The sequence below is a fragment of the Cryobacterium sp. TMT2-4 genome, assembly GCF_004402575.1.
Classification (GTDB): domain Bacteria; phylum Actinomycetota; class Actinomycetes; order Actinomycetales; family Microbacteriaceae; genus Cryobacterium; species Cryobacterium sandaracinum.
This window is the reverse complement of record NZ_SOGE01000044.1, coordinates 1-56540: the sequence shown is the minus strand read 5'-3', so window position 1 is coordinate 56540 and position 56540 is coordinate 1. Positions and strand designations below refer to the sequence as shown.

The following is a 56540-nucleotide window of genomic DNA, read 5'->3' as shown; positions in this document are numbered from 1 at the left end:
CGTGGAGAGCAGGGGATTGCAGCTCGTGAGCGTGATGAACCGGTCGACGGGCGCCACATCCGGATTGTGCGGCACCGGCGCGATCACATCGACCGCGGTCGGGGCGACGTACTCGAGGTCGCGGAACCGGTAGGTGTAATAGCCGTCGGCGGTCTGAACGTAGATCGCGTCGCCCAGCTGGAGTTCGTTGATCAGGTGCATGCCACCGCCGTTAGCGCTGCGGTGCGCCGCCAGGGCGAAGTTGCCGACCTCACCGGGCATCTGGGTGTCGGGGTAGTGGCCGATCCCCGACCGGGAGCTGTTGAGCACATTGTTACCGATCCCCTCGGCGATGGACCGGTGATAGTCCGCCCCGAATCGCGGCACGTAGAGCACGGCGAAGGATTGGGCGCTGGGGGGAGCCTCACGGACGACCGGGTCACCGAAGTCGGCCGGGGCCGACTCCCCCGGGTCGGTTGTCTGCGGGGTATCCGCGGCCTGATCGCGACTGGACCGCTCGTCGTCAATCCAGGTCTGGCTGATCTCGGCCGCCGCCTTCGACTGCTGACCGGCCATAATCATGTCATTCCACCAGAGTTGCCAGCCCAGGAATGCGAGCACGAGAACGCCGGCCGTGATGAGCACCTCGCCGATGATCCCCACGGCACTGAGTCGCGGGCGACTCTTGTGGCGGGGGGCGTGGCGGGTCGCCTCTGCGGGAGGCTGATCTGCTCGCTCGGACATGGTCTCAATTCTAATCGGGGAGGTGGGTCCTCTCTGCCGGGCGCCTGCCGGTCGATCCAGCCAAAGACGCTAGAATCGCAGGCATGTCACGCTCGAATCCCCGCAGCAAGCCCGCCCGCACCGAGGTCGCCCGCTCCGGCGAGGCCGGTCCGAACGCCGTGTGGTTCAAGCCGGTGATGTTCGGTTTCATGCTCATCGGGCTGGCCTGGATCATCGTCTTCTACGTGAGCCAGGGAACGCTGCCCGTCGCTGGTTTCGGGTCGTGGAACATTCTGGTCGGTTTCGGGATCGCCTTCGTCGGCTTCCTGATGACCACCCGCTGGCGCTGATCCCGCCCTTATCCGGCCCGGTTGTCACACCTGTCGAGACCCCGTCCCGCACCCCCGCGACGGGATAATGACAACGGTGTAATTATCCCCATGTGGACAAACCTGTGGATAACTTTTCCGGGAGGCGACCGCGGCCGAACCGCTCGCTGAATCCCGGCACTGTGTCTCACATTGTGCACCTGCTAAGGTGCTGTGTGAAACCAAGCGGGGGCACCGGCCGAGACGCGGTCGAGACGTGTTTCCGCTGTGTGAGAAGAGGCGTAACTCATGAAAGCATCAGCAGAACTCGGCTCCAACCTTCAGTCCGTTCTCGTCGACCTGATCGAGCTGCACGTGCAAGGCAAGCAGGCGCACTGGAGCGTCGTGGGCAAGAACTTCCGGGACCTGCACCTCCAGCTCGACGAGATCATCGACGATGCCCGACTATTCACCGACCAGCTGGCCGAGCGGATGCGCGCGCTCGACGCCCTGCCGGACGGCCGAAGCGAGACGGTCACGGCGACCACCCACCTGCCCAAGTTCCCCGCCGGAGAGGTGGACACCTCGGAGACCGTCGGCCTGGTCACCGAACGCCTCGACGCGGCGGTCGACAACATCCGTGCCGTTCACGACGCGGTCGACGAGGAAGACCCGACGAGCGCCGACATCCTGCACGGCTTTATCGAGAAGCTGGAACAGTACGCCTGGATGGTCAGCGCCGAGAACCGCACCCCGCGCAAGGCGCCGGCCAAGGCCCCGACCAGGCCAGCCGGCAGGGCCTGAGTCGGAAGCTGCGCCTCCTGTTTCACGCACCTGCACACGGAGCCTGGTGTGGTCGGTACCAAACCAGGCGGTCGGTTTGACGAGGATAGAAAGTCCGGGACCGACCTGGCTGACCGTGCCCGGGAAACGCACGGCGGAGTCCAGCCTGCGCGACGCCGCAACGGCTGCCTTCGCAGTGAACGGAGACGCGGGGCGGGCCCTGGAGCTCTCCCGCGCGCTCGGCGGCTCCGTTCCCCGACCAGGGTCAGGGCGAACGCTGCGCCTGCTTGAAACCCTGGCTTCCCTGGCCGCCGCGGACCTCACGGCCGCGCGGGTAGCCGAGGCGCACCTGGACGCCCTCGCCATCCTCGACCAGGCCGCCCTGCATCCGGCCGGGCTCGTCGCGGGGGGCAGCCCGGAACCGAGCTGGGGCGTCTTCGCCGCCGAGGCCGCGGGGTCTCGTCTCGAGGCGAGACCGGTCGGCGGCGCACGGTGGCGTCTCGACGGCACGAAACCCTGGTGCTCGCTCGCCGGCTCGCTCAGCCACGCCCTGGTCACGGCGAACACCGCGGCCACCACCCAGCGGCTGTTCGTGGTCGACCTGGCCGACCCCGGCATCACCGTCCGCACGGACGCCTGGGTGAGCCGAGGGCTCCCCGCCGTGCCGAGCGGACCGGTCGAGTTCCGAGGCACTATGGCCCAGCCGGTCGGCGACGACGGCTGGTACCTCCGCAGACCGGGCTTCGCCTGGGGCGGGATCGGCGTCGCGGCCTGCTGGTGGGGTGGCGCCGTGGGTCTGGCCAGGCGGGTCTGGGAGTCCGTACTCGAGCGAGAGCCCGATCAGATCGCGCTCGCGCACCTGGGCGCCCTCGACCTCGCACTGACCGCCGCCGGGACCTCCCTGGCTGCCGCCGCGGCGGCGATCGACGCCGGGGACGCCGTCGGCGACCAGGGCGCACTCCTGGCAGCGCGGGTGCGCGGCCAGGTCGCGCGCACGGTCGACGAGGTGATCACCCGCACGGGCCACGCGCTCGGCCCCGCGCCGCTCGCCTTCGACGCTCGGCACGCTGGGCGCATCGCCGATCTGCAGCTCTACGTTCGCCAGCACCACGCCGAACGGGACGACGCGGCGCTCGGCCGCCGACTACGGGACGCCGGGGTATCCCCGTGGTGAGCTTCAGTCACACGGATGCTGGCACGGCCGAAACCGTGTGGACGGCGGTGCACGGTGATGCGGCCGGCGTGCAGGCACTGCGCATCGACGAATTGCGCCGACTCGTCGTGGTCGCGTCGCATCCCGACGACGAAACGCTCGGTGCCGGCGGGCTGATCGCCCGGGCCGGGGGAGCCGGAGTTCCGGTGACGGTTGTGGTGCTCACCAATGGTGAGGCCTCCCATCCCCGGTCCCGTACGCACGACCCCGGGCGGCTTGCGGAATTGCGCCGGGTTGAGGTGACGGCTGCCGTCACCGCCCTGGCGCCCACGGCCCTGGTGCGCCTGGTCGAGCTCCCCGACGGATCCCTCGCCGAGCGCCCGGAGGAGGCGTCCCGGGCGATTTCCGTTGAACTCGGGGCCGGCGGGCCGGGAACCTGGTTGGTCGCCCCCTGGAGCCTGGACGGCCATCCTGACCATGCGGCGGCGGCCGAGGCCGCCCGCCACGCGGCCCGCGGCCGAGGTGTCAGCCTCTTCGAATACCCGATTTGGGCCTGGCACTGGTCCACCCCGGGGGACCCGATCTGGTCGGACGGCGTGCTGCGAACCCTTGACCTGGCGCCCGAAGACCGTCGGCGTAAATCTAGGGCAATGGCTCTGCATATCAGTCAGGTGCAGCCGCTGTCCGAGCTGCCCGGCGACGAAGCGATCATCCAGGCGGCCTTCGGTGCGCACTTCGAACGCGAGTATGAGATTTTCATCGAGATCGAAACTGAGAAAGAGTCGGGGAATAGAGCGAGTCTGGCCGGGGATTTCTTTGAGGAGTTCTACGCCGGGAACCGTGACCCGTGGAGTTTCGAAACTCGCTGGTACGAGGAGCGCAAGCGGTCACTGACCCTGTCGGCGCTGCCTCGGAAACGCTACCGAGCGGCGCTGGAACTGGGCTGCTCGATCGGCATGCTGACGGCTGGTCTTGCCGACCGGTGCGACACTGTCGCCGCGGTCGACATCGCCGAGCAGCCGCTCCAGGTCGCCCGCGCCCGGCTGGTGTCACGCCCCAGCGTCACTTTCGCACGGCTCACCCTGCCCACCGAGTGGCCGGAGGGCTCCTTCGATCTCATCGTGTTCTCCGAGGTCGGGTACTACTTCTCGGCGGAGGAATTGCGAGCGGTTCTCGGGCGATGCCGCGACAGCCTTGCTGCCGGTGGTGTGCTCGTGGCCTGCCACTGGCGGCATTCCGTGCCGGAATATCCACTGACCGGCGACCAGGTGCACGCAGAACTCGGCAGGCTGGCCGGGTTCGAGCGCACGGTTGAGCATCGGGAACGCGACTTCCTGCTCGAGGTGTTCGAAGCCGCGCCGGCTCGCTCGGTCGCACAACGTGAAGGCCTGGTTCCGTGAGCGGCCGCGGCGCGATCGACAGAATCATCGTCGTGGTACCGGCCCGCAATGAGGAGGAGCTCCTGCCGAGATGCCTGTCGGCATTGGCCGTGGCCGTCGGAGAGGTCGGCGGGGTGGCCGGTCAGGCGCCGCCGGTCATCGACGTCGTGGTCGTGCTCGACCGGTGCAGCGATGGTACAGCCGACGTCGCCTCGGAGTGGCCGATATTCGCGAGCATCCAGACGAACGGTGGCGCCGTCGGCGTTGCCCGCCGCGCCGGGGTGCGGCACCTTGTGCCGACCTCTGACCGGTTCACCTCGGCGACGTGGATCGCGACGACGGATGCCGACTCCGCTGTGCCGCCGAACTGGCTGACCGTTCAGCTCGCATTCGCCCGCAACTCCATCGATCTCGTCCTCGGAACCGTGGTTCCCGACGACGGGTTGTCCGACGGAGGCAGGGAACGGTGGGACGCCCAGCACCGCCTGGTCGAGGGCCACACCTATGTGCACGGTGCGAACCTCGGAGTGCGCGCCGACCGGTATTTGCACGCCGGAGAATTCGCGCGCGTCGACGGGCATGAGGACGTGCGGCTGGTCTCCGCCCTGCGTAGTCTCAGGGTGAGCGAGATTCGCACCGAACTGATCCCCGTTGTTACCTCCGGTCGCCTCGCCGGGCGCACTCCAGAAGGATTCGCCGGCTATCTGCGTGATCAGGCGGCCGAAGCCACTTCCTAGGGGAGTGAGTTCTCATCGTTTGGTTGTGTCGCTCCCGGAAGGTCGCGGGCTGACCGCACTGCGGGCACGCGTTCATCCCCGGCGGAGCGCCGTGCCCGGCGTCGAACCAATTCGACGGAGATTCTGGGTCAAACACCTGTTCCTCAGCTCAAACGGGCTGTTTAGAGAAGAATCTCCGTCGAATTCGTTCGGGCAGAGTAGCTGCAGGCCTCGGGCTCGACAGACACGGCGGTTGGGCCGCACGTACCGCCCGCCCCGCGGTCCCATGCGCGCCTGCGTCGGTATCGGGAACAACCTTCTCCGCCACCCTCCGCGAACCCACATTGCCCCGGGCAATCGGGGCTCACTCGGCGAGCTAGGTCAGGAACATCGCACCGCTGACGACCACCAGAAACGCCCCGAAAGTCGTTATCAGCACGGTCTGCAGCCGCTGCTGCTTGATGCGGCGGGTCTGCACGAAGATCAGCCCGACCACCGCACCAGCGATCAGACCGCCCACGTGCGCCTGCCAGGCCACATTCAGCCCCGGTAGGAATCCGATCACCAGGTTGATGCCGACCAAGATCAAAAGCTGGGTCGCGTTGCCGCCCAGGCGTCGCTGGATGATCAGGAACGCGCCCATCAGGCCGAAGATGGCGCCGGAGGCGCCGACAACGGGAATCCGGGGGTCGGACAGGAACAGGACGCCCAGGGATCCGGCGAGGCCGCTCAGCACGTACAGGGCGAGGAAACGGCCACGACCGAGCATTCCCTCAAGGATCTGACCGAAGATCCAGAGCGTGTACATGTTCAGCAGTACGTGGAAGATGGAGCCGTGCACGAGCACGCTCGTCAGCATGCGCCAGGGCTCAAAGCTCCCGGGAGAGGAGTAAACGCCCGCGTACCAGAGGAGGCTGGTGAAACCAGCACCCAGGATGAACTGCAGCAGGTATATCGCCAGTGTGACGCCGATGATCACTGTGGTCACCGGGTGCGAGGTGCTCTTCAGCCGGGTCAGGATGGCCGGCTTGGTGCGCGGGGCATTCCTGCGCTGTTCGTTCATGCACTCGGGGCAGATCACGCCGACGGCGCCCTGAGTCTGGCAGTCAGGGCAGATTGTGCGGCCGCAGCGCTGGCAGAGGATGTAACTCTGCCTGCCCGGATGCCGGTAGCAGAAGTTAGCGGCGGTTCCGGGCAGGCCTGTCATCGTAGGCGGAGCCTAGACCTGCTCGACGGTGACGCTCTCGATGACGACTTCGGTCTGCGGACGGTCGCGGCCGTCGGTGGGCACGGTCGCGAGCTTGGCGACGATCGCACGGGACTCCTCGTCTTCGACGGCACCGAAGATGGTGTGCTTGCCCTGCAGCCAAGTCGTCGGCACGACGGTGATGAAGAACTGCGAACCGTTGGTTCCGCGTCCGCCCTGGATACCGGCGTTCGCCATTGCGAGCACGTACGGCTGTGTGAAGTCGAGGTCCGAGTTGATTTCATCGTCGAACTGGTAGCCCGGTCCACCGGTGCCCTGGCCGAGCGGGTCGCCGGCCTGGATCATGAAGTCCTTGATGATGCGGTGGAAGACCGTACCGTCGTAGAGAGGTGCGTTGGAGGTTTGACCGGTGGCGGGGTGCTTCCACTCGATCTCGCCGGTTGCGAGACCGACGAAGTTCTTGACGGTCTTCGGCGCGTGATTGCCGAAGAGGTTGACCTTGATCGGTCCGAGGGTGGTATTGAGCGTTGCGACGGCGGTGTGCTTAGACATGGACTCAATTCTTGCACAGCCGGATTAGTGGATTCCGATCAACACCGGCTCCACCCAGAGCCCTCCCAGACGATTGCGTGGCAAGATGGACAGTGTTCGCCACATGACATCGATGGAGGGTCCAGATGAGCCTGTCACGCAAGCGCCGCAAGGAACTTACTCGGCTGCGTAAGAGCGCAGACGAATTATGGAACAACCAGCAGGAAGTGCTCGAGCGTGCCAACGCCATTGCAAGGGAGGCCAGCCGCCAGGCCGGCATCCTCACCCGTGAGGAAGTAGCTCCGCGCGTGCGTGAAAGCTATGAGCACCTTTTGCGCCCTGGAGTGCAGGCCACTCAGGATCTCGCCGAAGGTGTTCGCCACCAGGTCATCGACCGGGTGTTGCCCGGAATCGGCAGCGGAATCGGCACGGCCATCGGCTCGGTGATGAGCGTCGGGGACGTTGCCCGCGACGCCCGCGTTCGTGCGGCACTGAACCGCGTGCGGTTCCAGAAGCCTGTAGTGCTAGAGAACAAGGGTCCTGGCGCCGGCACCTACATCGCACTCGGCGTTGCCCTGGCCGCCGCCGCAGGCGTCGCCTACGCCGTCTGGCAGACCTTCCGCGCCGACGACGAGCTGTGGGTCGCTGAAGATGATCCCGCCGCCGCCACGTCAGTCGAAGACTAGACCGCAGCACCGCAACACCAGGGGAGGGCCCGCATCCAGGGGATGCGGGCCCTCCCCTTTTTTTTTCGGGTTGCCGGCTCAGCCGAGAAGAGTCGTCGAGGCACCCTCGAGTTCTTCGAGCTGCGTCAGAATCGACATGACGACAATCACGTCGATGACCACATTGAACAGCGCAGCGACGATCGAGAGGATCAGCCCGATCTGTGCCAGCTCCCGGCGATTCGAGCGCCGCAGCGCGATAATGCCGAGCACACTCCCTACGATCGCGAGCAACAGGCCGAGAACCGGGAGCCAGCCGCCGGCGAAGGCCACAATGCCCATCCAGAGGGCCGTGATCGCGAGCCTGTCGGCCGTGGGCCGGGAGGGCGGCATTGCGGCGGCTGGTGCGGGGCGGTTGCTGGCTGACATGCGCCTCACCGTACCAAATCGCAGGCTGAAGCTGTGCGAAAGTGACTGAGGGCCGATAAATGGAGAACGCCCGGCCCCAAAGAAAGGGGCCGGGCGTTCTTCCTTGTGGAGCCACGGGGAATCGAACCCCGGACCTCCTGCTTGCAAAGCAGGCGCTCTACCAATTGAGCTATGGCCCCGCATGATTACAGGGATTGCATGCCGCGGTGTCAAAACTTTTCTTGCGTGGGGATACCGGGATTTGAACCTGGGACCTCTTCGTTATCAGCGAAGCGCTCTAACCAACTGAGCTATATCCCCCTAATGGGCAGGTTTGAGACTACCCGATTCGGCGGGATTGTCCCAATCGAGCCGCAAAGCGACCCGACCAGCGACATCCGACGACTAGTTGTTGGTGAATCCGACGAGCAAGCCGCCGGTGATTTTCACACTCAGGTTGTACAGAACCGCGTACACGGCTCCCAGCGCAGTGATGACGACCGTGTTCAAGATGGCCACGACGAAGGCGAAGCCCATCACGTTCCCGATGGACAGGATACTGGCCAGATCGGACGAGGCGCCGGCGATATCGGTGTAGAGGTCATCGACCTTGCCGAAGATGCCCGTTCCGTTCAGGATCGTAAAGATCAGGAACGTGGCCACGATCGTGACGATGCCCAGGCACAGAGCGATCAGGAAAGACAGTTTGACAGCCGACCAGAAATCCACGTAGACGAGCTTGAGCCGCACCTGCTTGGTCGCGGCCGGCTTGCGGCTGGATTTCTTGGCGAGCTTTTCGGCGACACTACTCATTTACAGGTTCTTCCTCTCCCAAGGCGTTTTCCGGTTCGGCCGCGAGAATCTCGGCCACCAGATTGCGCTCGGTGTTTTTCGCAATGGCGATGATTCTGTCTTCATCCGCAAACTTAGCGAAAACAACGCCCATTGTGTCCCGTCCCTTGGCCGGGACTTCGGAGACGTCAGAGCGTACCACCTTGCCGCTGGCAAGTACCACGAGCACCTCGTCTTCCTCGTCGACGATCAACGAACCCACCAGGTCGCCACGGTCGTCGTTGAGCTTGGCCACCTTGATGCCCAGGCCGCCTCGGTTCTGGAGGCGGTACTGGTCGGCTGCGGTGCGCTTGGCGTAACCGCCCTCGGTCACGACGAACACATAGCCGTCGCCCGAGACCACGGATGCGTCCAGCAGGCTGTCCTCGCCACGAAAGTGCATTCCGATGACGCCGGAGGTGCTGCGTCCCATCGGGCGCAACGCCTCATCCGACGCCGTGAACCGGATCGACATTCCTTTTTTGGAGACGAGCAGCAGGTCGGAGTCGTTTTCGACCAGCAGGGCCGAGACAAGTTCGTCGCCCTCGCGCAGCTTGATCGCGATGATGCCGCCCGTGCGGTTCGTGTCGTATTCGCGCAGCTCGGTCTTCTTAATCAGGCCGTCGCGGGTCGCAAGCGTCAGGTACTGAGCCACGCCGTAGTCGCGAATGTCCAGGATCTGCGCGATCTCCTCACCCGGCTGCAGCGCCAGTAGGTTGGCGACGTGCTGGCCCTTCGCGTCCCGGCCGGATTCCTGCGCTTCGTAGGCCTTGGCCCGGTAGACGCGTCCGGTGTTCGTGAAGAACAGCAGCCAGTGGTGCGTGGTCGTGACGAAGAAGTGCTCGACCACGTCGTCCGCCCGCAGCTGGGCTCCCTTGACACCCCTGCCGCCGCGGTGCTGATTGCGGTAATTGTCACTGCGCGTGCGCTTGATGTAGCCGCCGCGGGTAACCGTGACCACCATCTCCTCTTCGGGGATGAGGTCCTCGATCGACATGTCACCGTCGAAGCCGAACATGATCTCGGTGCGCCGGTCGTCGCCGAACTTGTCGGTGATCTCGGTGAGCTCATCGCTGATGATGGTGCGCTGACGCTCCGGGCTGGCCAAGATTGACTGGAACTCCACGATCTGCAGTTCCAACTCGGCAGCCTGATCGATGATCTTCTGACGTTCCAGAGCAGCTAGACGTCGCAGCTGCATGGTCAGGATCGCATCGGCCTGGAGCTTGTCCACGTCCAGCAGTTCCATCAGGCCGGTACGAGCGTCGTCGACGGTGGGGGAGCGACGGATGAGGGCGATCACCTCGTCGAGGGCGTCGAGGGCCTTGAGATAGCCGCGCAGGATGTGCGCATCCGCTTCGGCTTTCTTCAGGCGGAACTGGGTGCGCCGCACGATGACCTCGACCTGATGGGCGACCCACGCGTTAATGAAGCCGTCGAGGGACAGGGTGCGCGGCACCCCGTCGACGATGGCCAACATGTTCGCGCCGAAGTTCTCCTGCAGCTGGGTGTGCTTGTAGAGGTTGTTCAGCACGACCTTCGCCACCGCGTCGCGCTTGAGAACGATCACAAGGCGCTGGCCCGTGCGGCCACTGGTTTCGTCACGGATGTCGGCGATGCCGCCGATCTTGCCGTCCTTGACCAGGTCGGCGATCTTGATCGCGAGGTTGTCCGGGTTGACCTGGTAGGGCAGCTCGGTGATCACCAGGCAGGTGCGACCCTGGAGCTCCTCGATGCTCACCACGGCACGCATGGTGATGGAACCACGGCCGGTGCGATAGGCATCCTGGATGCCCTTGATGCCGAGGATCTGAGCGCCGGTGGGGAAGTCGGGGCCCTTGATGCGCTGGATCAGCGCTTCGAGCAGTTCATCGCGGGTCGCGTCGGGGTTCTGCAGGTACCACAGGGCGCCGGCCGCCACCTCGCGCAGGTTGTGCGGCGGGATGTTTGTGGCCATACCCACGGCGATGCCGACCGAGCCGTTGACCAGCAGGTTAGGGAAGCGGGAGGGCAATACGGTGGGCTCGAGTGTGCGGCCGTCGTAGTTGTCCTGGAAATCGACGGTGTCCTCGTCGATGTCGCGCACCATCTCGAGAGCGAGCGGGGCCATCTTCGTTTCGGTGTACCGTGGGGCTGCGGCGCCGTCGTTGCCGGGGGAGCCGAAGTTGCCTTGCCCGAGGGCCAGCGGATAACGAAGGCTCCAAGGCTGCACGAGGCGCACGAGCGCGTCGTAGATCGAGGAGTCACCGTGGGGGTGAAACTGCCCCATCACGTCGCCCACCACGCGAGCACACTTGGAGAACGCCTTGTCCGGACGGTAGCCGCCGTCGAACATAGCGTAGATGACGCGACGGTGCACGGGCTTCATGCCGTCGCGCACGTCGGGCAGCGCGCGCCCGACGATGACGCTCATCGCGTAGTCGAGGTAGGAGCGTTGCATTTCCAGCTGCAGGTCGACCTGATCGATCTTGCCGTGCTGCACGAGGTGCGCAGCCTTGGCCGCGGTGTCTGCTGCCACGGACGCGGCGTCCATGTCGGTCCCGTCGGGGCCCTCGCCCGAGGTGCCGCCGGTGTTGGAGTGGTCAGATGTCAAGGAAACGCACGTCCTTCGCGTTCTTCTGGATGAAGTTACGGCGGGACTCGACGTCTTCGCCCATCAAAGTGGAGAAGATTTCGTCGGCGGCGGCAGCATCGTCGAGGGTGACCTGCAGCAGAGTGCGGGACTCGGGTGCCATCGTGGTTTCCCACAGCTCCTTGTAGTCCATCTCGCCCAGACCCTTGTAGCGCTGGATCCCGTTGTCCTTCGGAATGCGCTTGCCGGCCGCGGCTCCGTCTTCGAGGAGCGCGTCGCGCTCTCGGTCGGAGTAGACGTACTCGTGTGCCGAGTTCGCCCATTTGAGGCGGTACAACGGCGGCTGGGCCAGGTAGACATATCCGAGATCGATAAGTGGCCGCATATACCGGAAGAGCAATGTGAGCAGCAGGGTCGTGATGTGCTGGCCGTCGACATCGGCGTCGGCCATCAAAACGATCTTGTGGTACCGCACCTTGTCGGGGTTGAACTCTTCGCCCATGCCGGCGCCGAAGGCCGTGATCATGGCCTGAACCTCGGCGTTGCCGAGGGCACGGTCGAGCCGGGCCTTCTCCACGTTCAGGATCTTGCCCCGCAGGGGCAGAATCGCCTGGAACTCGGGGTTGCGGCCCTGCACGGCGGATCCGCCGGCCGAGTCACCCTCCACGATGAAGATCTCGGAAAGCGATGGGTCCTTGCTCTGGCAGTCCTTAAGCTTGCCGGGCATGCCGCCACCCTCGAGGAGTCCCTTGCGCCGGGCGGTCTCTCGCGCTTTGCGGGCGGCCATCCGTGCGTTCGAAGCTTGAAGCGCCTTGCGGATAATTTCCCGCGCCGGGTTGGGGTTGCGGTTGAACCAGTCGGATAGCTGGTCGTTGGCGACCTTCTGCACGAAGGACTTCGCCTCGGTGTTGCCCAGCTTGGTCTTCGTCTGTCCCTCGAACTGCGGTTCGGCGAGCTTGATCGAGACCACGGCGGTCAGGCCCTCGCGCACGTCGTCACCAGTGAGGTTGTCGTCTTTTTCCTTCAGGATGCCCTTTTCCCGGGCGTATTTGTTGACGAGGGTGGTGAGCGCGGCGCGGAAGCCCTCCTCGTGGGTGCCTCCCTCGTGGGTGTTGATCGTGTTCGCGTAGGTGTGCACGCTCTCGGTGTAGGCGGTGGTCCACTGCATGGCCACTTCAAGCGCCATCTTGCGTTCGTGATCTTCCCACTCGAACGAGATGATCTCGTCGTTGACCAGGTCGGCTTTCTTGGCCCGGTTGAGATATTCGACGTAGTCGACAAGGCCGTTCTCGTAGAGGAAGGTCCTGGTGACCGGCGTGCCCTCGTCGTCGAGGTTCTGCGGGCGCTCGTCGGTGAGCGTGAGGCTGAGTCCCTTATTCAGGAAGCCCATCTGCTGGAAGCGGGCTCGCAGAGTCTCGAAGTCGAAGTCCGTGGTCTCAAAGGTCTCCGAACTTGGCCAGAACGTGATGGTGGTGCCGGTTGCATCCGACGGCTCGTCCATGGTGAGGGGAGCGTTGGGCACGCCGTCGTGGAAGCTCTGGCGCCAGACGTGACCCTGACGGCGTACCTCCACCTCGAGGCGGCTGGACAGCGCGTTGACAACCGAGCTGCCCACGCCGTGCAGACCGCCGGACACCGCGTACCCTCCGCCGCCGAACTTGCCTCCGGCGTGCAGCACGGTGAGCACGACCTCGACGGTCGAGCGGCCCTCCGCCTTGTGAATGTCGACCGGAATTCCTCGGCCGTTGTCGGCGACGCGAACCGCGCCATCCGTCAGGATCTTAATGTCGATGGTGTCGCAATAACCGGCGAGGGCCTCGTCGACTGAGTTGTCCACGATCTCGTAGACGAGGTGATGCAGACCGCGAGGTCCGGTGGACCCGATATACATTCCGGGTCGTTTACGAACGGCTTCAAGTCCCTCGAGAACTTGGATATCGTCTGCGCCGTATCCGTGCTCCGGCTCGATCTGTGGGTCAACTGACATCTGTAATGGGGCTCCTGACCGTCGCGCGGGCGACCCTTTAGCCTACCAAAGACGCCAAGCACTGCGGGCCAAATCGGGCATCTGCGGCGTTTAATGCACCGTGTTGACCTGTTTTGTCCAGTTACCCATAGGTATCGCGTGGACCGCGCCCTGGAATTGATCTGGGACCCTTTTTCCAAGAGGGGGCGTTAGGTCCTTGAAAACGGATCGACTCGATGCCTGCGTCCGGATACTGCACGGCGATATGCGTCATTATCTCCACCCGCATCATGCGCAGCTGCGTCGCCCAGGCCGTCGACTCGCACTGCACCGTCAGAACGCCCTCGTCGATTCCGACCGGGGTCGAGTGTTTCGACGTCTCCTCGCCGGCCAGCAGGGTCCAGGAAGCAAGCAGCTCCGATTGGGCCAGTGGTGAATTCCAACCCAGCTGCAGCGTGAGCGAGTTGATCGTATCGCTCAGTCCCCGAGGATCCCGGCCCGCACCGAACGGAACGCTCGAGCCGATTTCGGCTCCAGGACGCCGTCGGGCGCGGCTGCGCTTGGCGTTTGGGTCACCGAATACATCCTTGAAGCGCAGGTAGACCCGGGAGGCCTCGCTCGGCTCAGCCATCGACGACCGCCCCGGCATGGATGTGGATGGTGTGCTCGGTGAGTTCTTCCGGCACGTCTTCGAGCACCGCCGCGGTGATCAGGACCTGTTCGAAACCGGTGACGGCGGCGGCCAGACGTCTCCGGCGGCTCAGATCCAGTTCGGCGAAGACGTCGTCGAGGATCAGGACCGGGTCGCCCGTCGTCGAGTCCCGGCGCAGCAGCTCGGCCGAGGCGAGTTTCAGGGCGAGGGCGAACGACCACGACTCACCATGGCTGGCATAGCCCTTGGCGGGCAGTGCATTGAGCGCGAAGACCAGGTCGTCCCGATGCGGTCCGACCAGGGTCATACCCCGGTCGAGCTCCTTGCGACGAAGGGCGGCCAGTGCCGTGCGAAACGAGTCCCCGGTGGTCGATCCTGTCGAAACCGAGGCTGACGAAACCGAACCGGTGGGAACCGAGCCCGTCGAGGCCATCGCCTCCATCGCTGCATCCTCGTCTGCACCCAGGATGCTGAGCGATGGAACCAGCATCGGCCCATGGTCTTCCCCCGCGACCGCCCGGTACGCAGCACCCAGGGGTGGCCCGAGCAGGCGAACGAGTTCGGCCCGCTCGTCGATGATCTCGGAGCCGAGAGCAACGAGGCGATCGTCCCAGATCTCGAGTGTTCCAAGCTGGGTGGTGCGCACCCCCGAGGCCCGCGCCGACTTCAGAAGCGTATTCCGCTGGCGCAGCACCCGGTCGTAGTCGGCCAGAACCCCGCTAAGCCGGGGGGTGCGCAGCACGAGCAATTGGTCGAGGAATCGCCGGCGCCCGGACGGGTCACCCCGAACCAGCGCCAGGTCTTCAGGGGCGAAGAGCACGCTGGAGAAAAAACGTGGGAGTTCTCGAGTCTTGATCACCGACCGGTTGACTTGGGCCCGGTTCAAGCCCGAGCGGTTGATCTGCACCTCGGTCAGGATCTCGCGGCCGTTGAACTCGAGCTTGGCCCGGATGATGCCGGCGTCGCGACCGGCCCTGATCATGGCGGACGTGTTGGAGACCCGGTGCGAACTGAGGGTACTGAGGAATCCCAGGGCCTCGACGAGATTGGTCTTTCCCTGCCCATTCCGGCCCACGATCAGATTGGGTCCCGGCGCGAACGGCACCTCGACTTGCGCATAGTTGCGAAAGTCGGTCAGAGAAAGGTGTTGGACCCGCACTCGGGTCAGTCAGTTGTTTTGACGGCGTGGCCGCCGAACTGATTGCGCAGGGCCGCGACAGCCTTCATCGCGGGGGAGTCGTCCTGCCGGGACACGAACCGCGCGAAGATGGCCGCGCTGATCGTCGGTACGGGTACCGCGTTATTGATGGCCTCTTCGATGGCCCAGCGGCCCTCACCGGAGTCCTCGACGAAACCCTCGATGTTCTGAAGTTCCGGGTCGTCGTCCAGGGCTCGCACGAGAAGTTCAAGCAGCCAGGACCGCACCACGGTGCCGCGCTGCCAGGCCTTGAACACGCCGGGAACGTCGGTGATCAGGTCACTGCGCTTCTCCAGCAGTTCATAGCCCTCGGCGTATGACTGCATGAGGGCATATTCGATTCCGTTGTGCACCATCTTCGCGTAATGCCCGGCGCCGACCGCTCCGGCATGCACGAAACTCTCGTCGCGTGGGCCCTCGGGACGCAGAGCGTCGAAGACGGGCATGGCGCGCTCGACCTGCTCGGCGGCGCCACCGACCATCAGCCCGAATCCATTGGTCAGCCCCCACACGCCCCCGGAAACCCCGGCGTCGACGTAATGCACGCCCGATGCCGCCAGAAGGGCGGCATGGGCGAAGTCATCGGTGAAGCGCGAGTTTCCACCGTCGATGACAAGGTCGCCGGCGCTAAGCTCATTGGCCAATTCGGCGATCACGGCATCCGTCGCGGCACCGGCCGGGACCATTACCCAAACAAGCCGCGGAGCCGGCAGCGCGGCAATCAGCTCAGCGGTGCCGGCAACGTCCGAAATCTCGGGGTTCCGGTCGAAACCAGTGACCTCGACGCCATTGGCCCGCAGACGGTCGCGCATGTTCGCGCCCATTTTCCCCAGGCCGATGATGCCGATGTGCATGGCTGTTCCTTTCGAGATTGGTCTAGCGCAACAGCAGGTTGGGCTGGAGCAGGTACTTGTAGCTGTCGGCGCCCGGCTGATCCCGAGAGGTCTGGCTGGTGATCAGAACCGGGCCCGGCTTGTTAGGATTCTCGGTCTTCGTGAAAGAGATTCGCACAAATTCCGAGTGCACCGCGCCCAGGCCGTCCAGCAAAAACTGAGGTTTCAACGAAACGATCGTGTCCGTGCCGGACAGGATCGCGTCGATCGTCTCCGATGCCTGGGCCTGCTCCGATCCGACCGCCTCGAGGGTGAGACCGTCGGCGGTGAAGGTGAACCTCAGGGCTGCTTCGCGCTCGAGGACGAGCTGCACTCGACGGGTCGCCTCGATCAGGTCCGCCGTGTTCATGACCGCGTAGTTGTCCACGTTATCGGGGAACAGGCGCCGCACGGGTGGATAGTTTCCCTTGATCAGAAGGGAGGTGACGGTTTTCTTATCGGCGGTGAAGGCGATGAGCTCGCGGTCGTCGGTGTGGGTGATCGCGATAGAAATCGTGCCGCTGTGACCGAACGTCTTGCCGACCTCCTGCAGAGTGCGGGCCGGAACCAGGGCCGTGATGGTGTCGGTGGTCGTGGTGCTGCCTTTATCCCAATCGATCTCGCGCACGGCAACACGGTACCGGTCCGTGGCCACGAGGCTGAGGCTGTTTTCCGTGACTTGCAGCTGTACGCCGGTGATCACGGGGGTGACATCGTCACGGGAGGCAGCCACGGCCACCTGGGCGACAGCGGCCGAGAACTCTTCGGCGGGCACGAGTCCGGACTGCGCACTGACCTGCGGGATGCTCGGGTATTCCTCAACCGGCATGGAGAGCAACGTGAAACTCGCACTGCCACAACTGACCGTGATCCGGGATTCGTTGGTCGAGAACCGCACCGGTGCGTTGGGCATCCGACTGGCGATGTCGGCGAGGAGTCGTCCCGAGACGAGAACTTTGCCGACTTCTTCGACGTCGGCGGCGATCTCAGTTTGCGCGGAAACCTCGTAGTCGAACGAGGAGAGGATCAGCCCGGTTGCCGTCGCCTCAATCAGCACACCGCTCAAAATCGGCAGCGTCGTCCGCTGGGGAAGGAGCTTGACAGCGAAAGAGACGGCTTCACTGAAGACGTCCCGGTTGGCCTGAAATCTCACGAAGTCACTCCTGTTCGGTTAGAGACCTGGATACGGCCTCAATGGTAGCCGTGTTTCACGGAGCAAATTTTTGCAACCGTCGAGCACTCAAGGTTGTCGGATGGAGAGAAAGAGAAGTTAATTGTTAATCTTCTTAACCGGTGTGGAAACTGTGGATAACTTGTGGGATGCCGCCACGCGACTGGGAACTACAAACTTGTAACTTGTTGGCAGCCTGTGAGTGCCCAGCACACTTCGGTGTCGTGCCGGTTTGGCAAGGAGGGAAGTTTGCACAACCAGGTGCTGAGTTTCTACAGGTTGTGCCCAGTTGTGTAAACAATTTCCACAGGGTTATCCACAGGTGTGAAAACTGAAGAAATACCGCTATTTGTAACGGTGGTTCTGCTTGATGCGATTCGTGAGCTCGGTCACCTGGTTGTAGATCGACCGGCGTTCCTTCATCAGCTCGCTGATCTTTTTATTCGCGTACATCACCGTGGTGTGGTCGCGGTTGCCGAACAATTGGCCGATCTTGGGCAAGGAGAGGTTGGTCAGCTCACGGCACAGGTACATCGCGATCTGGCGCGCCGTGGCGATCGCCTGCGACCGGGATGACCCGTAGAGGTCATCCACGGAGAGCTTGAAGTAGTCGGCGGTGTTGGTGATGATATCGACCGGCGCGATCACGTTGTCCTCATCGAGGGTGATCAGGTCCTTCAACACCGTCTGGACCAGGTCCATATCGACCGGGGTGCGGTTGAGGCTCGCGAAGGCCGTCACCCGGATTAGGGTTCCCTCGAGTTCACGGATGTTCGAGGAGACCTTCGAGGCCATAAACTCGAGAATATCGTGCGGGACCTGTAGTTTCTCGCTCTGCGCCTTCTTGCGTAGGATCGCAATTCGCGTTTCCAGGTCGGGTGCCTGGACATCCGTGATCAGGCCCCACTCGAAGCGTGACCGCATTCGGTCCTCAAAACCGGTGAGGTGCTTGGGCGGGAGGTCGCTCGTGATGACCACCTGCTTGTTGTGATCGTGCAGGGTGTTGAAGGTGTGGAAGAAGGCTTCTTGCGTTTCCGCCTTGCCCTGCAGAAATTGGATGTCGTCGATCATCAGGATGTCGATATTGCGGTAACGCGACTGGAATGCGGAACCACGGTTGTTGGCGATCGAGTTGATGAAGTCGTTGGTGAATTCCTCTGAGCTGACATAACGCACCCGGATGCCGGGGTACAGGCTCATCGCGTAGTGGCCGATGGCGTGCAGGAGGTGGGTTTTGCCGAGGCCGGACGACCCATAGACGAAGAGAGGGTTGTAGGCCTTCGCCGGCGCCTCCGCTACCGCGACCGCCGCGGCGTGTGCGAAGCGATTGGACTGGCCGATCACGAAGTTGTCGAAGCTGTACTTCGAGTTCAACCGGGTGTCATGGGGCCGCTCGGGCGAGCTGCTCTCGAACACCGATTGCGGTGCGGCTGGGGTTTCCACATCGGGGGGAGAACTCGATTCGTGCACCGGCCGGATGGATTCCTTCTCCAGCTCGGGATTGACGACCACATAGAAGGTGGACACCGCGGACGCCTCATCCAAGTGGCCCATCGCCGTCAGGAGCGGCACTCGCATGCGCTGATTGAGCATGCTGGCCGTGAACTCGTTGGGGACCTCGAGGTAGAACGTGCCGGCGGCGATACCCTTGGGTTCGACCAGGTTGAGAAAGCCGTACAGCATGGGCGTGATGCTGTCGTCGGATTCCAGGCTGGTCAGGACAGACCGCCAGGTCTCCGTGATGGGCTGTTCTTCGGTGGCCATGGTTTCTCCGCTTTTCTCTCATTGTTGCCTTCTACAACGACGGAGATCGAGGATTGGGCTCGTCTCTGAACGCATAATCCAGCCAAAGCATCCACAAGGTTATCCACCGCCTGTGGGCAAATAAGCCCCAATTCACAGGGTTTGTTGAAAACCTGTGGATAACTTGTCCTCACGGTAGTCAATCACCGCCAGTCCGGCCAAATTCGTTCGCATTTCGTGCGCGTGTCGATGCTCGAAATGGGTGCGATTGTGTGTACAACCGATGATTTCGGGAGGTCGAGTTTGACCATCACCGGCCAAAGCCGTAGTTTTAATCAGTTGACCCCAGCCCGAGGGCTACCTCACTCTTTCCCGGCCGCTCAGTTTGGCCTACGGAGATTTAACACGTGGAGACAAAACAATGAGCAAGAGAACGTTTCAGCCGAACAATCGCCGTCGCGCCAAGGTGCACGGCTTCCGCCTTCGCATGAAGACCCGTGCCGGCCGCGCGATTCTGGGTGCTCGCCGTCGCAAGGGTCGCATCGAACTCTCCGCTTAAGTACTCTCGTGCTCGCGGGGGCCAATCGCATCACCGCCGGTGACGACTACAAGTCGGTCGTGCGCCGGGGTGCGCGGATCGTCGGCCCGCACCTGGTGACGTATCTGCGCCGGAATCCGGAGGAGGCTCCGGCACGGTTTGGTTTCATTGTGGCGAAAAACGTGGGTGACGCCGTGCGGCGCAATCGAGTCCGACGTCGTTTGAAGGCGGCGAGCTACGCTGTGCTGATCTCTGCGCGGCCCGGCACGGATGTCGTCATCCGCGCTCTGCCGTCAGCAGCGGATGCGCCGTGGTCGACCCTGCATGCGGAACTGTCCGTGGCGCTGGAGAAGTTTCAGCGCATTTCGGTTACATCCGTTGCCGGTAAGGCCCCGGCAGCGATCCGATCGGATCGCTGACTGATGAACAGGTTCTTGACTACGCTCATACTCCTCCCACGCAATGCGGGGGTTCTCGTACTGCGTGCGTACCGAGCCGTGATTTCCCCGCTCTACGGCGATGTTTGCCGGTACTACCCCTCCTGTTCGGCGTATGCACTCGGCACCGTTCAGGAATACGGACTCGTCGTGGGATCAGCCCGAGCCGCGCTGCGGCTGGGCCGATGCCATCCGTGGGCCGAAGGCGGGATCGATGACGTTCCCCTCAGGCGGAAGCGTCGCGTCATCGTGACGTCGTTTGGTTTTGTTATCGCAGCGAGCCACGGAAAGGGCTGACGCAAAGATGGACCTCCTAGGTACGATTCTCTGGCCGCTGAAATGGGTCGTCGAGGCTCTACTCGTCGCATTCCACTCCCTCTTCTCCGTCATGGGGATGAACTACGACGACGGCCTCACATGGGTGCTCTCAATCGTCGGTCTCGTGATTGTCGTCAGGGCCGCCCTGATTCCCATCTTCGTGCGGCAGATCAAGAGCCAGCGCAAGATGCTGGAGGTCGCGCCGCAACTCAAGAAGATTCAGGACAAGTACAAGGGCAAGAAAGACCAGTTTTCGCGCGAGGCCATGTCCCGCGAGACCATGGAGCTCTACAAGCGCACAGGCACCAACCCGCTGAGCTCCTGCCTGCCTCTGTTGCTGCAGATGCCGATCTTCTTCGCCCTGTTCTCCGTATTGAATGACGCGCAACGCAGTCAGGCTGGAGTCGGCCCACTCAACGACGATCTCGCGAAGAGCTTCGGAAACGCCACCCTCTTCGGCGACGCGCCGCTGCATGACTCGTTCGCGTCTCAGTGGACGAAAATGGTCGCTGGTCAGGACTTCAATGCCGTCGTTATGTGGATCGCGGCCATCATGGTGGTCCTGATGACCGCCTCACAGTTCATCACCCAGCTACAGATCGTCTCCAAGAACATGTCGCCGGAAACCAAGGCAAGCCCCATGTTCAAGCAGCAGCGCATCATGCTCTACCTGCTTCCCCTTGTCTTTGCCTTCTCCGGTGTTGCCTTCCCCCTCGGCGTCATGTTCTACTGGCTCACCTCGAACATCTGGACCATGATCCAGCAGTTCCTGGTCATCCGGAATATGCCCACGCCCGGCAGTGAGGCCGCCAAGGCGCGTGAAGAGCGACTGGCCCGAAAGGGTAAACTCATCGCCACGGATGGTGACGTGATTGTGGTCGAAGAACCCAAGAAGCCTCAGCGTCAGCAGCCGGTCGCAAAGAATCGTGCCAAAAAGCAATCCGGCCCTAAAAAATAAGAAGAGACCCAACGTGACTGAGAACACTGACGTGATCGCCGCACCTGGACCGGCGGACGATTCCCCCACGCTCGGCCAGCTCGAGCAGGAGGGGGACATCGCCGCGGACTACATCGAGGAATTCCTCGATATCTGCGACCTCGACGGGGACATCGACATTGACGCGCGTAATGGGCGGGCATACCTGTCCGTCAATTCCTCGGATGTCGCAAACCTGCGTTTGCTCTCCAAGCCGGAAACCGTCAATGCCTTGCAGGAATTGACGCGACTGGCCGTGCAGAACAAGACCGGAGCTTTCTCGCGGTTGATCCTGGATATCGGCGGCTCGCGCGACGCCCGGCAGGCCGAGTTAGCCTCGCTGGTGTCCCGCGCCGTGGAACGCATCCAGGCGGGTGCCGCCGAGGCATCACTGCCGCCGATGTCCTCCTACGAGCGCAAGCTCGTGCATGACCTGGTGTCTGAAGCGGGTTTCGTCTCTGAGTCCAAGGGCGAGGGCCGGGACCGTCACACGGTCATCTCCGCCGCGTAGTACATCGAAATATTGTGACTCACACTCTCGAGGCGGAGCCAGCCGTTGCCGCGGATCTCTTCGGTGGCCAGATCGACGGTGCCCGCGCCTTCGTGGCCAGTCTGGCTGCGCAGGGCGAGGAACTGGGCCTGATCGGCCCGGTGGAAGTACCACGGCTATGGAGTCGACATATCCTCAATTGTGCGATCGTGGCGCCGCTGCTCCGACCCGGACTCGTCGGCGATGTCGGTTCCGGGGCCGGGTTACCCGGCTTGGTGCTGGCGATCGCCCGGCCGGACGTGACGTTCGTACTCATCGAGCCCATGGAGCGCCGGGTCGCGTGGTTGACCGGCCAAGTGGCCGCGCTCGGCCTGACCAATGCGACCGTACTCCGGGCTCGGGCGGAAGACGTTCGGCTGCCCGGGCGGCTTGACCAGGTGACCGCCCGTGCGGTCAGTGCCTTCCGCACCCTGATCCCTCTCACGGCCCCCCTTCTGAATCCCGGCGGTGAGTTGGTGCTGATGAAGGGCACGGGCGCCGCGGCGGAGGTCGAAGCCGCGGCGAAGGCCATCCGTAAGTTCCGGCTCAGCAATGTCGAGGTGATCACCCTCGGCGAGGGCGTGCTGCAGGATGTGACTCGAGTCATAAGGGCTACAGTGGATTAGTCCCTGGTGTCTGCTCTTATCAGTGCTGAGGTACAACCGGAGTCCCTGTGGGGGTGGCTCATCAATCGTCGATCGCGAAGGTTTCACGTGAAACAACCTGGTGAAGACCAGCAATCAAGCAAGGCGGCCGCGGTGTTTGACGATACGACCCCGCTTGCGCGTGAGATTTCTGACCTGACGCGGCGCCGACAGCGGATTGCCTCCGAGACGCTGCCGAGGCCGGAGAAGACGCGCGTCATCACCATCTCGAACCAGAAGGGTGGCGTCGGCAAGACCACGACCGCGGTCAACTTGTCGGCCGCTCTGGCCCGTCAGGGCGCGCGCGTTCTGGTGATCGACTTGGACCCCCAGGGCAACGCGTCTACAGCCTTGGGCGTCGAACATCGCGCGGAAACACCCAGCGTCTACGATGTCATCGTCAACGACGAGGAAATGGCTGCGGTCGTTCAGACCAGCCCGGAGTTCGGCTCGCTGTTCTGTGTGCCGGCCACCATCCACCTCGCGGGTGCAGAAATAGAGCTCGTCTCCCTGGTCGCCCGTGAGCAGCGTCTCAACCGTGCCCTCGAATCGCACCTGAAAACGATGGATGACCCCTACGATTACGTTTTCATCGACTGCCCCCCATCTCTGGGACTCTTGACGATCAACGCGTTTGTCGCGGCCCGCGAGGTGCTGATTCCGATTCAGTGTGAGTACTACGCGCTCGAAGGTCTCAGCCAGCTGCTTAAGAATATCGAATTGATCGAGAAGCACTTGAACCCGGATCTCGGGGTGTCCACGATTCTGCTCACGATGTACGACAGCCGCACCAACCTGGCGAACCACGTGGCCCAGGATGTGCGTGAACACTTCCCCAAGCAGGTTCTGAACACCCTTATACCGCGTTCCGTGCGTGTCTCTGAGGCGCCGAGCTACGGTCAGAGCGTTATCAGTTACGACCTCAACTCTGCCGGATCACTCTCATACCTCGAAGCAGCAGCAGAGATCGCCCATCGGGGCGCCCCCAAGACAGGAGTCGCGCTCTAATGGCTAAAAGGACTGGGCTTGGCCGGGGGATCGGTGCACTCATCCCCATTCAGGACGACCCGACTCAGGCGCGTCCAGTCGATGTGTTCTTCCCCTACGCCAATGCGGTGCGCTCGGACGAGACCGAGGGACTTCTCCCGGTTCCGGGTGCGCGGCTTGCGCACCTCAATCCCAGCGACATCGTGCCGAACCACGTCCAGCCGCGGAGCACCTTCGATGAGTCCGACCTGGCCGAGCTGGTACACAGCATCCAGGAAGTCGGCGTGCTGCAGCCCATCGTGGTTCGTTCCATCGTGGAGCAGCCCGGCAAATACGAACTAGTGATGGGGGAGCGTCGGCTTCGTGCCACGAAGGTGGCCGGACTGACCACCATTCCGGCGATCATCCGTGAAACGGCGGATGCCGACATGTTGCGTGACGCGCTGCTGGAGAACCTGCATCGCGCACAGCTGAACCCGCTCGAGGAGGCGTCCGCCTACCAGCAGTTGCTGGCCGATTTCGGCATCACCCAGGAGGAGCTGGCACAGAAGATCGGTCGGTCGCGGCCGCAGATCACCAACACCATCCGTTTGCTGAAGCTCCCCGAGGCCGTGCAGATGCGCGTTGCCGCCGGTGTTCTGTCCGCCGGGCACGCGCGCGCGATCCTCTCCGTCGGGGATCCGGCGGGCATGGTCAAGCTGGCCGATAAAATCGTCAACGAGGATCTCTCCGTGCGGGCAGCAGAGGCCGCGGCCGCGATGCAGCCACGTGTCGATTCCGCCAAGCCAACGGGCGGACGTCGTCAGGGACACCTCGACGAGATCGCGGAACGCCTCGGTGACCGACTCGACACCCGCGTAAAGATCCATTTAGGCGCAAGAAAAGGCCAGATCATGGTCGATTTTGCCACGATCGGTGATCTCAATCGCATTCTCGACGTCCTCGGTGAACCCGGTTTCGGAGCCAGCTAGCCTCACCCGAGTGTCGAGCGCCCCGCTGATCGACCGCTCGGTGGTCGACCGGCCGGTGACCGATCACCCCGTGGTCGAGTGGGTCGACACCCGCCCACCCCATTAGTGTTTCACGTGAAACATGATCTCCGGGGCGATCAAATCAGCCATGAACTGCACATTAGACGTCATCAGGAAGCAACCTAAGCATTCAGGTGGCAGAACAGAAATCCGCGTTACGGCCCTTATGAGGCCTAAATTCTGCGTTTCAGAGATCGTGCACTCAAGAAGCGCACTGACCAGCCCACCCTGGATTCACGGCTTGAGCCACGGCGCTCATTTCGAGTGAGCAGCCGGCATCCGCGGTCAGATTCTTGCCTGCAGAGAATGGAGCGTTCCAGTGTGCACAGGTTGCGACAGGCTCGACGACCGTCGCCCCCCGTCCCGTTCCGGTGGTCAAGCGTGGCGGGACTGGTTCTCGTCGATCCGCTTCGGTGGTCGGGTTCGTCACGTGCCGGGCTCCTGGGGTCCTTCCGCGTGACCGAGCATGACGCGGGTCAACCTGGTAAATCATGAGTGTTGCGCGGGTGAGGTCAATCACTGGAGCGACCCTCGGCCCCCGTCAACTGATGACTTGTTCCCCACGGCTCGTGGGTTTGGTCCTGCCGTTTGTGCAACACGACGGGGAGTCGCCTGCCCCGTGCGCTGCGCAAACCCAGCAGGACCTGGGTGAGGCAGTATCGGCATCCCCTCGTCCCTGATCGACATTGCCGAAATCCAACCGCGTCGAGCGCAAGAACCCCGACAGGCAGACCCGAAGACACGACGTCCAGATCGGGCGGGTCGCCATGCGAACGGGTTCCGGGGCACTGCGTGGGCGAAGAATATCGTTTCCCCGTCCCGACATGGTCATGTTTCACGTGAAACACATGCCGGGTTCGGATCTGGTCTCTAAAAGTTCGGCTGGAGCAGTTCCGCAGCGTCGACACCTCCGCGCACCTGCGCCGGTTCCCATTCCGGTCTTGACAGGATCGACCGCCGAAATGAGTGTGTTCGTGAGATCGGGGATCGTCAGCGGATGCATCCGCCCACGGCATGGCATCTGTCACAGTCGCGAGTTCGATCCGCTACCTAGGCCGATATGGTCGCGGTGTGGCCTGTCTGGATTGCGCCTAATCCCGGGCACACGGTGCGGCGGAACGGTGAGAATGTCCTGCCTTGCGCGCGGAGTGCCGACTCCCTGGAGGCACGGCGGTTCGTCTGCGGTCTGGTCTCATTCCGTTAGCTTGCGTCACATCCGTCGAATCCGCGAAGGCGCCACACTGCCAAAGGGGAGGGGTAGGGGAGAGGGCCAGTCAGTCCGAATTTGCTCACCCGTGGTTGTTCTCGGGCCGGTTCGTACGTGGAGACTCGGTGGTTTAGCGTCTACTGCGGTCAGCGAGTGGATGTGTCGTGAGCGTTTCACGTGAAACGTTGGATCCCGCGAATGACGGTCGGTGAGCGGACGGTGGCAAGTGTGGCCGGGGCTGTCCCTCGCGAGAGCATCGTCGATCAAGTAGTGTTCATCGACGCAGAGGAGCGACACCGAGCGTCGGGTGCGTGTGCACTCGTCACCATCTCCGACGGTGTAATGAAAGAGTCTGCGACCTAACTTCCAGGTGCAGCCAACGACGTCGGTGCCGTCCGGGCATTCGGGCAGGTACGGGGGGGGGGCAAGGCGTCCATGCCGGCAGGGCGGGCGGTGTGGGAGCGGGGTGGGTGCTCGATAGCCTTCACCAGCGTGAGGGGGGGGGGCCTGGTCGGCGTGGTCTCGATGAGCTCGTCCACCGACGGGCTCGAGTGGCGACAGAACCATGTTTCACGTGAAACACGGCCCACGGCGCGGACTACGAGCCAGCGATGGCGGCTCGGGCGAGGGCGTCGTAGACGGCGCCGAGAGACTGACCGGAAGCCTCGATGCACTGGGGCACCAGGGACGTCTCGGTCAGACCCGGAAGCACGTTCGCTTCCAGGAACCAGGGAACGCCATCCGAGTCCACGATCAGGTCGATGCGGGAGATGTGGCGCAGGCCGAGCAGTTCATGGATGGCGACCGCGGTTTGTGCCACCAGTTCCGCAATCTCCGCGTGGATCCGGGCCGGTGTGTAGAACAGCGTCTCTCCCGCGTTGTAGCGGGCCTCGAAGCTGTAGACGCCGTCAATGGGCACGATCTCCACGGCGGGCAGTGCAATGGGGCCGTCTCCAATGTCGATGACCGTGACCGCGAGTTCGGTACCCTCGACCTTCTCCTCCACCAGGGCGACCGTGGCGTAGGTGTAGGCGTCGACCATGGCACGCGGCAGTCCGGCGGGGGAGTCGATGATGTTGACCCCCTGGGCCGAGCCACCCTCGGCCGGTTTCACCACGAGCGGCGTGGGCATGGCCGTCAGGAGGTGCTCGAGGACGCTGGCGGCACCGAGATCGCGGAACGTTTCGGTGGACAGAGCGATTGCGTCGGGGGTGGCGTAGCCGGCCCGGCGCACGAGCTCCTTGGCGATCGGCTTCGACCAGGCCAGACGGGCCGGTCCAGCTAGCGAGCCCACGTGGGGTATCCCGGTGGTCTCCAGCAGGGCCAGGAGTGCACCGTCCTCACCGGTGGCGCCGTGCACGACCGGCCAGATCACATCGGGTTTCCGGATGGTCAGATCGGCGAGCAGGCCGGCCTGCGGGTCCAGAACGGTGACGGTATGGCCCAAGCTCGTCAGTGCATCCGCGACCCGGCGACCCGAGCGCAGTGAGATGTCCCGCTCGTGCGAGATCCCGCCCGCGAGAACAACGATGTCAAGTGCCAAAAAATCGCTCATGGTCAGGGTTTTTCCTTGCTTTGGCTGGTGTGGATACCGACGGAGACGAACTACGAAATGTCGGGGGGTGGGGAGTTGAAGCGGCCTTCTGCGCGCAACGGGTTCAGGGAACCGGTGCCGGCGAAGGTCTCGAGCAGGTCGAGCTCATCACGGAGGACGGATGCGAGGCGACGGATTCCGACCCGGATGTGATCCGGCGTCGGGTAGCAGAACGAGAGGCGCATGTTGCGCCGCCCGTCGCCGTCGGCGAAGAAGGCGGTGCCGGGCGTGTACGCCACGAGTTCCTTGACCGCCCGCGGCAGCATGGCCTTGGAGTCCAGTCCCTCTGGAAGAGTGACCCAGACGTAGAACCCTCCGTTCGGATTGGTCCAGGTGAGGCCGGGCAGGTACTCTTCCAGGGCGTCCAGCAGTGCGTTCTTTCGCTCGTGGTAGACCCCGCGGAAGGTGTTGATCTGGCCCTTCCAATCGGACGTCGCCAGGTACTCGGAAATCACCAGCTGGCTGAACGAGCTGGGGGAGAGCACCGCGGCCTCGTTGGCAAGCACCAGTTTCTCCCGGATGGCGTGCGGGGCCAGCGCCCAACCGACCCGGAAGCCCGGGGCGAGGGTCTTGGAAAACGTGCCTAGGTAGACGACTCCGTCCTCTTCGAGCGAGCGCATCGCATCCGGTGCCGGCTGGTCGAAGTAGAGCAGTCCGTAGGGGTTATCTTCCAACACCAGGATGTCGTTCGCCCGGGCCATCTCGAGGATCTCGAGGCGACGGGCCCAGCTCAGGGTCACTCCGGCCGGGTTGTGGAAGTTCGGGATCGTATACAGGAACTTGATGGTCTTGCCGGCGGCCTTGAGGCGCTGGATGTGCTGGCGGAGCGCTTCAGGGATCAGGCCGTGCTCGTCCATGGGCACGTGTTCTACCTCGGCCTGATACGACTTGAAGATGACCATGGCCGTAACGTAGCTGGGGCCCTCCGAGAGCACCACGTCGCCCGGGTCGAGAAAAAGTTTACTGACCAATTCGAGGGCATGTTGCGACCCCGTTGTCACGACGACATCGTCGGCGTGCGCACGGATGCCTTCAAGCCCCATCACCTCGAGTATCTGCTCCCTCAGAACGGGAACGCCCTGACCAGAGCCGTATTGGAGAGCGACGGGGCCCTGCTGGCGCATGACCCGGTCCATGGCGTTGATAACCAGGTCGGGCGGTAGGGCAGCCACGTAGGGCATGCCGCCGGCCAGTGAGACGACTTCGGGGCGGGAGGCCACCGCGAAGAGAGCCCTGACCTCGGAGGCGCGCAACCCCGCGGCTCGCTCGGCGTAGTGGTGGTACCACGGGTCGAGGTTGTTGCCGGTCTGGGGGGAGCGCTTCGCTGTCACGTCACTTCCGATCTGGTGAGGTTTCAATCGTATGCGGTCGGTACCATCCGGCCCGAATCCCGAAAAACCCGCCCGGCGTGAGCCGGACGGGTCAGGGCCTCGGTAGAGGCAGGGACGGTTAGGCCAGGTAGGCGGCCAAATCTTTCTCAAGGGCGACCTTCGGCTTGGCGCCGATGACGGTCTTGACGACCTCGCCCTTCTGGAACACCTTCATCGCCGGGATGGAGGTGATCTGGTACTTGGCGGCCAGCGCCGGGAAGTCGTCGACGTTCAGCTTGACGATGTCGAGCTTGTCAGCGTTCTCGCTGGCAATCTGGTCGAGGATCGGGCTGACGGCGCGACACGGGCCACACCATTCCGCCCAGAAGTCCACCAGAACGGTTTTTTCGTTGTTGATGACTTCCTGGTCGAAGGTGACGTCGGTGACGGCGCGTGCAGACATGTGGTTACTCCTTGATTGCGGGTTATGTGACTTCGGTGAGGGGTTACGCGAGTGCGGGTTCGCCGGCGCTGGCCAGCAGGTTCTCGGGAAGCGAGGCCAGGTAGTGCTCCGCGTCGAGTGCGGCGACGGTTCCGGATGCCGCTGCGGTCACCGCCTGGCGATAGGTCGGGTCGATCACGTCCCCGGCGGCGAAAACACCGGTCTGGCTGGTTTTCGAGCTGCGACCGGCGACGGCGATGGTGCCCTCCGGGGTCAAATCGAGCTTGGTGTGCACGAGGTGCGTGCGCGGGTCGTTGCCGATGGCCACGAAGATTCCGCCGAGGGGGAGCAAGGTTTCATCACCCGAGACGGTGTTGCGCAGGACCAAGCCGTCGACGGCATCCGTGCCGGTGATGCCGACGACCTGGGAATTCCAGAGGAATTCAATCTTGGGGTTGGCGAACGCACGCTCCTGCATGATTTTGGAGGCCCGCAGGGTGTCCTTGCGGTGCACGACGTAGACCTTGCTGGCGAAGCGGGTGAGGAAGGTGGCCTCTTCCATCGCGGAGTCGCCGCCTCCGATCACGGCGATCGTCTTCTCCTTGAAGAAGAAGCCGTCGCAGGTGGCGCACCAGGACACGCCGCGGCCGGACAGGCGCTCTTCGTCGTCCAGGCCCAGCTTGCGGTAGGCGGAACCCGTGGCAAAAATCACGGAGAGAGCTTCGTGCTTCTCGCCGCTGCCCAGCGTGATGGTTTTGGTGTCGCCGGAAAGCTCGAGCTCGGTGACGTCGTCATAGACGACCTCGGTGCCGAACCGCTCGGCCTGCTCCTGCATCTTGGACATCAGTTCCGGTCCCTGGATGCCGTCGGGGAAGCCCGGGTAGTTCTCCACCTCGGTTGTGTTCATCAGTTCGCCGCCGGCCTCGACCGAACTGGCGATCAGAAGCGGCTTCAGGTTCGCCCGGGCGGCATAGATCGCGGCCGTGAAACCGGCCGGTCCGGAGCCTATGATGATGATCTGACGCACGCGTAGACTCCTTCAGATTGTGGGGGCAGCGATCTCGATTGCCTCGCTTCCGGATACAACACATCCTAATCGGATGCTATTCCACGCCGGCTGGGGACCGGTCAACGACGACGGATGCGGTCGATCACCGGGTCGATGAAGCCGCGCAGCTCAGCGGTGCGCATGAGCAGCAGCAGGCCGAAGTAGACGCCTGACATGGCGAGGCCGATGACGATCATGGTGAGAACGGCCTGGAGCTTCCCGGACAGGGCGAATCCAGCCTCCTGGGTGCCACCAAGCACGAGCAGGAGGAGAACGCCGGCCGTGATCGCGGGCACGGCGGCGACTAAGTACTTCACGAGGCTGCGCAGGATGCGCCGCCCGTCGATGCCGCCGAGGCGCCCACGGAGCAGCCCTGCCGCCAGCAGGGCCTGCGCAATGCCGGACACGGTGACCGTGAGCGCGACGCCCGCGGCGATCCAGGCGCTGGGCAGGAGCGAGCAGGCAAGGACGCCGATGATGACCAGCGTCACCTGGAACAGGGTGAAGTAGAACGGCGTACGGGTGTCGCCGAGCGCGTAGAAGGTGCGTTGTACGACGAACAGGACGCAGAACGCAACGAGGCCGAGCACGTAGGCGACGATGACGTTGCCGATGCTCTGTACCTGTTCGTAGGGGGCGACGAAGACCCGGGCGAACGGGTAGGCGCAGACCGCGATGACGGCGGAGGCGAGCACGATGATCAGGGTGGTGCCGCGGATGGCGGAGGAGGCATCCGTTCTGACCAGGGCCAGCTTGCCCACCGAGGCGTGCTCGCTCATCCGGGTGAAGTAGGCGGTGGTGACTGAGACGGTGATCACCGAATGCGGGAGCATGAAGATGAGCCAGGCCGTGTTGAGTGCGGCGACCGAGGCGTCGGAGTCGCCGGCGAGGGTGACCACCCGGGTTTCGACGACGCCGGCCAGGGTGGTCAGCAGGAGCATCCCGAAGGTCCAGCTCGCCATCCGGCCGGCCACGCCGAGCCCGACGCCGCGGAAGCGGAAGTCGGGGCGGAAGCGCAGACCGATGCGGTGCCAGAAATAGAACAGCACGACGGCCTGCAGCACGACGCCGAGCGTGGCGCTCCCGGCGAGGACGGCGATCATCGCGGGCGTGAACTCGGTGGCCAGCCGGGTCCCGTTCGGGTCGGCTCCGTAGAACGCCGAGAAGGTGAGTAGGCCCGCGATGGCCACGACGTTGTTGATCACGGGAACCCAGGTGAACGGGCCGAAGGACTTGCGGGCGTTCAGAACCTCTCCGAGGACCGTATACAGGCCGTAGAAAAAGATTTGTGGCAGGCACCAGAAGGCGAACGCCGTGGCGAGGGCCAGCGATTCCGGCTTCATGTTGGACCCGTAGAGCAGGGTCAACAGCGGAGCAAGCGCGGTGGCTGCGATGGTGGTCGCGGCGAGGATGACCAGGGCCAGCGTGAGGAGTTTGTTGATGTACGCCGTGCCACCGTCGGCGTGCAGGCTGGCGCGCACGATCTGCGGCACCAGGACGGCCGTCAGCACCCCACCGGCCACGATGACGTAGACCGTGTTCGGAAGCTGATTCGCCACGGCGAACGCGTTGGTGCTCTGACCGACCTGGCCGATCACCCCCGCCAGCACAATCAGCTTCACGAAGCCGAGGATGCGAGAAACAATGGTTCCGGAGGCGAGGAATGCGCTCGCCCGGCCGATGCTGTCGGTCTTAGGCACGGGGCTCCGTCGGGGCATCGGCCGCGCTGGTGGGGGTCAGCGGGCCGGGCGCAGCGCCGGCGGCCCCGGATTCGGGATCTTCTTCTGGGGGTGCTTCGGCTTCAGGGACTGTGGCCGGTTCTGCCTCTGGCTCGGGGGCGTCCGCAGTCTCAGTTTCGGCACGTTCCCGTCGGCGTCGCAGAATGTTGCGCCACACCCCGAACCCGAAGAACAGCACCACGAACGCGGCGAACAGGAGGGATCCGAGGCCTTCCCAGTCTGCGCGCACGTTGATCGGGATGAGGGCGGGCTGCGAGATGACCGTTCCCGCCGGAGTGAGCAGGGTCACGCGCAGGGTGACGGCGCCGTTTCCCACTGCGGCCGTCACCGGGATGGTCACGGTGCGGGCGGATTGGGCTTCGATGGTGGACTCCACCGCCTCGCCGACCAGGAGGCGCCCGTTGGAGGGAACGACCTGCACCATCACCGTCACGGCCTGGCTCAGGGCGTTGTCCAGGGTCACCGGAATGTCGACCTGGCTGCCGACCACGTTGATGGGGCCCTTGGTCGCGACCGTGATGGAGCCCACAAGCGCCGAGGAGTTCGCGAGGCTGGTGCCGACGGCATCCGCCCAACTGGCCTCCTGGGATGCCCAGGAATTGGATAGCAGAGCCATCAGGTCCAGGCGCTGCGTGCCTGTGACGATCGCCGGGTCGGACAGTACGGAGGAAAAGTCGGTGATTGTCTTCTCGGCCTCGAAGAGCTCGGCGGCCAGGGCCACGCGATCCTCCGGCTCGGCCTGGCTGTCAAACTCGACCTCTTCGGCTGGAACGGATGCCCGCACCTCCGGCAGGGTGGACGGCGCGTACCACCGCAACCCGGCCAGCGCGTCGATGGTCTCGGTGAGTCGGTCTGCGTTGGGCGGCCACCCGCGGTCGAAAGTGGCCAGGAGGGTGCGCGCGGTTCCGGGGCGCTCGGCCGAGACGACCGCCAGCTGCGAGCTGACCTGGGACATGGCTTCGCGCCACGCGTCATCCGTTGTCGCGGCCGCGGCGGTGCGCAGGGCGGCGGCCAACGAATCATCGACGACCAGACCCAAACCGTGGCCGGTGCCGAGATCAAGGGATGCATTCGGGGTGAAGTCGCCGGCGGCCCCAGATGCGTTCGATCCGCCCAAAATGGTTGTGTTGAGGCCACTGGCCGCGAATACGTCCAGGTCTGCACTCGCAACGTCACCCTCGGCCGGCCAGCCGATGTCAGTGGCGCTATATTCCCAAGCAAGCAACTTTTCCGTGGTGGGTGGTGTGCCATCGCTGGGGGGTGCGGGCTGGTCCGTTGACGGCGCCGGTGTCTCGGTGCCAGGCGGGAGGGCAGGGTCGGAGTTCGGCGTCGCGGACTGGTCCGTCGCGGCGAACAAGGCAGGGTCGATCGCCTGGCCGAACGTGTTGGGCGTCAGCAGCGGCCCGGCGCCGGCTTGAGCCTGCAGGGCAAGGTCGGCATCGGCATAGCTGAGCGGGAATATATCGTTCGGAGCCTCGTCCAGCCGGTTCAGCCACGCGATTGCGCTGGGCGGTGCCGCCGAACCGAGGATTCGGATGGAAACAATGATCAGCGGGTCGATGGCAATGGTGACCGGGCGGCCGACGACGCCGTCGAGCTGGCGGCTCAGAACACCGGTCGGCGCCGTAAACGTTTCCAGTGCCTTTGACGTAATCAGGCCCGTCGACTGCGCGGGGACGGTGATCGGCATGATCACCGACATGTTGACGGGGGTGACCTCTTCGTCGGAATACCAGACGAAGGTGCCTCTGCCCTCTGCCCGCACCCTGTCGTCTGTACTCAGGGTGGCGGCAATGCCGCGGGCACCCCACGCGTTGCCGCTGGTGAGGCCCACGGAGCCGGCCGGCACGGTCAAGGTGAAGATCTCGGTGCTGTCCGGCTGAATGGACGCCATCGTGGGCTCGCTCAGCATGAGATCGCCGGGTTTGCTGTTCTTCTCCGGATCCAGCCAGCTGTTGAGGGCGTTGCGGTTGATCAGTGCCCGTTCCGCGAGGAAGAGGTTGATGGTGCCCGGTGAGATGGTGTCAAGGGTCGCGTTCTCGACGGTGACAGTGACCGTGAGGTCCTGGCCAGCCTGGAGGGGCGCCAGTGTCGCGGGCGACACGCGCAGGTTCACCGCATTGGCCGTTACGGCGGCGATGGTCTTCGCTGTCGGGGCCGCTGGGGCAGATGCAGATGTGATTTCAGACGCGGTTGCGGATGCGGGCAGACCGGCGGAGGCGACCGGCAGAACCCCGGCCAGCAGGCCGATCAGAACGGCGCCGATCGGCCTCTTCGTGCGTGACCAGAGGCCGCGCATCGCTCCGGGGAGCGCGGGCCGACGCTTGAGAACAGACTCGGCCACCATGTAGGGGATTCTACGGCTTCGACGCGGGGGTAACGCCGCACCGGGGCAGCCGGCGTAGCTCAAGCAACTAACATGGGGTCATGCAAAGCGTTGCGACAGCCCTCAAGCGGCTGGGCGACCTGGCTGCCACCCCGACCGTTTCCCGATTGGCGACCGCGTTCCAGACGGCTGGACACGAACTGGCCCTCGTCGGCGGACCGGTCCGCGACGCCTTCCTCGACCGGCCGTTCAACGACCTCGATTTCACGACGGATGCCACGCCGGACCAAATCCTGCACCTCGTGAAGCCAATCTCGGATGCCCACTGGGATATCGGCCGCGCCTTCGGAACAATCGGCGCCCAAATCGCCGGCGAAAAGGTGGAGATCACGACTTACCGGTCGGAGAGCTACGACGGCCAGACGCGCAAGCCCGAGGTGGTTTTCGGCCACCGCCTGGAGGATGACCTGCTACGCCGCGATTTCACGGTGAACGCACTGGCTCTGCGCCTTCCGGGGCTGACTCTGGTCGACCCCGCGAACGGCATCGACGACCTCCTGGCCGGCGTTCTGCGCACGCCGATTTCCCCGGAGATCTCGTTCGGCGACGACCCGCTGCGCATGATGCGGGCGGCCCGGTTCGCCGCCCAGCTCGGATTCGCCCTCCACGCCGACACCGCGGAAGCGATGGAAGCGATGGCGGACCGCATTCGTAATATCTCGGCCGAACGCATCGGCGACGAGCTCTCGAAGCTGCTGTGTGCGGACAACCCGCATGCCGGGCTCGAGCTGCTGGTGGACTCCGGGCTCTGCAGCCGGGTGCTGCCGGAGATCCCCGCCCTGCGCCTCGAAGTCGACGAGCACCACCACCACAAGGATGTCTACCAGCACACCCTGACGGTGCTGGACCAGGCCATCGGCTACGAGAAGTCCCGCGGCAGCTTCGACGGCCCCGACCTGATCGTGCGCCTGGCGGCGCTGCTGCACGACATCGGCAAGCCCGCGACTCGCAAGCTCGAGCCGGGCGGCGTGGTCAGTTTCCACCACCACGACCTGGTCGGCGCGAAGCTGGCGAAGAAGCGGCTACGAGCCCTCCGTTTCGACAACGACACGACGGCCGCCGTGGCACGCCTGATCGAACTGCACCTGCGTTTTTTCGGCTACACCGAGGGTGCCTGGACGGACTCCGCGGTGCGGCGCTACGTGCGGGACGCGGGGGACCAGCTCGAACGACTGCACATCTTGACTCGTGCGGACGTCACCACCCGTAACCGCCGCAAGGCGGACCGGCTCGGCTTCGCCTACGACGACCTGGAACAGCGCATCGAGGAGCTGAACGAACAGGAAGAGATGGCGGCGGTGCGCCCCGATCTCGACGGTGAGCAGATCATGGCCGTCCTCGGAGTGGGCCCGGGCCGTGACGTCGGCGAGGCCTACCGGTACCTGCTCGAGCAGCGGCTGGATGATGGGCCGCTCGGCGAAGACGAGGCCACCCGCCGCCTTATCGCCTGGTGGGCCGAGCGCGTACAGTAGGCCCTCCCGGCGCCTTCCGGGCCCGTCTATTCGCCGAGGCTCGCCGTTTGTGCCGAGAGTCGCCGCACGGGTGACGACTCTCGGCACAAACGGCGAGCGTCGAGACCCGGTGGCACTTCGCGAGCGGATGTGTCACCATCCCTCCACAGGACCTCCGCCGCCGATCTTGGCCACAGGAGCCGCCCTTGCGATCGGAGCCAGTAGGCCGCACCACCAGCATGGCGCTATGAATCTCTACTCCCCGCATGACTGGCGGCCTTTGTATCTCGGCCGTGACGCTCGGTTTCTCGGCAGCGATGGGCGTCCTGTTCAACGGCCGGTCGGATCCGGTCAAGCCGTTCGCCTACGACGTGGCGTTGCCGTTGACGCGACCGGCTGGGACACCATCAGCGATCGTGATCGGTACTTCTTGCGTTTGCGCGCCGTGGAGGCCACCAGAAAGTCCCAGCCCGTCTACTCTTATGAATCGGCTGCTGTTTTGTGGGGACTGCCCATCGTCGGCAGATTGCCCGACGAGGTCCACCTCATGGCTGCCGGTGAAACCGGCGTGCATTCGAAGAACGGGGTCACCTGGCACCACGACCGATTGCCCGACGAAGACGTCGTGGAGATCGAAGGGATGCTGGTCACGGGTCTGCTGCGTACGCTGATCGATGTTGCACGAACGGCAGGATTCCTGTCGGCAGTCGCCACGCTCGATTACGGAATGAAACCTAAATTCACCCTGCCGAACGGCATGGCTGCGCTCGGGATCGACCGCGACATTCTGCTTGATCGACTCGACTCCGACGGACCAACCCGTGGGGCACGAGCCGCTCGGATCGCCATTGTCTTCTGCGACAGTCGATCCGGTTCGGTGGGCGAGTCCCTCAGTCGAGGACAGATTCACCTGTGCGGATTCCCGCCCCCCGAATTACAGGTGTCCTTCGTGCACGAGGACGGGCAGGAAGACATCACGGACTTCCGGTGGGTTCAGAAACAGAAGAACCGCACACTTCGCCTCCTCGGCGAATTCGACGGCAAAGTCAAGTACACGCGGGACGCCTTCATGAATGGGCGTACCAGTGAAGAAGCCGTGTGGTCAGAAAAGCTTCGCGAGGACCGGCTTCGCGGGACGGGGCACGGAATGGCGCGCTGGATCTGGGCGGTAGCGCTGCGCCGGGAGAGCCTGAAACGGCTCCTGCTCGCCGCCGGACTGCGTCCCGAACCAGGGAAATGCCCCAACAGGTGAAGCGACCGTCGCCGTTCGTGCCCAGAATCTCCGATAGCACGGCGATGGTCGGCACAGTCGGCGATACTCGCGACAGCGTTGACGGACTCGGCGGCGACGAGGGCGCCAAACGGGTGAACGGGCGGAGGCGGTGGCGGAGGGCCGCCGTTTCCGGTAGCCTTGGCAGGTTGTCTGTGCGCCGGATTCCCGGCCTCCGCTTACAACACATGCACAACCCTCCTGCTGCAGAGATTCTGCAGCCGTTTAGTCCGAAGGAGGTGGGTTAGTCATGCATCAGTACGAGTTGATGGTTATCCTCGATCCCGAGATAGATGAGCGCACCGTAGCTCCCAGCCTTGACAAGTTCCTCAACGTTGTTCGCAACGATGGTGGAACCATTGACAAGGTTGACGTTTGGGGTCGCCGCCGTCTCGCTTACGAGATCAACAAGAAGTCCGAAGGCATCTACGCCGTTGTCGACTTCACCGCCAACGCTTCTGCCACGGCCGAGCTCGACCGCCAGCTGAAGCTGTCGGAAGCAGTCATGCGCACCAAAGTGCTTCGCGCAGAAGAAGGCATTGCCCAGGTCGCCGTCGCGAGCAAGCTCGCCGCCGAGAAGGCCGCCCGCAAGGCAGCCAACCCGAAGGTAATCGCTGCGAAGGCTGAAGCCGCTGCTGCCGCCCCGACCGCCAAGGTCGCCGCGTCCGTGAAGCCCGCATCGGCAGCTGCTGCCGCCGCGGTCAAGGCTGCTCCGGCTAAGGTCGAAACCCCGGTTGTCGACGCTCCTGCCACGGCAGAAGCTGTTGCTCCCGCGCCGGCCGCGTCCGCCGACAAGGCAAGCGACAAGTAGCCCGTGGCCGGCGAGACCGTAATTACCGTGGTGGGCAACCTGACCAGCGACCCGGAGCTGCGGTACACGCAGAACGGGCTGGCGGTTGCCAACTTCACCATCGCATCCACTCCGCGCAATTTCGATCGCGCGACCAGTGAGTGGAAAGATGGCGAGTCGCTCTTCCTGCGCGCGAGCGTTTGGCGTGAATTCGCCGAGCACGTAGCTGGTTCACTGACCAAGGGTACCCGTGTCATCGCTTCCGGGCGTCTCAAGCAGCGTTCGTATGAGACGAAGGAAGGCGAGAAGCGAACGAGCATGGAGCTCGAGATCGATGAAATCGGTCCTTCGCTGAAATACGCCACCGCTCAGCTCACTCGCGCGCAGTCATCGTCTTCTCCTCGAGGCGGTGGCTCACCTGCCGTTGCCTCGAACGACGAGCCCTGGGCTGCCAGCGCCCCCGCCGCGAACACCGGTGGAGATGTCTGGAACACTCCGGGAAACTTCAGCGACGAGACACCCTTCTAAGCCGAGCCCTACAGGCTGTTGGCTGAAAAACACTTCTTTGAGAAAGTAAGGAAATCATGGCTGGAAAGTCGAGCGGCGACCGCCGCAAGCCGCTCCGCGGTGCTAAGGGTGGCAAGAATGCCGCTCCCGCGAAGTCGATCCGGGTTGGTGTCATCGATTACAAAGATGTCCCCACCCTCCGCAAGTTCATCTCCGAGCGTGGAAAGATCCGCGCCCGTCGTATCACCGGTGTTTCCGTTCAGGAGCAGCGTCTTATCGCCCGCGCCGTCAAGAACGCTCGCGAAATGGCGCTGCTGCCCTACGCCGGTTCAGGCAGGTAGGACACCTCATGTCAAAAATCATTCTGACGCACGAGGTCTCCGGCCTCGGTGCACCCGGTGACATCGTCGAGGTCAAGAACGGGTACGCCCGCAACTACCTCTACCCGCAGGGATTTGCTGTTTCCTGGACTCGCGGTGGCGAGAAGCAGATTCAGCAGATCAAGGCCGCTCGCGTAGCCCGCGAGCACGCCACCCTCGAAGAGGCGCAGGCTCTCAAGGCTGCACTCGAGAACGCCAAGGTCAAGCTGGTCGTCAAGGCCGGCGAAGGCGGACGCCTTTTCGGCTCCGTCAAGACCACGGATGTTGCGGATGCAGTTGCCGCAGCGGGTCTCGGTGCCCTCGACAGGCGCAAAATCGAGCTCAGCCCGATCAAGATGACGGGTGAACACCAGGCAACGGTTCGTCTTCGTGACGAACTGAGTGCGACCATCACACTGCTGGTGGTAGCTGCCAAGTAAGCTCTACAGCTTTACACCCGTGTGGCGGTGGGTTCCGAAAGGAACCCACCGCCACACCTGTTTAAGCGATGTCACACACCCAATCGGGGGTGATTTTAGTCCCAGAACATGAGGCGCTGTACACAGGTTTTCCCACACCTCGACAAGATTCAACACGTACTTTAGATAGGTTTTCCACACCACATTGTGAATAGAATTAATACCTGATCAAGCTGCATTTATGTGATAAAAAACTTAAGTTGTCCACAGTTGATTCCACAGCTTGTGCACAAGACACGCGGCGTTTCGCCCAGATTCTCCACAGGCTTATCCACAGGGCGGTTTGTTCTCTGCCGAGCCGGGTCCGTATGGTGGGCACGCGGCCGCAATCGAGGTGTGCACAGTGCCCGGCAGCGATGTCGGTGGGCCCTGATAGAACTGCACCACGAGTAAAGGAGGCACGAGTGTCGATCTCTCACTTGGGTCTGGCGGACAAGCGCGGGGCAGACTCACGCGGCGGACTGGAAGCCCGGCACACCGAGCGCACGCTCCCGCACGACCTCCTGGCCGAGCAGAGCGCGCTCGGCGGCATGATGCTGAGCAAGGATGCCGTCGCCGACGTCGTCGAGACCGTGCGCGCCGCAGACTTTTACATCCCCAAGCACGAGATCATCTTCGACGCGATCCTGTCGCTCTACGCGCAGGGCGAGCCGACCGACGTTATCGCCGTCACCGACGAGCTCACCAAGCTCGGCGAGCTGTCCCGGGCCGGCGGCGCGGACTACCTGCACACGCTCACGAGCCTCGTGCCGACCGCGGCCAACGCCGGTTTCTACTCTTCGATCGTCGCCGAACGCGCTCTCCTCCGGCGCCTCGTCGAGGTCGGCACCCGCATCGCCCAGATGGGTTACTCCGGTGAGGGCGAGGTGCTGGATCTGGTCAATACCGCCCAGGCCGAGGTCTATGCCGTCACGGGTGGCAGCGAAACCGAAGACTATGTGCCGCTGACCGACGCGGTCACAGCCGCGATCGAGGAGATCGAGGCTGCCAAGCTCAAAGACGGTCAGATGACCGGTGTTCCCACCGGCTTCGCCGATATGGACGAGCTCACCAACGGCTTCCATCCCGGCCAGCTGATCATCGTGGCGGCGCGTCCGGCGCTGGGTAAGTCCACGCTCGCCCTCGACTTCGCCCGGGCAGCCTCCATCAAGCACGACATGCCCAGCATTTTCTTCTCCCTGGAAATGGGCCGCAGCGAAATCGCGATGCGTCTGCTCGCGGCCGAAGCATCCGTGCCCTTGCAGAGCATGCGCAAGGGCGCCGTCGACGCGCGCGACTGGACCACCATTGCCGCCACCCGCGGTCGCATCAACGACGCCCCGCTCTACATCGACGACAGCCCCAACATGACCCTGGTCGAGATCCGGGCCAAGTGCCGCCGGCTGAAGCAACGGGTCGGCCTCAAGATGGTCATCATCGACTACCTGCAGCTGATGACGTCGGGCAAGAAAGTCGAGTCGCGCCAGCAGGAGGTCAGTGAGTTCTCCCGCGCGCTCAAGTTGATGGCCAAGGAGCTACAGGTTCCCGTTATTGCCCTCTCCCAGCTCAACCGTGGTCCCGAACAGCGCGCGGACAAGATGCCGGCCATCTCAGACCTGCGCGAGTCCGGTTCGCTCGAGCAGGACGCCGACATGGTCATCCTGCTGCACCGCGAGAGCGCGTACGAGAAGGACAATCCGCGCGCCGGCGAGGCGGACCTGATCGTCGCCAAGCACCGTAACGGCCCCACGCGCACCGTCACGGTCGCGTTCCACGGCCACTACTCCCGCTTCGCCGATATGGTGCCGGGCGCCTGACACCCTTTAGGTTCCTGATCTACATGTCATAATCCTGATCTTGTTGTCCATCGCTTGTCAGTGATGACAACTAGCAAACCTCGAAAGTCGAAACAGCTTGGCGTGACTCGCCCACCGCGTCAGTCAGTAGCGGTCCTGTGGATGGACTGGAGCGCCGCACGGCTTCGACCTTCACTCGCGGGAATCGCCAGGGCCCGCCGGCGTCGGGGCAGCCTTTCGCGAGGCCAGCCTTCTCCCGCTGGCCTGCGCCGGTGGACCATCGGCGTGCGCGGGGCACAACAATCAGCTAGCATCACCGCATGAAGCGCATAACATATATCGGCGGCTCCATTGTCACGAGCAACAGCATCACATCAGCGCTTCTCGACTACGTCACCTCAGTGGCCGATAGCGACAATAGTGTGGCTGTGGATGTCACCGTGCTCGACGAGAACGACGAGACATCCGTGCACACGCTAACTCTCAGCCCAACCAGTCAATTCGACGTCGTCGATGTCGACGTCGAAGGGATGACGGAGGAAGATGAGGCGACGCGTTTCCCGTTACCTGAAATGCCGATGATCGGTATTACCGGCACCGTCGAAACCACAGGCGACGCTGGTCGGACGGCCAAGGACTTTAACCTTGTCGCTAACGAAATCGACAACGGACTTGGGAGCATTCATGGGTAAATTTATCTACGGGACTCCGTCGATCACCGTCGATTTCGACGACCGGGTGCTCGCTCACCTCAAGATCGTCATTTTGTCCAAGGTACGCCGAGGGGAAAGTTTCACGTTTTCGTGGGAATACTCGGCGGCATCAGGACACGGTCACAGCACCATTTGGATCCACCCAACGATTCCGCTTCAATTCGACTTTTTCGGCAATAGGGAACCTCTCCTAAACCGTGCTTGGGTCGAGGAATTGGTGCGTCTGTCAAACACACCAGGCGGCCTGCGGGTAACGCCGGAACCGGCCGAGTTGGAGACGCCCGCACGCGATCGATAATTGCCTGACTACTCCACCCTGGCTCCCGGCGTGAAGCCTGCCAGCGGGGTCAGGGCCAATGAATGCGCGACGTCGTGTCGATGGCCCGGATTGCGACGGACGCACTCGCCCTCAGGGGCTCCATCAGGACAAAGGGCTAAGGCACGCACCCACTTTCGTGGCAGTGATAAACTTAGTTAAATTTATGAACTTGGGCTGTGGTGTCCGCGGAAGTTCCGGTCGGCCTCGCCCCGGAAGGACGGCTTAGCCATGTCCCAACCTCTCTTCGAAGCGAGCACGGTGCCACCGAGACTCTTGATTCTCGGGATCACCGCCTGCCCCACGGGCATAGCGCACACCTACATGGCGGCCGAGAAGCTCGAGAGCGCAGCGGCTGAGTTGGGCTACGAGATGAAGGTCGAGACGCACGGCTCGGTCGGCGTCGAAGGCACCTTCAGCCAGGACGACATCGACCGTTCGGACGCAATCGTGATCGCGGCCGACACCAAGATAGATGCCTCGCGCTTCGCGGGCAAGCGGATCGTCTCCGTCGGGGTCGCCGACGGCATTCACCGCCCCGCCGCCCTGATCCGGGACGCCCTCGCCGCCGAGCCGTCCACCGTCGGCGACAGTTCCAGCCGGGACGCCACGCCCTCGAGCAGCGGCAAGGCCGACTTCGGAAGCACCCTGTACCGCGCACTGATGAACGGCGTGTCGTACATGATCCCGTTCGTTGTGGTTGGCGGGCTCCTGATCGCCATCTCGCTCTCCTTCGGCGGCGAGGCGACCCCGAATGGGCTCGTCATCCCGGAGGGCAGTTTCTGGCTGACGCTCAACCAGATCGGCGGACTCGGTTTCACCCTGATGGTGCCGATCCTCTCTGGCTTCATCGCCTACGCCATCGCCGACCGGCCTGGGCTCGCACCGGGCATGATCTGTGGCTGGATCGCCACGACCGGGGCCTTCTACAATTCCGAATCAGGCGCCGGCTTTATTGGCGGCATCATCACCGGTTTCCTGGTCGGCTTCGTCGCCCTCGGCATCAAGAAAATCCCCGTGCACCGCTTTATCAAGCCGATCATGCCGATCCTCGTGATCCCCGTGCTCACCACCGTGATCGTCGGCGGCGCCTTCGTGCTCGCCCTCGGCCAGCCGATCAGCTGGGTCTTCTCCAGCATGACCACGTTCCTCACCGGCCTGCAGGGTGGCAGCGCGATCGTGCTTGGCCTGATTCTCGGCGCCATGGTCGCCTTCGACATGGGCGGCCCGATCAACAAGACCGCATTCCTCTTTGGTGGAGCATTGATCGCGGAGGGGAACTCAGCCCCGATGGGCATGGTCGCCGCCGCGATCGCCGTCCCGCCGCTCGGGATGGGCTTGGCCACCCTGATCCGCGGCCGCTACTTTTCCAAACCAGAGCGTGAAGCCGGCATCGCCGCACTGTTCCTGGGATTCTTCGGCATCACCGAGGGCGCGATTCCGCTCGCCGCGGCCAAGCCGCTGCAGGTCATCCCGGCGAACATGATCGGTGGCGCCATGGCCGGAGGCATTGCCGCCCTGTTCGGGGTCACCAACTCCGTACCGCACGGTGGCCCAATCGTCGCCGTCTTCGGTGCGGTCTCCGGGGTGCCGATGTACTTCGCGGCCTTGCTCACCGGCGCCGTCGTCACCGCCCTCGTTTCGGTGCTGCTGCTCGGCATTTCCGCGCGCAAGTCGACCCGCCACGCTGCAGCGACGGGTGCGGCCACGGGCACCGCCGCCGGGGCTTCCGGTCCTGTCCCCGCGCCCACGGGCCCATCGGACGCGGATGCCGGCACGGTCGGCTCGGTCGCGTCCGAGTCCGAATCGTCGCCTATGCCCCCGGCGAAGAAGACGGTGCTCGACTATATCGACGAACGCACGATCGTGCTCGACGTCGACGAGACCGACCGGGATGCGATGATCAGCACCCTCGCCGGCCTGATGAGCAAGACCGGCCGCGTCACCGACGAGACCCTGGTGACCCAGGCCGCCCTCGCCCGCGAGAAGCACGGCACGACGGGCATCGGCGACGGCATCGCGATCCCCCACGCAAAGTCGGACGGTGTAACCGCCCCGGTACTCGCCTTCGCCCGCAGCACGCAAGGCATCGACTGGAACTCAGCCGACGGCTCCAAGGCCACGCTGATCTTCATGATCGCCGTCCCGGAGGCGGAGGCCGGAACCGAGCACCTGAAGGTACTCGCCCAGCTATCCCGCGCCCTGATAAAGCCCACCTTCCGCGACGCCCTCCAGGCCGCCACGACCCCCGCGCACGTACTCGAGGCGCTGGCCCTGCAAGTCGGCGCGAAGACGGTCGCACCCGACGCGTTCTAGGAGCCTGCCGATGGTACGCATCGGCAAACCCGAGCGCTTAGTCTCCAGCAGACCAGAAACGCCGCGGCTTCGGGTCGAAAACTCAACGATTTCGGCCTGCCAGGTTGGGTGTCACGAAGGAACGTCTAGCGGGGCACTGGCTGATGTTTTCGTTTACCGAATTTGTTGTCGGGAACCGCGACTGATTCAGGTCGCTGCGGTCGGTCAGGCGATGCTCGTATAGCGGGAGCAGGCATCGAGCACCTTGTTGGCATCATGAGTTCCTGCGCGATTGATGCCTTGCGGACCGAAAATCGGAAACGGTAGATCTAGCCGGCGCCCATCGACAGTCTGAAAAATACGGAGGGCCAGAACCGCGACGCTGATATTTCCTATTTCGACCATGTGTCGGCCGGGATGGGCGTAATCAATGTCGTTCCAGGGCAGGGCCATTCGAGGGACATCGGTTCGTCCGCGACCCCAAAGCTCGATTCCTTTCGGTCCGAGCGTGACCACGAAGTGCTGGCGCAGTCGCGGTCGGTCGGTCCCAATCGTCTTCAGGGCGTCGATGAGTGCCGGGGTGCGCTGCGTCATGAAGACAAAGGCGTCGGGTCGAACCGCCTCTGCCGCTCGCAACTTGGCGCGCTGGAATACGGCGGTGCCCAAGAAAATCAGGGCGACAAGCACTCCAAGCCCCACCAGCCCGATCCGGCCTGTTTGTTGGAACGACATTCGATCGGCGAACTGGCCATCTGCGCCAACCAACAGGTCGCTGAGGACCACGGCGATGAACCCGATCGCGATGATTGCAAGGCCCCAGATCCCGATCTTCATTGGCAGCGAGGTGGGCACGTCGACGAACCGCACGGCATTGCCGAGCGACGACGTGTTGACTACCGCTCCAGAGGTCATGAGCCGAGCCTACCCATGGGGTGACCCGGAGCGGTAGCAACAACAGGGGTCGGAAATCACACGCCGTTAGGGCTGGTGATGCGGTCATGACGCGGCAGCATTGCTGCTCACCAAGGTGATGAGGGCAGCGGTGAGATTGCGTCCGGCAACCCTTGAGACACTCGGCACCGCCCAATTCGCCAAATGCAGTCAGATTCATGTGTGGGGTGTCTCGTAACCTCGGTGTGTCGAAACACATGAGATGTAAGACGACTCGAAGCCCGATAATGTGACATCGAGCTTCACAGGGCGCCGCCATTTATCTCCAAACTCCACAGAAACCCTGCCAGATAGGGTTCAAGCTCGATCTTCTTGGCACTGACACGCAAGGGTCTCAGACCCTGCTCATTAAAGGATTCGTCACCCCTCCGCCCGGCGTGAGCGCTCCTTGGATAGTTCGAGGCCGTGTTTGGCAATTACGGCCTCCGCTTGCTCTTTGTAATCAACCCGCATGAAGCGCCTCGAGAAGGCCCATTTGATCCACGGCTCCTGACTGTCGTGAAAACTCGCGTGTGCCGCGAACTCGCGTCGAACTCGCTGATGTCACTGCCAGCTGCGCGGAGGTGATCGCCGTTGGGCCGTTCAGACTCCAGCTCTGACCAAACTAAGCCAGCAAAGTAGGCCACGAAGAAGCTCGCCGCTCCCACCTGCCAGGAATGTCTGGCTATGAATTGCGAGGGCAACCGCGCTGTCGCGTCGAAAAGCGCGTCGACCGCTGGCGCGAGCCTTTCAATTTGGCGTCGTTTCACCGCGCTCGTGTTTGGGTGATGAGTTATGTATTCGTCGGGAAGCAATGCCGGAGCGAGCATCGCTGCCTTCTGAAATGCGAAGATGACCTCATCGATCTGCTGGCGATCACGGATGAGCCGTGATTTTTTGGCCTCCAATCGGGCGTAGCAAAGTACTCTACGACGAGAGTCGTGATGAGAGCGACGAGCACGGGAACGTCGATTTTGCTGAAGGCGTCGGCTATTTCATTCGGGATCATGGGCAAATCTTTTGCATCAGGTTCGTCGATCTTGCGTTCTACTCGTCTGCACCTGGAGCAGGGTCAGCCCGTCGTGGAGGCAGAATGCGGTACAGGCTCGATTTCGTGATGCCGGTCTTAGAAACAATGTCGGGGATTGTGTGCCCCGCGTTGCGCAGGTGATCAGCGTAGGCGAGTTTTGTGGGATCCACGACGCTGGGGCGCCCGATGCGCCGGCCCTTGCTCATCGCAACTGCACGGGCATGGGCGGCACGTTCGAGCGAATAGATGCGCTCCATCTGTCCGAATAAGGCGAGCATGACTACGGCTAGCTGCGACATCGAATCATCCGGATTGGCGGAGTCGACCCGAATCGGATCGGCATGTTTCGTTCCCCGACGCCACGTTCGCGCAGGTCGTGGATCATGTTTAGCGTGTCTCGAACAGTTCGGCCGAGACGGTCCAGGGTGTGCACCACGATTACATCGCCGTATCGAGCGACTTCGAGAGCCGCCGTTAGCCCCGGTCGGTTTGTCGTCGAGCCTGATTTCTTGTCGACGTAGACCTGATCGGCGGGGATCCCGACGGCGCCGAGCGCGTCGAGCTGCCGGTCGAGGTCTTGCTTGGCAGTCGAGACGCGAGTTTAGCCAATATCCACAGCGGCCGTACCGGAAGTCGTTTTTGTACGAGAGAAACGAAAGACCTTTTCGAACCTAACTTTTGGAACGAATTTCCACAGCGTGTCGAAATTCTAAACTCCGCCGTAGGAGGCGTTCCACTTTCAAGGATATGGAACGGTTCGGCTTCGAGGTTTTACGCTCAGTTCGGCGCCGGATTGAAAGTCGTTGCGGCGTCCGCGGCGCAGCGTTCCGAGCTCGCATGTTTACGCCATTCTTTTCTGGTCAGTGTGCTGGCTTGAGGCCGGTGATAGCGCGGCTGTGGGGGAGGCGCAGCAACAGCAGTCCCACCGGCCAAGCGATTCCGATCGTGAGCAGGTAGACCACGGGTTTCGGTGGACCCAATGAGTGGAGGCCTGTGACCACCGCAGGGTGGATAAAGAGCACCGTTAATGACGCCCGGGCAAGTTGAGTGACCACTCGCGAGAGCTGGCCAATGCCGTCGACTCGGCTCTTTCGTCTGACACTGGGTTTGGCATCCTCCCCAACAGAATCGCCGCCCAGCAGACCCTCTGTAATGAGAATGAAGCCGAAGGAAAGTGCGACGGCCACCACTATGCTCACGACCGGGGTACCCACATCGAGCCGCTTCAAATCAAGCGGCTGCGACCATCCCAGAACGATGAGGGTAAAGGAAACCGCAAGCAACACGACACCAGTGACAATCGGGTGCCGCACCATACCCCGGGCCCGCCGCATCGAACGCCCGGCAACGATGAAGATGATGCACGCAAGGGCGAGCCCCAGGCTCAACGGCAGGAATCGTGCAGGATGTCCCGGGATGTACGCCGCCGCGATGAAAAGTATCGCGGCGATGGCCCACTGCCCGGGTAGCGGCAACCGTGACACAGGCCAATAGATGACAGCGGCGAAGAACAACGCTGTCACAAACCACATCGCCCAAAAGGGCCCATCGGTCGCGAACTGGCCGCCCCAGAGAAGGTGCGCGAGCCTGATCGGATCGAAGCCGCCCTCCACACTTTCGGTCCCTAAGGTGACCGTTCCAAGCAGCACGAGCCAGACCGCGTAGGGGATGAGGAGGGACCTGACCCGGCTCCTAACCTCCCGGTTGAACGACCGACCGACCTTCCAGAGATAACCGGAGAGCAAAAAAAAGATCGGTACATGCCAACTGTAAAGAAATGGTCGTGCTGGACCGTCTACCCAGATGTGGCCGGCCACGATTGCGAGCATTGCGAACACGCGCACAGCGTCGAGGGACACGGAGCGGCCTCCGTGGAAGCCAGCACGGACGCGCGCTCCCGTCGATAGGAATTTCTTCTCGTTGGTCCCACCGTCGTCTTGCCCGCTACTGCTGATAGATCTTCCTCCCAATATTCACTGGGAAGTCGTCATCGTTCGACCATGGACGAGGACATAGGTAATGTCCAACAAACTGTCCAGCGCAACTATCGGTGCGGATGCATCGTACCTTCGGCGCCTCAAACCCCATGATGATCAGATGCCTCCCCTTGGTGCAGGCCAGCTAGTCGCAGTACCGCGGCTAGTCCTTCCGGCGCACCAGGCCAGTGGCGTTTGATCGCGACGCTACCTGCTTGTTGGGTCGCGAACTGCAGCGCGATCGCGACAATAAGGGCTCCGTCAGCATATCCCAGAACCGGGATGAAGTCAGGGATCACATCAATGGGAAATAGAAGGTGAAAGAGAAGAATGTGGAGCCATATTCGCACGCCCATGGACACTGAATGATCGCTCGCGAGCCGCCGAAGGAGATGCGAAGTATCGGGCACGAGCCGCAACAAATCCTTGAGCGATGCACCTCTTAGGTGACGCGTGGATTCATCCAGAGGAAAAGCACGAGCGCGAGCCAGAAGAGTGCGCGGCTTCCCAGGGCGCTAGCGCGAACTGCCACCATTCAGTCATCATTCACGCCCCCCCGTGACGAAAACCACGAGCGTCTTAGCGTTCGTCGCAGCAAAGTATTCCAACTCCAATCGCATTCCAACCGACTATCACCCACTTCCTCGTCGGCCTTGGCGGTTATTGCTGTGAACCGAGATGGGGTCCACCAGTTGTACCGACTCAAGTGTGTCCCACTCGGTGCTGCTTGGCGTTTGTCGAGCCGACCGCTGGGGAGCCCGCCCTTGACACGGGCGTCGATGGCTCTCTCGGTGAGCGTTGGCTCTCTCACTTTCTTCTCACGGTGGTGTCAATAGCGTCAGTTTTATGACAAAGATGGCAATAACTATCAGGGGCCTGTTGCGGTCCTTCGGTTCCCGGCGGCGTTAGCCGACCTCGCTCTCGAGGTGCCGATGGGAGAAGTATTCGGGTTGCTCGGGCACAACGGGGCGGGCAAGACCACGTCGGACTGGCGTAGCTCGCGATAATCATCACCGCCCACCGGCTCTACCTCGCCTCCCGCTAGCGGCGAACAAGAACGCTCGCCTCGCCCCGGACAGGAAAGGAATGACCCGCTGATGGCCGTTTCGATCGTGATACCCACCTACAATGTGGCACCGAGCATCGCTGAGCTCGCCGCACGGATTAGTGACGCCACAACCAATTACGACGCGGAAATCATCTTCGTCTCTTCGGACGACACCCCGCAGGTAATAGTTCACGTCGGCAACACCGCCCGCCTCCCCGTCCGCATCATCCACCGAAGTACACCCACCGGCGGCTTAGCGGGCGCGGTCCTCGAGGGCATTGCCGCCAGCGACGGGAAGGGGTGCATCGTGATGGACGGCGATCTGCGGCACCCTCCCGAGATGATTCCGATTCTGCTAGCCGCAGCTGCTAGCGAACACGAAGATGTGGTTGTCGCCTCCCGGAACCTTGACGACGGTTCATCCGGCGGGCTCGCAGGCGCATCCCGCCATATCGTCTCCACCGCAGCAAACCTCCTGGCACGCGCAATGCTCCCGTCAGGCTGCAGAACTGCACCGACCCGATGACAGGCTTTTTCGCCGCACACCGCGCCACCATAGATATATCAGCGTTGCAGCCACGAGGATTCAAAATACTGCTCGAGATTCTGGCCCGCAATACGGTCACCGTGGTGGAGGAACCGTTCGTTTTCGACGAACGACAAGCCGGTGTATCCAGAGCCGACTTCCAGCAAGGGGTCCGCTTCGTCACGCAACTTGCCGCACTCCGCTTCGGTCACCTTTCCGGCTTCGTCAACATCGGCGCAGCTGGCGCGGTAACGAACCTGCTCATCATGGCAGGACTGCAGGCTCTCGGCGTGTGGTACATCGCTGCTGCAATCATCTCTGCAGCCGTCACAATCGTCGGCAATTTCCTCCTCCAAGAGCGATTCGACTTCCGAGACCTCCGAGGACCTGCCGCATCCGGATGTATCCGATTTGCCCGATCCTTCGCCCTCAACGGCGTCGAGGCGACGGTTCGCACCGCTGTGCTCTGGGCCGTCGTCGAGACAACGACACTGCCAGGAATTGCAATGCAGGCCGTCCTCATCGGCATCGGATTCATGCTCAGATTCTTTCACCACTCCCAACGTTGAACGTCAACGGCGGTATGGTCACCTCGTGGCCCACACAAACCCATCCATGATTAATTCTGGGAAGAGAGCGAACACATGAGTCAAGAAGTGAATATTGCTGCACAGCAGAAGTTTGGTGACGCCGTGAACAGCGGAGAACTCGACCTTCTCAACGACCTCGTGGCCGAAGACGCAGTCGACAACGACCCGGCCCCGGGCCAGGGCCCGGGCCACGCAGGCTACAAAGCGTTCTTTGGCGAGATGATTGCCGCTTTCCCCGACCTGCACATCGAAGTCGAGCGCCTCGTCGCGAACGACACCGACGTCGCATTCGCGTACACTCTCACCGGCACCCACCAGGGCCCTCTCATGGGCCACCCGGCTAGCGGGAAAACGATGTCTGTTCGTGGCATGCAAATCAGCCGGTTCGAGAACGGGAAACTTGTCGAGCGTTGGGGTAGCAGCGACGAACAGGGCATGCTCCAACAACTCGGCCTGGCACCGTAACCTGCGATAACTGGCGTGCCTAATCAGAAGGAGTAGGGCGGAGGACGCTTATTTGACTATGGTTTATGACGCGAGACGGCCTTGATCGCGCACTGGGCACGCAGGCAGAACTGTACTGGTGTGCCTGGTAGCGCCTCCGATCCGTCAACGCTGGCGCGTAGGTAGGGGTGGCTCGTAAATTCGTTGCCGCTACCAACATTGCGCGTATCGTTTCGCCGCGCGTTTTGTTGGTCTTATGAGGACGAGCTGACCTAGCGGATCTCACGGGTAATCAGCTGACGGAGGCTTCTGCGGCGCTGCGAGGTGACGGCCCAGGCAGTGGACACAGCACGATGAATTTTGTTGTACCCGCCTGTTCGTTGAGTGCGGCGGCGTGGCTCCATAGGAAGATCCATATTTTGACCATGGCTGTGTCGGCCGACGACGGCATTGCAAACTTGTACATGCAGATTGCATAGGTTTCGGTGACGGAGGCGTCATACAAGGGGCCGAAGGCGAGTGCGTCACCGGCGGCTACTTGTTCGAGAAGCAAATGGTCGCCGGCACCGTCACGGGGGGACGCGGCTCCGTCTCGGCGGTGGCCATGGTGCGGTCCCGGACGCTCGAATGACGAGTGTAGACAAGGCACTCCCTGGATGTGGTGAGTGAATCCGCTGACAGGGCCTAGAGCAACGCAGAAAATCTATGTGACCCAAATGGGGTGTGTCAAGCCGGTTGATGACTCAGAAATCGGTCACAAATAACTTCCGAAACAACGCCCTTGACCATTGAGACTCACAGGCCTCGGTTTCAGCATCTGCAGGATATTAGTAATTCTCGTCAATTTGGCTTGCGCGCTGATCCTTTGCAACACGTGAAATGCCTGGCGGATTATGTGACAAATTTCGGGTTTCTGGGCGATACGGACGTGATGTCACGTAATCGAACGTTTAGATGACAGGGGTCGAGCATGCACGTCGGATGCATGCGCGTGTCAAAAGCTGATGGTTCGCAGAGCACTGATCTACAACGAGACGCACTCCTGGCTGCCGGCGTCCCTGCAGGGGATCTCTACGAGGACCGGGTATCCGGCAAGAAGGACGGACGGCCACACCTGGCGGCCTGCCTGAAGGCGCTGCGTCATGGTGACACGCTCCTGGTTCGGAAGCTGGACCGGCTCGGCCGAGACCACGATCATCCCGACCTCGGGCCCGGGGCGGCAATCGACACCACCACTGACCGTGCGGGTCGTGGGCTACACGATCGACGACGGACGCGACAACCCTGACGCCGACCGGCTGCTGACCACGATCCTTGATCCGGCCGAGGCCTCCGCGGAAGAACTCGCGACCGTGTATTCCGAACGGTGGGAGATCGAGTCCGTGTTCGACGAGCTGAAGTCTCACCAACGCGGTCCGCGCATGGTGATGCGGTCCAAATTCCCCGACCTGGTCAAGCAGGAAATCTGGGGGCACCTCTGTTGCCACTACGCGATCCGCACCCTCATGGTCGAGGCCGCCCAGCATGCTCAACGCGACCCTGACCGGGTCTCCCTCATCGCCGCACTCCGCATCGCCCGCCGTTCCGTGACTCAGGGCGTTTTTTTCCCCTCCGCGCCCTGACTACGCCAAAGCGGTCTGGCGCCATGCGCTACGCGCCCTGATCCGACGGCTGAACCCCGCGCGACGACGACGTTCAAACCCTCGCGTCATCAAACGCAAGGTCTCAAAACGGCCCGCCAAACGCTTCCACCACGCGCACTGGCCACAACCCCTCCACGAGCCAGAAATCACCACTCAACCGCTTAAATGAACGGTATTGGGCTTGATACTCGAACCACCGGCCGTCGGCTTCAGAGATCCGAAATAACGCCCTTCGGATTGGCACCGTAACCTCGCAGCGAGGGAAGTTTTCACGGTGAGTGCTTTCGTCGCAGAGACCGCCGCCGGGAACACTCTTACCCGGATTGCACAGGACGCCGGATTCGGAAGAACCACGCTTTCTCGGCAATTTAAGGAACATGGAATCCAGCCACCTCCTTGTGGTCGTCGCCCGAAAGACATTTCACGGGAGTTTCCCGTGCGGCACTACGTCGACCAGGGTGAGTCCGCCCGGGAAATTGCAGCGATCCTCGGGATGAGCCCGAGTGCTGTCCTCCGTAGACTCCTCNGCCTGACCTCGACCAAGCCCCACACCCTCACCAGCTTCGCGAAAGTCGACGGTAACCGCCTCTGGTATCCACCGGAAGAGTGAAACCCGAGGGTGCCAATCCGAAGCAAGCTGGTACAGCGAATACGTTCGAGAGCATCATTATGGCAGTGGAAGGCATACCAATGACAAAAAAATTCTCAGTCGGCGATCACGTGCGCTGGAACTCCGAGGCCGGCCATGTGCACGGCACCATCGCGAAAATTCATACGATAGACGTGGAATACAAAGGGCACACTCACCGCTGCAGTCCCGATGATCCGCAGTACGAGATCACGAGCGACACGACCGACCACGTGGCGATGCACAAGGGCGAGGCCCTGACGAAAATCTAGCCATTCGTGACCACCAATGCATACAAACGGCGAGCGTGAGCACCTCTGTGATTGTCGGCAGTCTTGGAAAACGACCACGGATCAGATGGCGACATTCGCGGGAACGGTGGCTGACACCGCCGTCCTGGCACGGGCAGACACGGGTTAAAGTGGACGCCATCGGTGGTAGTGGATCGGCTTGGTCGATGGGCAGACGATACGCGAGTTCGGTGTCACCGTTCACGTCAAAGATATTAAAGACCGTGCGCACTCAAGAGGTCGAGACCAGCCCCACGACCTTGTCAGATAGGTGCGTTCTCCGACTCAGTCCGAGTGAACTGTTGCTGCTAGCTCGACGATCCAGTCGGGTCAGTAATCCTGACCCGGACACGGCGCAGATGATGACGATGGGCGCTGAGGTGAAGCCGAACTGTTAAATCGGGTCGGTGGCTCGCCTGTCAGTTTTGAGGTCGATTACGGTGTACGCCGCAGTCCGGGTAGAGGTGAGTTGGGGGGTAAACGTGGTCATCTTCTATCTCGTCTGGGAGAGCGAAAATGGCACCACTTTGTGGGCGTGTTGACATGAAGTACCGCGGGTGAAAGTCTGAATTGTAGTTACAAGCAGGCGAAACGAGGACAGTATGGCCGAATTCACCACGGAAACTGATCAGCTCACGGGGGTGCGGCATCGCACTGTCACAGTCGATGGGTTGGAGATCTTCTATCGGGAAGCGGGTCCGGCGGATGGGCCGACGCTCGTGCTTTTGCATGGGTTCCCTGCTGCGTCGCACCAGTACGCGCGCCTGATGGATCGGCTCAGCGACCGGGTGCATCTCATCGCACCGGATTATCCGGGGTTTGGTTACAGTAGCGCTCCTGCCTCGAGCACCGGCGGCGGCGACTTTGTTTACTCTTTTGATCACATTGCCGAGGTCGTCGAAGCGTTTCTGGTGACCCTTAACATTGACGCGTTCTTCATGTACGTTTTCGACTTTGGCGCTCCTATCGGGTATCGCATCGCGGCGCGACATCCGGATTGGATACAGGGGGTCATCGCGCAAAATGGCAACGCCTACGAGGCGGGGCTGGGGCCGAATATGCAGTCTGTGGTTCGGTACTGGGCAGATCAAGAGGGGGTGGAGACCGCTATCCGCGGAGCGCTAACAGCTGCGGCGACGCGCTCCCAGCATCTCGAAGGGACCGCGCACCCAGAGCTCGTCGATCCTGACTCATGGACTTTGGATCAGCACTGGCTCGATCAATCCGGGCGAGACCAGATCATGCTCGACCTGCTCTATGACTACCAGTCCAACGTCGTGTTGTATCCAGCGTGGCAAGCGTGGATGCGCGAACATCAGCCCCCCATGCTTGTGCCTTGGGGGCGCAACGATCAGTTCTTCTCTGAAGCAGGCGCACGAGCATACCTCGATGATCTTCCCGCTGCTGAGCTGCACCTGCTTGACACCGGGCACTTCGCCTTGGATGAGCAGCTGGACACCGTTGCGCATCTGATCGATGACTTCATTGGACGACATGCGCAATAGCGGTCGTTCTACGTACAAGCACCATGAACACTGACAGAAAGGTAACGACAATGTCATTTGAGCAACGCCTCTCCGTCGGTGATGTCGATCGCGAGGCCTAGAAACCGATGTTCGCCCTAGAGAAATACATCCACGCGGGAAACCTGGGTGAAGCTCTGCCGGCGCTGGTGAAAATTCACGCGTCGCAGATCAATGGATGCGCGTACTGCCTGGACATGCACGGGTGCGAAGCCCGGGCGGCGCTCAGCGCCGCCTCGATGTGTTACAGGCAGGGAGGAGGCGCCGAGCTTGTGGTTCGAGCGACCTCCGGCTAACGCGGCGTCGTCCAAGCCGCCTGAAGGGGTCACGATCGTTGTATGGGCGAAGGACTGGCGTTTGTGAATCTTCAGACGTACCAGAGAGCGAGTCAGCTGTCGCCTCGCCGCGTAGTTTCTTCCCACCTTGTCCGAGCGAACCGTTTGCGGGACACACTCACGTTGAGGTGAAGGCATGTCTTACACTTCAGTCGGCCAAGGCGAGCGGCCACACAACGCGGAATCGCTCGAATACGATCTCGTCGTCCTCGCTCCAGACGGCGCCTCGCGCGGCGCAAGTACGAGTCCAGTATTTCGCGTGCTGGCTCCGCCAGCTGGCCAGAGAGCGGTCGTCCTCGCCCTCATCCCATGCGAATGATTCGTCGGCGCTGCTGAACGTGCCCAGGCGAAATTCGGTGCTGCGCACGATAATGCGCGGGGCTCCCGTGCTGTCACAAGCGATCCAGTGCGAGCCGATTCTGGTCAATTTGTCGCCGTCTGCGGCGAACGCGGCGGCGAGCTCCGCAGTGGCCCGCTTAGCTCCGTGAGTAACATCCCGCAGCAGTTCGTCGGCCAAGCGCACCGAGTCGCCGAAGTGCTCCACGGTGTACTCGGGGCAGGTTCGTACGGCATCAGGACGAGCTGCGGCGTAGGCAACCCACAACGCCGCGCCTGCCTCGGTGTCGGGCGAAGCGGCGGGCATTTCATGAGCAGTCTTTCCATAGAGCCTGCCACATGATAATTCCACCACTGAGGACGGCACGGCATAGCGATTCGTCATGCCTCGGTGATGCCTCCTGTAGCGGGTTCCTCTTGCGGGACTCTGAGAATTGGACGCGGAGCCCTCCCTCATAGCGACCCGGTCTATAGGCGAAGTGTCTCGTAACCTACGCGCCTCAAACCCATGGGATATGAAACGGTGGGGCTGCGGCGGAGCATCGCGGACGTTGCCTCAGTACTGTTCCATTACTGGTCAGACCCCCAACCAAAGACGCGGCCGCCGGAGCAATGGCTGTCTATCGGTTGCCTCGGTCAGATCAGTAACGAGACTCTGCAGGTTGCCTCGGTGACATTGGGATAAGCGGTCGCTGGATCGTGAATAAAAGACGGTGGTGGCCGGTTGTGGTGGAAGTACGTCTGAGAGTAGTCGGAGATACCCGCTGCCGTCAGCCAGTCACAATCAACGGAAAGTAGCCAGTCCATGGATCTCAGCAATTTGGACCTCACCAAAAGGCACGGAATCATCACGGGCGCGGGGCAGGGCATTGGTCGGGCACTCGCCCTCGAATTTGGTCGCGTGGGGGTCATCTGCTGCTCGTCGGTCGGCAGTTGGACACTCTCGCAGAAACTGCGCGGCTCGTGGCCGCCAAAGGCGGAACCACTGAGGTCCTGGTGTTAACGCCAACTGAAAACAGGGCCAGAAACGCCAGGCGAGTTCTAGGTCTCGTCGCAACACTCCACCAAGATTTGGAGTGTGAAGATGGCCAGACGTGGGCGCAAGAGAAACCTCAACCGCGAAGACGAGTATTGGAAACTCATCCTTGCCGGGATCGGACCGATCGCCGCCGCGAAGCGCGTGGGGATCGGACGCACGACCGGTCACCGTTGGCGATCTCAACGTGGTGGGATCGCGCCGCTA

Annotated in this window: 55 protein-coding genes, 2 tRNA genes and 3 pseudogenes (1 of these 60 running past the window's edge); 33 read left to right on the top strand and 27 right to left on the bottom strand. The window is 62.9% G+C overall.

The features are described from left to right. Positions 1–723, bottom strand: partial view of a class E sortase gene (locus E3O54_RS15455; RefSeq protein WP_134401972.1) — the 5' portion only. 111 nt of this gene lie to the left of the window's left edge; 723 of the gene's 834 nt are visible here — the first part of the coding sequence; the start codon lies at positions 721–723; its stop codon lies beyond the left edge, outside the window. An 83-nt stretch (positions 724–806) separates the two neighbouring features. Between E3O54_RS15455 and E3O54_RS15450 the strand changes: the two genes are divergently transcribed. The 5 genes from E3O54_RS15450 (at position 807) to E3O54_RS15430 (ending at position 5062) form a co-directional block, all read left to right on the top strand. After that, positions 807–1052 carry a cell division protein CrgA gene (locus E3O54_RS15450; protein ID WP_104100630.1) on the top strand — a complete coding sequence of 82 codons (246 nt, stop codon included), beginning with the start codon at positions 807–809 and terminating at the stop codon, positions 1050–1052. 267 nt (positions 1053–1319) lie between these two features. Beyond that, complete coding sequence (locus tag E3O54_RS15445) at positions 1320–1814, top strand: Dps family protein (RefSeq protein WP_104100631.1); 495 nt, start codon at positions 1320–1322, stop codon at positions 1812–1814. Positions 1815–1890: 76 nt separating this feature from the next. Continuing rightward, positions 1891–2967, top strand: coding sequence for an acyl-CoA dehydrogenase (locus tag E3O54_RS15440; protein WP_134401971.1), 1077 nt, complete (start codon positions 1891–1893; stop codon positions 2965–2967). Then, complete coding sequence (locus tag E3O54_RS15435; protein WP_241976930.1) at positions 2964–4346, top strand: bifunctional PIG-L family deacetylase/class I SAM-dependent methyltransferase; 1383 nt, start codon at positions 2964–2966, stop codon at positions 4344–4346. Before E3O54_RS15440 ends, E3O54_RS15435 begins: the two co-directional genes overlap by 4 nt. Further along, positions 4343–5062, top strand: coding sequence for a glycosyltransferase family A protein (locus tag E3O54_RS15430; RefSeq protein WP_104100634.1), 720 nt, complete (start codon positions 4343–4345; stop codon positions 5060–5062). Before E3O54_RS15435 ends, E3O54_RS15430 begins: the two co-directional genes overlap by 4 nt. Positions 5063–5417: 355 nt before the next feature. Here the strand turns inward: E3O54_RS15430 and E3O54_RS15425 are convergent, their stop codons facing one another. Both E3O54_RS15425 and E3O54_RS15420 read right to left on the bottom strand, forming a co-directional pair. Further along, a complete protein-coding gene (locus tag E3O54_RS15425) occupies positions 5418–6248 on the bottom strand; it encodes a rhomboid family intramembrane serine protease (RefSeq protein ID WP_104100635.1) in 831 nt (276 codons plus the stop codon). Positions 6249–6260: 12 nt separating this feature from the next. Next, positions 6261–6800 (bottom strand): peptidylprolyl isomerase, encoded by a 540-nt coding sequence (locus E3O54_RS15420; protein ID WP_104100636.1) that lies wholly within the window; start codon positions 6798–6800, stop codon positions 6261–6263. Positions 6801–6925: 125 nt separating this feature from the next. Here E3O54_RS15420 and E3O54_RS15415 point away from each other — a divergent pair, with 125 nt between their 5' ends. Further along, on the top strand, positions 6926–7465 hold the full coding sequence (locus tag E3O54_RS15415) for a hypothetical protein (RefSeq protein WP_104100637.1): 540 nt from the start codon (positions 6926–6928) through the stop codon (positions 7463–7465). A 78-nt stretch (positions 7466–7543) separates the two neighbouring features. On the opposite strand, the gene E3O54_RS15410 is transcribed toward E3O54_RS15415, so the two are convergent. The 11 genes from E3O54_RS15410 to dnaA all read right to left on the bottom strand — a co-directional run bounded on the left by E3O54_RS15410 (position 7544) and on the right by dnaA (position 18878). Beyond that, positions 7544–7873 carry a hypothetical protein gene (locus E3O54_RS15410; protein ID WP_134401969.1) on the bottom strand — a complete coding sequence of 110 codons (330 nt, stop codon included), beginning with the start codon at positions 7871–7873 and terminating at the stop codon, positions 7544–7546. Positions 7874–7979: 106 nt separating this feature from the next. Beyond that, positions 7980–8052 (bottom strand) — tRNA-Ala (locus E3O54_RS15405). A gap of 47 nt (positions 8053–8099) precedes the next feature. Continuing rightward, positions 8100–8173 (bottom strand) — tRNA-Ile (locus tag E3O54_RS15400). An 84-nt stretch (positions 8174–8257) separates the two neighbouring features. Further along, complete coding sequence (locus E3O54_RS15395; RefSeq protein ID WP_104100639.1) at positions 8258–8665, bottom strand: DUF3566 domain-containing protein; 408 nt, start codon at positions 8663–8665, stop codon at positions 8258–8260. Continuing rightward, a complete protein-coding gene (gene gyrA / locus E3O54_RS15390) occupies positions 8658–11216 on the bottom strand; it encodes a DNA gyrase subunit A (RefSeq protein WP_104100675.1) in 2559 nt (852 codons plus the stop codon). Before gyrA ends, E3O54_RS15395 begins: the two co-directional genes overlap by 8 nt. A gap of 49 nt (positions 11217–11265) precedes the next feature. Next, positions 11266–13242 carry a DNA topoisomerase (ATP-hydrolyzing) subunit B gene (gene gyrB / locus E3O54_RS15385; protein ID WP_134401968.1) on the bottom strand — a complete coding sequence of 659 codons (1977 nt, stop codon included), beginning with the start codon at positions 13240–13242 and terminating at the stop codon, positions 11266–11268. 121 nt (positions 13243–13363) lie between these two features. After that, positions 13364–13852: a DUF721 domain-containing protein gene (locus E3O54_RS15380; RefSeq protein WP_241976929.1), complete on the bottom strand. Its 489-nt coding sequence runs from the start codon at positions 13850–13852 to the stop codon at positions 13364–13366. Beyond that, positions 13845–15032, bottom strand: coding sequence for a DNA replication/repair protein RecF (recF, locus tag E3O54_RS15375; protein WP_134342737.1), 1188 nt, complete (start codon positions 15030–15032; stop codon positions 13845–13847). The genes E3O54_RS15380 and recF overlap by 8 nt, the downstream gene beginning before the upstream one ends. Positions 15033–15037: 5 nt before the next feature. After that, positions 15038–15925 carry a phosphogluconate dehydrogenase (NAD(+)-dependent, decarboxylating) gene (gene gnd, locus E3O54_RS15370; protein WP_134401966.1) on the bottom strand — a complete coding sequence of 296 codons (888 nt, stop codon included), beginning with the start codon at positions 15923–15925 and terminating at the stop codon, positions 15038–15040. A gap of 22 nt (positions 15926–15947) precedes the next feature. Continuing rightward, positions 15948–17096: a DNA polymerase III subunit beta gene (gene dnaN, locus E3O54_RS15365; protein WP_104100644.1), complete on the bottom strand. Its 1149-nt coding sequence runs from the start codon at positions 17094–17096 to the stop codon at positions 15948–15950. A gap of 363 nt (positions 17097–17459) precedes the next feature. Further along, complete coding sequence (dnaA, locus tag E3O54_RS15360; RefSeq protein ID WP_104100645.1) at positions 17460–18878, bottom strand: chromosomal replication initiator protein DnaA; 1419 nt, start codon at positions 18876–18878, stop codon at positions 17460–17462. Positions 18879–19278: 400 nt separating this feature from the next. On the opposite strand from dnaA, the gene rpmH reads away from it, so the two are divergent. The 8 genes from rpmH (at position 19279) to E3O54_RS15320 (ending at position 24257) form a co-directional block, all read left to right on the top strand. Then, the gene (gene rpmH / locus E3O54_RS15355) at positions 19279–19416 is read left to right on the top strand and encodes a 50S ribosomal protein L34 (RefSeq protein ID WP_104100646.1); all 138 of its coding nucleotides are present in this window, start codon (positions 19279–19281) and stop codon (positions 19414–19416) included. A gap of 8 nt (positions 19417–19424) precedes the next feature. After that, the gene (gene rnpA, locus E3O54_RS15350) at positions 19425–19814 is read left to right on the top strand and encodes a ribonuclease P protein component (RefSeq protein ID WP_104100647.1); all 390 of its coding nucleotides are present in this window, start codon (positions 19425–19427) and stop codon (positions 19812–19814) included. Between the two features lie 3 nt (positions 19815–19817). Next, the gene (gene yidD, locus E3O54_RS15345; protein WP_104170913.1) at positions 19818–20129 is read left to right on the top strand and encodes a membrane protein insertion efficiency factor YidD; all 312 of its coding nucleotides are present in this window, start codon (positions 19818–19820) and stop codon (positions 20127–20129) included. Between the two features lie 7 nt (positions 20130–20136). Next, positions 20137–21108, top strand: coding sequence for a membrane protein insertase YidC (gene yidC / locus E3O54_RS15340; RefSeq protein WP_104100649.1), 972 nt, complete (start codon positions 20137–20139; stop codon positions 21106–21108). Between the two features lie 13 nt (positions 21109–21121). Continuing rightward, the gene (locus E3O54_RS15335; RefSeq protein ID WP_104100650.1) at positions 21122–21637 is read left to right on the top strand and encodes a R3H domain-containing nucleic acid-binding protein; all 516 of its coding nucleotides are present in this window, start codon (positions 21122–21124) and stop codon (positions 21635–21637) included. Between the two features lie 11 nt (positions 21638–21648). Further along, complete coding sequence (gene rsmG, locus E3O54_RS15330; protein WP_134342734.1) at positions 21649–22281, top strand: 16S rRNA (guanine(527)-N(7))-methyltransferase RsmG; 633 nt, start codon at positions 21649–21651, stop codon at positions 22279–22281. Positions 22282–22368: 87 nt separating this feature from the next. After that, positions 22369–23307, top strand: a complete 939-nt coding sequence (locus E3O54_RS15325; protein ID WP_277870364.1) for a ParA family protein — start codon at positions 22369–22371, stop codon at positions 23305–23307. Next, positions 23307–24257, top strand: a complete 951-nt coding sequence (locus E3O54_RS15320; RefSeq protein ID WP_134375281.1) for a ParB/RepB/Spo0J family partition protein — start codon at positions 23307–23309, stop codon at positions 24255–24257. Before E3O54_RS15325 ends, E3O54_RS15320 begins: the two co-directional genes overlap by 1 nt. Before the next feature lie 1865 nt (positions 24258–26122). Here E3O54_RS15320 and E3O54_RS15315 read toward each other — a convergent pair. The 6 genes from E3O54_RS15315 to E3O54_RS15290 form a co-directional block, all read right to left on the bottom strand. After that, positions 26123–27079, bottom strand: coding sequence for an ATP-grasp domain-containing protein (locus tag E3O54_RS15315; protein ID WP_134342732.1), 957 nt, complete (start codon positions 27077–27079; stop codon positions 26123–26125). 50 nt (positions 27080–27129) lie between these two features. Further along, complete coding sequence (locus E3O54_RS15310) at positions 27130–28449, bottom strand: PLP-dependent aminotransferase family protein (RefSeq protein WP_134401965.1); 1320 nt, start codon at positions 28447–28449, stop codon at positions 27130–27132. Between the two features lie 118 nt (positions 28450–28567). Beyond that, a complete protein-coding gene (trxA, locus tag E3O54_RS15305; RefSeq protein ID WP_104100656.1) occupies positions 28568–28891 on the bottom strand; it encodes a thioredoxin in 324 nt (107 codons plus the stop codon). Between the two features lie 43 nt (positions 28892–28934). Then, positions 28935–29897 (bottom strand): thioredoxin-disulfide reductase, encoded by a 963-nt coding sequence (gene trxB / locus E3O54_RS15300; protein ID WP_104100657.1) that lies wholly within the window; start codon positions 29895–29897, stop codon positions 28935–28937. A gap of 101 nt (positions 29898–29998) precedes the next feature. After that, positions 29999–31618, bottom strand: coding sequence for a lipid II flippase MurJ (gene murJ / locus E3O54_RS15295; RefSeq protein ID WP_347232697.1), 1620 nt, complete (start codon positions 31616–31618; stop codon positions 29999–30001). Further along, positions 31611–34004 carry a DUF6049 family protein gene (locus E3O54_RS15290; protein ID WP_134401964.1) on the bottom strand — a complete coding sequence of 798 codons (2394 nt, stop codon included), beginning with the start codon at positions 34002–34004 and terminating at the stop codon, positions 31611–31613. Before E3O54_RS15290 ends, murJ begins: the two co-directional genes overlap by 8 nt. An 80-nt stretch (positions 34005–34084) precedes the next feature. Here E3O54_RS15290 and E3O54_RS15285 point away from each other — a divergent pair, with 80 nt between their 5' ends. The 10 genes and pseudogenes from E3O54_RS15285 to E3O54_RS15240 all read left to right on the top strand — a co-directional run bounded on the left by E3O54_RS15285 (position 34085) and on the right by E3O54_RS15240 (position 44019). Next, a complete protein-coding gene (locus E3O54_RS15285; protein ID WP_134401963.1) occupies positions 34085–35515 on the top strand; it encodes a CCA tRNA nucleotidyltransferase in 1431 nt (476 codons plus the stop codon). A 226-nt stretch (positions 35516–35741) separates the two neighbouring features. Beyond that, complete coding sequence (locus tag E3O54_RS15280; RefSeq protein ID WP_134401962.1) at positions 35742–36746, top strand: hypothetical protein; 1005 nt, start codon at positions 35742–35744, stop codon at positions 36744–36746. 268 nt (positions 36747–37014) lie between these two features. After that, positions 37015–37383, top strand: a pseudogene (gene rpsF / locus E3O54_RS15275) (30S ribosomal protein S6); the annotation flags it as partial. Between the two features lie 195 nt (positions 37384–37578). Further along, positions 37579–38082, top strand: a complete 504-nt coding sequence (locus E3O54_RS15270) for a single-stranded DNA-binding protein (RefSeq protein WP_104100662.1) — start codon at positions 37579–37581, stop codon at positions 38080–38082. A gap of 56 nt (positions 38083–38138) precedes the next feature. Then, positions 38139–38402: a 30S ribosomal protein S18 gene (gene rpsR, locus E3O54_RS15265; RefSeq protein WP_035835236.1), complete on the top strand. Its 264-nt coding sequence runs from the start codon at positions 38139–38141 to the stop codon at positions 38400–38402. An 8-nt stretch (positions 38403–38410) separates the two neighbouring features. Further along, the gene (rplI, locus tag E3O54_RS15260) at positions 38411–38860 is read left to right on the top strand and encodes a 50S ribosomal protein L9 (RefSeq protein ID WP_104100663.1); all 450 of its coding nucleotides are present in this window, start codon (positions 38411–38413) and stop codon (positions 38858–38860) included. Between the two features lie 443 nt (positions 38861–39303). Then, the gene (gene dnaB / locus E3O54_RS15255; RefSeq protein ID WP_104100664.1) at positions 39304–40695 is read left to right on the top strand and encodes a replicative DNA helicase; all 1392 of its coding nucleotides are present in this window, start codon (positions 39304–39306) and stop codon (positions 40693–40695) included. A 299-nt stretch (positions 40696–40994) separates the two neighbouring features. Continuing rightward, positions 40995–41366: a hypothetical protein gene (locus E3O54_RS15250; protein ID WP_134375293.1), complete on the top strand. Its 372-nt coding sequence runs from the start codon at positions 40995–40997 to the stop codon at positions 41364–41366. After that, a complete protein-coding gene (locus E3O54_RS15245; RefSeq protein WP_104100666.1) occupies positions 41359–41685 on the top strand; it encodes an ATP-dependent DNA ligase in 327 nt (108 codons plus the stop codon). Before E3O54_RS15250 ends, E3O54_RS15245 begins: the two co-directional genes overlap by 8 nt. A gap of 249 nt (positions 41686–41934) precedes the next feature. Then, positions 41935–44019 carry a fructose-specific PTS transporter subunit EIIC gene (locus E3O54_RS15240; RefSeq protein WP_134401961.1) on the top strand — a complete coding sequence of 695 codons (2085 nt, stop codon included), beginning with the start codon at positions 41935–41937 and terminating at the stop codon, positions 44017–44019. Positions 44020–44223: 204 nt separating this feature from the next. Here the strand turns inward: E3O54_RS15240 and E3O54_RS15235 are convergent, their stop codons facing one another. The 5 genes from E3O54_RS15235 to E3O54_RS17075 form a co-directional block, all read right to left on the bottom strand. Further along, complete coding sequence (locus tag E3O54_RS15235) at positions 44224–44910, bottom strand: hypothetical protein (protein ID WP_134401960.1); 687 nt, start codon at positions 44908–44910, stop codon at positions 44224–44226. Between the two features lie 1065 nt (positions 44911–45975). Beyond that, positions 45976–46257, bottom strand: a complete 282-nt coding sequence (locus E3O54_RS17085) for a helix-turn-helix domain-containing protein (protein WP_241976928.1) — start codon at positions 46255–46257, stop codon at positions 45976–45978. Next, positions 46245–46496 (bottom strand): recombinase family protein, encoded by a 252-nt coding sequence (locus E3O54_RS17080; RefSeq protein ID WP_241976935.1) that lies wholly within the window; start codon positions 46494–46496, stop codon positions 46245–46247. Before E3O54_RS17080 ends, E3O54_RS17085 begins: the two co-directional genes overlap by 13 nt. A gap of 322 nt (positions 46497–46818) precedes the next feature. Continuing rightward, positions 46819–47817 carry an acyltransferase family protein gene (locus tag E3O54_RS15225; protein WP_134401959.1) on the bottom strand — a complete coding sequence of 333 codons (999 nt, stop codon included), beginning with the start codon at positions 47815–47817 and terminating at the stop codon, positions 46819–46821. 218 nt (positions 47818–48035) lie between these two features. Beyond that, entirely contained in the window at positions 48036–48290 is a 255-nt protein-coding gene (locus E3O54_RS17075; RefSeq protein WP_241976934.1) for a YkvA family protein, read from the bottom strand. Between the two features lie 576 nt (positions 48291–48866). On the opposite strand from E3O54_RS17075, the gene E3O54_RS17420 reads away from it, so the two are divergent. The 4 genes from E3O54_RS17420 to E3O54_RS15200 all read left to right on the top strand — a co-directional run bounded on the left by E3O54_RS17420 (position 48867) and on the right by E3O54_RS15200 (position 50563). Further along, on the top strand, positions 48867–48941 hold the full coding sequence (locus E3O54_RS17420) for a hypothetical protein (protein WP_338145491.1): 75 nt from the start codon (positions 48867–48869) through the stop codon (positions 48939–48941). Between the two features lie 90 nt (positions 48942–49031). Beyond that, positions 49032–49508: a glycosyltransferase gene (locus E3O54_RS15210; protein ID WP_134342722.1), complete on the top strand. Its 477-nt coding sequence runs from the start codon at positions 49032–49034 to the stop codon at positions 49506–49508. After that, the gene (locus E3O54_RS15205) at positions 49505–50077 is read left to right on the top strand and encodes a GtrA family protein (RefSeq protein ID WP_134342721.1); all 573 of its coding nucleotides are present in this window, start codon (positions 49505–49507) and stop codon (positions 50075–50077) included. Before E3O54_RS15210 ends, E3O54_RS15205 begins: the two co-directional genes overlap by 4 nt. An 87-nt stretch (positions 50078–50164) precedes the next feature. After that, positions 50165–50563, top strand: a complete 399-nt coding sequence (locus E3O54_RS15200) for an ester cyclase (RefSeq protein WP_198411506.1) — start codon at positions 50165–50167, stop codon at positions 50561–50563. A 271-nt stretch (positions 50564–50834) separates the two neighbouring features. On the opposite strand, the gene E3O54_RS15195 is transcribed toward E3O54_RS15200, so the two are convergent. Beyond that, positions 50835–51095: a hypothetical protein gene (locus E3O54_RS15195; RefSeq protein WP_166805269.1), complete on the bottom strand. Its 261-nt coding sequence runs from the start codon at positions 51093–51095 to the stop codon at positions 50835–50837. Positions 51096–51512: 417 nt separating this feature from the next. Here E3O54_RS15195 and E3O54_RS15190 point away from each other — a divergent pair. The 5 genes and pseudogenes from E3O54_RS15190 to E3O54_RS17415 all read left to right on the top strand — a co-directional run. Next, positions 51513–51779, top strand: a pseudogene (locus E3O54_RS15190) (recombinase family protein); the annotation flags it as partial. Beyond that, a pseudogene (locus tag E3O54_RS15185) lies at positions 51775–52164 on the top strand (transposase); the annotation flags it as partial. The pseudogenes E3O54_RS15190 and E3O54_RS15185, both read left to right, overlap by 5 nt. A 627-nt stretch (positions 52165–52791) precedes the next feature. Continuing rightward, a complete protein-coding gene (locus E3O54_RS15180; protein ID WP_370248034.1) occupies positions 52792–53085 on the top strand; it encodes a DUF2945 domain-containing protein in 294 nt (97 codons plus the stop codon). Between the two features lie 620 nt (positions 53086–53705). Beyond that, positions 53706–54608: an alpha/beta fold hydrolase gene (locus tag E3O54_RS15175; RefSeq protein ID WP_134343387.1), complete on the top strand. Its 903-nt coding sequence runs from the start codon at positions 53706–53708 to the stop codon at positions 54606–54608. A gap of 107 nt (positions 54609–54715) precedes the next feature. Beyond that, complete coding sequence (locus E3O54_RS17415; RefSeq protein WP_104099965.1) at positions 54716–54922, top strand: carboxymuconolactone decarboxylase family protein; 207 nt, start codon at positions 54716–54718, stop codon at positions 54920–54922. A 187-nt stretch (positions 54923–55109) separates the two neighbouring features. Here E3O54_RS17415 and E3O54_RS15165 read toward each other — a convergent pair whose 3' ends face one another. Beyond that, positions 55110–55604: an ASCH domain-containing protein gene (locus E3O54_RS15165; protein WP_134401989.1), complete on the bottom strand. Its 495-nt coding sequence runs from the start codon at positions 55602–55604 to the stop codon at positions 55110–55112. Positions 55605–56540 lie beyond the last annotated feature (936 nt).

What these genes read in the sequence shown, in the direction of transcription:
- E3O54_RS15420 (WP_104100636.1), bottom strand. Translation starts at nt 6,800, where the DNA reads ATGTCTAAGCACACCGCCGTCGCAACGCTCAATACCACCCTCGGACCG.
- E3O54_RS15235 (WP_134401960.1), bottom strand. Translation starts at nt 44,910, where the DNA reads ATGACCTCTGGAGCGGTAGTCAACACGTCGTCGCTCGGCAATGCCGTG.
- E3O54_RS15165 (WP_134401989.1), bottom strand. Translation starts at nt 55,604, where the DNA reads ATGCCCGCCGCTTCGCCCGACACCGAGGCAGGCGCGGCGTTGTGGGTT.
- E3O54_RS17075 (WP_241976934.1), bottom strand. Translation starts at nt 48,290, where the DNA reads ATGGGCGTGCGAATATGGCTCCACATTCTTCTCTTTCACCTTCTATTT.
- E3O54_RS15315 (WP_134342732.1), bottom strand. Translation starts at nt 27,079, where the DNA reads ATGAGCGATTTTTTGGCACTTGACATCGTTGTTCTCGCGGGCGGGATC.
- E3O54_RS17085 (WP_241976928.1), bottom strand. Translation starts at nt 46,257, where the DNA reads ATGTCGCAGCTAGCCGTAGTCATGCTCGCCTTATTCGGACAGATGGAG.
- E3O54_RS15290 (WP_134401964.1), bottom strand. Translation starts at nt 34,004, where the DNA reads ATGGTGGCCGAGTCTGTTCTCAAGCGTCGGCCCGCGCTCCCCGGAGCG.
- E3O54_RS15425 (WP_104100635.1), bottom strand. Translation starts at nt 6,248, where the DNA reads ATGACAGGCCTGCCCGGAACCGCCGCTAACTTCTGCTACCGGCATCCG.
- E3O54_RS15175 (WP_134343387.1), top strand. Translation starts at nt 53,706, where the DNA reads ATGGCCGAATTCACCACGGAAACTGATCAGCTCACGGGGGTGCGGCAT.
- gnd (WP_134401966.1), bottom strand. Translation starts at nt 15,925, where the DNA reads ATGCACATCGGCATCATCGGCCTGGGGAAAATGGGCGCGAACATGCGC.
- trxA (WP_104100656.1), bottom strand. Translation starts at nt 28,891, where the DNA reads ATGTCTGCACGCGCCGTCACCGACGTCACCTTCGACCAGGAAGTCATC.
- E3O54_RS15450 (WP_104100630.1), top strand. Translation starts at nt 807, where the DNA reads ATGTCACGCTCGAATCCCCGCAGCAAGCCCGCCCGCACCGAGGTCGCC.
- E3O54_RS15210 (WP_134342722.1), top strand. Translation starts at nt 49,032, where the DNA reads ATGGCCGTTTCGATCGTGATACCCACCTACAATGTGGCACCGAGCATC.
- E3O54_RS15245 (WP_104100666.1), top strand. Translation starts at nt 41,359, where the DNA reads ATGGGTAAATTTATCTACGGGACTCCGTCGATCACCGTCGATTTCGAC.
- E3O54_RS15445 (WP_104100631.1), top strand. Translation starts at nt 1,320, where the DNA reads ATGAAAGCATCAGCAGAACTCGGCTCCAACCTTCAGTCCGTTCTCGTC.
- E3O54_RS15240 (WP_134401961.1), top strand. Translation starts at nt 41,935, where the DNA reads ATGTCCCAACCTCTCTTCGAAGCGAGCACGGTGCCACCGAGACTCTTG.
- E3O54_RS17415 (WP_104099965.1), top strand. Translation starts at nt 54,716, where the DNA reads ATGTTCGCCCTAGAGAAATACATCCACGCGGGAAACCTGGGTGAAGCT.
- yidC (WP_104100649.1), top strand. Translation starts at nt 20,137, where the DNA reads ATGGACCTCCTAGGTACGATTCTCTGGCCGCTGAAATGGGTCGTCGAG.
- E3O54_RS15410 (WP_134401969.1), bottom strand. Translation starts at nt 7,873, where the DNA reads ATGTCAGCCAGCAACCGCCCCGCACCAGCCGCCGCAATGCCGCCCTCC.
- E3O54_RS15395 (WP_104100639.1), bottom strand. Translation starts at nt 8,665, where the DNA reads ATGAGTAGTGTCGCCGAAAAGCTCGCCAAGAAATCCAGCCGCAAGCCG.
- E3O54_RS15250 (WP_134375293.1), top strand. Translation starts at nt 40,995, where the DNA reads ATGAAGCGCATAACATATATCGGCGGCTCCATTGTCACGAGCAACAGC.
- E3O54_RS15205 (WP_134342721.1), top strand. Translation starts at nt 49,505, where the DNA reads ATGACAGGCTTTTTCGCCGCACACCGCGCCACCATAGATATATCAGCG.
- E3O54_RS15320 (WP_134375281.1), top strand. Translation starts at nt 23,307, where the DNA reads ATGGCTAAAAGGACTGGGCTTGGCCGGGGGATCGGTGCACTCATCCCC.
- E3O54_RS15415 (WP_104100637.1), top strand. Translation starts at nt 6,926, where the DNA reads ATGAGCCTGTCACGCAAGCGCCGCAAGGAACTTACTCGGCTGCGTAAG.
- yidD (WP_104170913.1), top strand. Translation starts at nt 19,818, where the DNA reads ATGAACAGGTTCTTGACTACGCTCATACTCCTCCCACGCAATGCGGGG.
- rpmH (WP_104100646.1), top strand. Translation starts at nt 19,279, where the DNA reads ATGAGCAAGAGAACGTTTCAGCCGAACAATCGCCGTCGCGCCAAGGTG.
- E3O54_RS15280 (WP_134401962.1), top strand. Translation starts at nt 35,742, where the DNA reads ATGAATCTCTACTCCCCGCATGACTGGCGGCCTTTGTATCTCGGCCGT.
- dnaA (WP_104100645.1), bottom strand. Translation starts at nt 18,878, where the DNA reads ATGGCCACCGAAGAACAGCCCATCACGGAGACCTGGCGGTCTGTCCTG.
- gyrB (WP_134401968.1), bottom strand. Translation starts at nt 13,242, where the DNA reads ATGTCAGTTGACCCACAGATCGAGCCGGAGCACGGATACGGCGCAGAC.
- E3O54_RS15380 (WP_241976929.1), bottom strand. Translation starts at nt 13,852, where the DNA reads ATGGCTGAGCCGAGCGAGGCCTCCCGGGTCTACCTGCGCTTCAAGGAT.
- rpsR (WP_035835236.1), top strand. Translation starts at nt 38,139, where the DNA reads ATGGCTGGAAAGTCGAGCGGCGACCGCCGCAAGCCGCTCCGCGGTGCT.
- E3O54_RS15285 (WP_134401963.1), top strand. Translation starts at nt 34,085, where the DNA reads ATGCAAAGCGTTGCGACAGCCCTCAAGCGGCTGGGCGACCTGGCTGCC.
- gyrA (WP_104100675.1), bottom strand. Translation starts at nt 11,216, where the DNA reads ATGGACGCCGCGTCCGTGGCAGCAGACACCGCGGCCAAGGCTGCGCAC.
- rplI (WP_104100663.1), top strand. Translation starts at nt 38,411, where the DNA reads ATGTCAAAAATCATTCTGACGCACGAGGTCTCCGGCCTCGGTGCACCC.